At 63.2% G+C, this 56,899-nt stretch carries 53 protein-coding genes (1 of these 53 cut by a window edge); 24 read left to right on the forward strand and 29 right to left on the reverse strand.

Annotated features, from left to right (window positions below; all coding sequences use genetic code 11):
- Positions 1-562 precede the first annotated feature (562 nt).
- On the forward strand, positions 563-2,197 hold the full coding sequence (locus tag DFO50_RS14905) for a methyl-accepting chemotaxis protein (protein WP_028499854.1): 1,635 nt from the start codon (positions 563-565) through the stop codon (positions 2,195-2,197).
- A 74-nt stretch (positions 2,198-2,271) separates the two neighbouring features.
- Here the strand turns inward: DFO50_RS14905 and DFO50_RS14910 are convergent, their stop codons facing one another.
- The 8 genes from DFO50_RS14910 to DFO50_RS14945 form a co-directional block, all read right to left on the reverse strand.
- Positions 2,272-3,414 carry an ABC transporter permease gene (locus tag DFO50_RS14910; protein WP_028499853.1) on the reverse strand — a complete coding sequence of 381 codons (1,143 nt, stop codon included), beginning with the start codon at positions 3,412-3,414 and terminating at the stop codon, positions 2,272-2,274.
- Positions 3,411-4,565 carry an ABC transporter permease gene (locus tag DFO50_RS14915; RefSeq protein ID WP_028499852.1) on the reverse strand — a complete coding sequence of 385 codons (1,155 nt, stop codon included), beginning with the start codon at positions 4,563-4,565 and terminating at the stop codon, positions 3,411-3,413. The genes DFO50_RS14910 and DFO50_RS14915 overlap by 4 nt, the downstream gene beginning before the upstream one ends.
- Complete coding sequence (locus DFO50_RS14920) at positions 4,562-6,508, reverse strand: ATP-binding cassette domain-containing protein (RefSeq protein WP_028499851.1); 1,947 nt, start codon at positions 6,506-6,508, stop codon at positions 4,562-4,564. The genes DFO50_RS14915 and DFO50_RS14920 overlap by 4 nt, the downstream gene beginning before the upstream one ends.
- On the reverse strand, positions 6,487-7,551 hold the full coding sequence (locus DFO50_RS14925) for an HlyD family secretion protein (protein ID WP_028499850.1): 1,065 nt from the start codon (positions 7,549-7,551) through the stop codon (positions 6,487-6,489). Before DFO50_RS14925 ends, DFO50_RS14920 begins: the two co-directional genes overlap by 22 nt.
- Before the next feature lie 49 nt (positions 7,552-7,600).
- A complete protein-coding gene (locus DFO50_RS14930; RefSeq protein WP_158537477.1) occupies positions 7,601-8,842 on the reverse strand; it encodes a TolC family protein in 1,242 nt (413 codons plus the stop codon).
- A gap of 192 nt (positions 8,843-9,034) precedes the next feature.
- The gene (locus DFO50_RS14935) at positions 9,035-9,244 is read right to left on the reverse strand and encodes a hypothetical protein (RefSeq protein ID WP_036386396.1); all 210 of its coding nucleotides are present in this window, start codon (positions 9,242-9,244) and stop codon (positions 9,035-9,037) included.
- A gap of 212 nt (positions 9,245-9,456) precedes the next feature.
- Positions 9,457-10,764, reverse strand: coding sequence for an ATP-binding protein (locus DFO50_RS14940; RefSeq protein WP_028499847.1), 1,308 nt, complete (start codon positions 10,762-10,764; stop codon positions 9,457-9,459).
- A gap of 3 nt (positions 10,765-10,767) precedes the next feature.
- A complete protein-coding gene (locus DFO50_RS14945) occupies positions 10,768-11,454 on the reverse strand; it encodes a response regulator (protein ID WP_028499846.1) in 687 nt (228 codons plus the stop codon).
- Positions 11,455-11,643: 189 nt separating this feature from the next.
- Between DFO50_RS14945 and DFO50_RS14950 the strand changes: the two genes are divergently transcribed.
- From DFO50_RS14950 to DFO50_RS14965, 4 genes are all read left to right on the forward strand, one after another.
- A complete protein-coding gene (locus DFO50_RS14950) occupies positions 11,644-12,471 on the forward strand; it encodes a carboxylesterase (protein WP_112692803.1) in 828 nt (275 codons plus the stop codon).
- A gap of 290 nt (positions 12,472-12,761) precedes the next feature.
- On the forward strand, positions 12,762-12,971 hold the full coding sequence (locus DFO50_RS14955; RefSeq protein ID WP_233495277.1) for a DUF1508 domain-containing protein: 210 nt from the start codon (positions 12,762-12,764) through the stop codon (positions 12,969-12,971).
- Between the two features lie 61 nt (positions 12,972-13,032).
- On the forward strand, positions 13,033-13,638 hold the full coding sequence (locus tag DFO50_RS14960) for an isoprenylcysteine carboxylmethyltransferase family protein (protein ID WP_051528971.1): 606 nt from the start codon (positions 13,033-13,035) through the stop codon (positions 13,636-13,638).
- A gap of 278 nt (positions 13,639-13,916) precedes the next feature.
- Entirely contained in the window at positions 13,917-14,273 is a 357-nt protein-coding gene (locus DFO50_RS14965; RefSeq protein WP_028499843.1) for a phasin family protein, read from the forward strand.
- Positions 14,274-14,331: 58 nt separating this feature from the next.
- On the opposite strand, the gene DFO50_RS14970 is transcribed toward DFO50_RS14965, so the two are convergent.
- Positions 14,332-14,574, reverse strand: coding sequence for a hypothetical protein (locus DFO50_RS14970; protein WP_146745115.1), 243 nt, complete (start codon positions 14,572-14,574; stop codon positions 14,332-14,334).
- Between the two features lie 237 nt (positions 14,575-14,811).
- The gene (locus DFO50_RS14975; protein ID WP_199489849.1) at positions 14,812-15,018 is read right to left on the reverse strand and encodes a glycine zipper 2TM domain-containing protein; all 207 of its coding nucleotides are present in this window, start codon (positions 15,016-15,018) and stop codon (positions 14,812-14,814) included.
- Positions 15,019-15,777: 759 nt separating this feature from the next.
- Here DFO50_RS14975 and DFO50_RS14980 point away from each other — a divergent pair.
- Entirely contained in the window at positions 15,778-17,403 is a 1,626-nt protein-coding gene (locus DFO50_RS14980; protein WP_107888486.1) for a methyl-accepting chemotaxis protein, read from the forward strand.
- 139 nt (positions 17,404-17,542) lie between these two features.
- Here DFO50_RS14980 and DFO50_RS14985 read toward each other — a convergent pair whose 3' ends face one another.
- From DFO50_RS14985 to DFO50_RS14995, 3 genes are read right to left on the reverse strand one after another with little or no spacing between them, the layout of a single operon-like run.
- A complete protein-coding gene (locus DFO50_RS14985; protein ID WP_112692804.1) occupies positions 17,543-18,997 on the reverse strand; it encodes an efflux transporter outer membrane subunit in 1,455 nt (484 codons plus the stop codon).
- Positions 18,990-22,067, reverse strand: coding sequence for an efflux RND transporter permease subunit (locus tag DFO50_RS14990; RefSeq protein ID WP_112692805.1), 3,078 nt, complete (start codon positions 22,065-22,067; stop codon positions 18,990-18,992). Before DFO50_RS14990 ends, DFO50_RS14985 begins: the two co-directional genes overlap by 8 nt.
- Before the next feature lie 2 nt (positions 22,068-22,069).
- The gene (locus tag DFO50_RS14995; protein ID WP_112692806.1) at positions 22,070-23,188 is read right to left on the reverse strand and encodes an efflux RND transporter periplasmic adaptor subunit; all 1,119 of its coding nucleotides are present in this window, start codon (positions 23,186-23,188) and stop codon (positions 22,070-22,072) included.
- Positions 23,189-23,282: 94 nt separating this feature from the next.
- On the opposite strand from DFO50_RS14995, the gene soxR reads away from it, so the two are divergent.
- The gene (gene soxR, locus DFO50_RS15000) at positions 23,283-23,786 is read left to right on the forward strand and encodes a redox-sensitive transcriptional activator SoxR (RefSeq protein ID WP_276324994.1); all 504 of its coding nucleotides are present in this window, start codon (positions 23,283-23,285) and stop codon (positions 23,784-23,786) included.
- 7 nt (positions 23,787-23,793) lie between these two features.
- Here the strand turns inward: soxR and DFO50_RS15005 are convergent, their stop codons facing one another.
- Positions 23,794-24,258, reverse strand: a complete 465-nt coding sequence (locus DFO50_RS15005; protein WP_107888488.1) for a GNAT family N-acetyltransferase — start codon at positions 24,256-24,258, stop codon at positions 23,794-23,796.
- A 264-nt stretch (positions 24,259-24,522) separates the two neighbouring features.
- Between DFO50_RS15005 and DFO50_RS15010 the strand changes: the two genes are divergently transcribed.
- The gene (locus tag DFO50_RS15010) at positions 24,523-24,705 is read left to right on the forward strand and encodes an autotransporter outer membrane beta-barrel domain-containing protein (protein WP_107888489.1); all 183 of its coding nucleotides are present in this window, start codon (positions 24,523-24,525) and stop codon (positions 24,703-24,705) included.
- Positions 24,706-24,839: 134 nt separating this feature from the next.
- Here DFO50_RS15010 and DFO50_RS15015 read toward each other — a convergent pair whose 3' ends face one another.
- The gene (locus DFO50_RS15015; protein WP_107888491.1) at positions 24,840-25,817 is read right to left on the reverse strand and encodes a LysR family transcriptional regulator; all 978 of its coding nucleotides are present in this window, start codon (positions 25,815-25,817) and stop codon (positions 24,840-24,842) included.
- Between the two features lie 86 nt (positions 25,818-25,903).
- Here DFO50_RS15015 and DFO50_RS15020 point away from each other — a divergent pair, with 86 nt between their 5' ends.
- Together DFO50_RS15020 and DFO50_RS15025 are read left to right on the forward strand one after the other, a co-directional pair.
- Positions 25,904-27,421 carry an MFS transporter gene (locus DFO50_RS15020; protein WP_107888492.1) on the forward strand — a complete coding sequence of 506 codons (1,518 nt, stop codon included), beginning with the start codon at positions 25,904-25,906 and terminating at the stop codon, positions 27,419-27,421.
- Positions 27,422-27,488: 67 nt separating this feature from the next.
- A complete protein-coding gene (locus DFO50_RS15025) occupies positions 27,489-27,851 on the forward strand; it encodes a DUF1801 domain-containing protein (RefSeq protein WP_107888493.1) in 363 nt (120 codons plus the stop codon).
- Here DFO50_RS15025 and DFO50_RS15030 read toward each other — a convergent pair.
- From DFO50_RS15030 to bla, 3 genes are all read right to left on the reverse strand, one after another.
- Positions 27,809-28,231 carry a phage tail assembly chaperone gene (locus DFO50_RS15030; RefSeq protein ID WP_199489850.1) on the reverse strand — a complete coding sequence of 141 codons (423 nt, stop codon included), beginning with the start codon at positions 28,229-28,231 and terminating at the stop codon, positions 27,809-27,811. The genes DFO50_RS15025 and DFO50_RS15030 overlap by 43 nt on opposite strands.
- A gap of 5 nt (positions 28,232-28,236) precedes the next feature.
- Positions 28,237-29,739 carry a phage tail protein gene (locus DFO50_RS19230; RefSeq protein ID WP_158537478.1) on the reverse strand — a complete coding sequence of 501 codons (1,503 nt, stop codon included), beginning with the start codon at positions 29,737-29,739 and terminating at the stop codon, positions 28,237-28,239.
- 72 nt (positions 29,740-29,811) lie between these two features.
- Positions 29,812-30,699, reverse strand: coding sequence for a class A beta-lactamase (gene bla / locus DFO50_RS15045; RefSeq protein WP_028499833.1), 888 nt, complete (start codon positions 30,697-30,699; stop codon positions 29,812-29,814).
- A 105-nt stretch (positions 30,700-30,804) separates the two neighbouring features.
- Between bla and DFO50_RS15050 the strand changes: the two genes are divergently transcribed.
- Positions 30,805-31,677, forward strand: a complete 873-nt coding sequence (locus tag DFO50_RS15050) for a LysR family transcriptional regulator (protein ID WP_112692809.1) — start codon at positions 30,805-30,807, stop codon at positions 31,675-31,677.
- Positions 31,678-31,697: 20 nt separating this feature from the next.
- Here DFO50_RS15050 and DFO50_RS15055 read toward each other — a convergent pair whose 3' ends face one another.
- Positions 31,698-32,456, reverse strand: a complete 759-nt coding sequence (locus DFO50_RS15055; RefSeq protein WP_233495278.1) for a sulfite exporter TauE/SafE family protein — start codon at positions 32,454-32,456, stop codon at positions 31,698-31,700.
- Between the two features lie 102 nt (positions 32,457-32,558).
- Here DFO50_RS15055 and DFO50_RS15060 point away from each other — a divergent pair, with 102 nt between their 5' ends.
- The 3 genes from DFO50_RS15060 (at position 32,559) to DFO50_RS18965 (ending at position 34,465) form a co-directional block, all read left to right on the forward strand.
- The gene (locus DFO50_RS15060; RefSeq protein WP_028499830.1) at positions 32,559-33,464 is read left to right on the forward strand and encodes a LysR family transcriptional regulator; all 906 of its coding nucleotides are present in this window, start codon (positions 32,559-32,561) and stop codon (positions 33,462-33,464) included.
- Positions 33,465-33,591: 127 nt separating this feature from the next.
- A complete protein-coding gene (locus DFO50_RS15065; RefSeq protein WP_028499829.1) occupies positions 33,592-34,020 on the forward strand; it encodes a PaaI family thioesterase in 429 nt (142 codons plus the stop codon).
- A gap of 241 nt (positions 34,021-34,261) precedes the next feature.
- Positions 34,262-34,465, forward strand: a complete 204-nt coding sequence (locus DFO50_RS18965) for a hypothetical protein (protein WP_146745116.1) — start codon at positions 34,262-34,264, stop codon at positions 34,463-34,465.
- A 27-nt stretch (positions 34,466-34,492) separates the two neighbouring features.
- Here the strand turns inward: DFO50_RS18965 and DFO50_RS15070 are convergent, their stop codons facing one another.
- From DFO50_RS15070 to DFO50_RS15100, 7 genes are all read right to left on the reverse strand, one after another.
- Entirely contained in the window at positions 34,493-36,985 is a 2,493-nt protein-coding gene (locus DFO50_RS15070) for an EAL domain-containing protein (protein WP_107888499.1), read from the reverse strand.
- Positions 36,985-38,769 carry a PAS domain S-box protein gene (locus DFO50_RS15075; RefSeq protein ID WP_107888500.1) on the reverse strand — a complete coding sequence of 595 codons (1,785 nt, stop codon included), beginning with the start codon at positions 38,767-38,769 and terminating at the stop codon, positions 36,985-36,987. The genes DFO50_RS15070 and DFO50_RS15075 overlap by 1 nt, the downstream gene beginning before the upstream one ends.
- 137 nt (positions 38,770-38,906) lie before the next feature.
- A complete protein-coding gene (locus DFO50_RS15080) occupies positions 38,907-40,436 on the reverse strand; it encodes a methyl-accepting chemotaxis protein (RefSeq protein WP_158537479.1) in 1,530 nt (509 codons plus the stop codon).
- A 285-nt stretch (positions 40,437-40,721) separates the two neighbouring features.
- Positions 40,722-42,245, reverse strand: coding sequence for a YfcC family protein (locus DFO50_RS15085; RefSeq protein ID WP_028499826.1), 1,524 nt, complete (start codon positions 42,243-42,245; stop codon positions 40,722-40,724).
- A gap of 524 nt (positions 42,246-42,769) precedes the next feature.
- Positions 42,770-43,801, reverse strand: a complete 1,032-nt coding sequence (locus tag DFO50_RS15090) for a two-component system response regulator (RefSeq protein WP_107888502.1) — start codon at positions 43,799-43,801, stop codon at positions 42,770-42,772.
- A complete protein-coding gene (locus DFO50_RS15095) occupies positions 43,798-45,819 on the reverse strand; it encodes a PAS domain-containing hybrid sensor histidine kinase/response regulator (RefSeq protein ID WP_199489852.1) in 2,022 nt (673 codons plus the stop codon). The genes DFO50_RS15090 and DFO50_RS15095 overlap by 4 nt, the downstream gene beginning before the upstream one ends.
- Positions 45,820-45,911: 92 nt before the next feature.
- Positions 45,912-47,435, reverse strand: a complete 1,524-nt coding sequence (locus DFO50_RS15100) for a PAS domain-containing methyl-accepting chemotaxis protein (RefSeq protein WP_233495284.1) — start codon at positions 47,433-47,435, stop codon at positions 45,912-45,914.
- Between DFO50_RS15100 and DFO50_RS19655 the strand changes: the two genes are divergently transcribed.
- The 5 genes from DFO50_RS19655 to DFO50_RS15120 all read left to right on the forward strand — a co-directional run bounded on the left by DFO50_RS19655 (position 47,319) and on the right by DFO50_RS15120 (position 49,905).
- Positions 47,319-47,609, forward strand: a complete 291-nt coding sequence (locus DFO50_RS19655) for a hypothetical protein (RefSeq protein ID WP_211249633.1) — start codon at positions 47,319-47,321, stop codon at positions 47,607-47,609. The two genes, DFO50_RS15100 and DFO50_RS19655, sit on opposite strands and share 117 nt — an antisense overlap.
- Before the next feature lie 213 nt (positions 47,610-47,822).
- A complete protein-coding gene (locus tag DFO50_RS15105) occupies positions 47,823-48,116 on the forward strand; it encodes a helix-turn-helix domain-containing protein (protein WP_107888504.1) in 294 nt (97 codons plus the stop codon).
- 185 nt (positions 48,117-48,301) lie between these two features.
- Positions 48,302-48,961, forward strand: coding sequence for a leucine efflux protein LeuE (gene leuE, locus DFO50_RS15110; protein WP_107888505.1), 660 nt, complete (start codon positions 48,302-48,304; stop codon positions 48,959-48,961).
- Between the two features lie 77 nt (positions 48,962-49,038).
- Positions 49,039-49,527, forward strand: a complete 489-nt coding sequence (locus DFO50_RS15115) for a DinB family protein (protein ID WP_036386392.1) — start codon at positions 49,039-49,041, stop codon at positions 49,525-49,527.
- A gap of 36 nt (positions 49,528-49,563) precedes the next feature.
- Positions 49,564-49,905, forward strand: a complete 342-nt coding sequence (locus DFO50_RS15120; RefSeq protein WP_036386390.1) for a hypothetical protein — start codon at positions 49,564-49,566, stop codon at positions 49,903-49,905.
- A gap of 51 nt (positions 49,906-49,956) precedes the next feature.
- On the opposite strand, the gene DFO50_RS15125 is transcribed toward DFO50_RS15120, so the two are convergent.
- Entirely contained in the window at positions 49,957-50,544 is a 588-nt protein-coding gene (locus DFO50_RS15125) for a hypothetical protein (RefSeq protein ID WP_146745117.1), read from the reverse strand.
- Positions 50,545-50,718: 174 nt separating this feature from the next.
- On the opposite strand from DFO50_RS15125, the gene DFO50_RS19905 reads away from it, so the two are divergent.
- From DFO50_RS19905 to DFO50_RS15140, 3 genes are all read left to right on the forward strand, one after another.
- A complete protein-coding gene (locus tag DFO50_RS19905) occupies positions 50,719-51,468 on the forward strand; it encodes a CatB-related O-acetyltransferase (RefSeq protein WP_304598481.1) in 750 nt (249 codons plus the stop codon).
- Positions 51,469-51,892: 424 nt separating this feature from the next.
- A complete protein-coding gene (locus DFO50_RS18970; protein WP_146745118.1) occupies positions 51,893-52,354 on the forward strand; it encodes a transposase in 462 nt (153 codons plus the stop codon).
- Complete coding sequence (locus tag DFO50_RS15140) at positions 52,351-53,601, forward strand: diguanylate cyclase (RefSeq protein ID WP_112692814.1); 1,251 nt, start codon at positions 52,351-52,353, stop codon at positions 53,599-53,601. The genes DFO50_RS18970 and DFO50_RS15140 overlap by 4 nt, the downstream gene beginning before the upstream one ends.
- Here DFO50_RS15140 and DFO50_RS15145 read toward each other — a convergent pair.
- On the reverse strand, positions 53,598-54,026 hold the full coding sequence (locus DFO50_RS15145) for a VOC family protein (RefSeq protein ID WP_112692815.1): 429 nt from the start codon (positions 54,024-54,026) through the stop codon (positions 53,598-53,600). The two genes, DFO50_RS15140 and DFO50_RS15145, sit on opposite strands and share 4 nt — an antisense overlap.
- A 79-nt stretch (positions 54,027-54,105) precedes the next feature.
- Positions 54,106-55,743, reverse strand: coding sequence for an efflux transporter outer membrane subunit (locus tag DFO50_RS15150; RefSeq protein WP_112692816.1), 1,638 nt, complete (start codon positions 55,741-55,743; stop codon positions 54,106-54,108).
- A 26-nt stretch (positions 55,744-55,769) separates the two neighbouring features.
- Here DFO50_RS15150 and DFO50_RS15155 point away from each other — a divergent pair, with 26 nt between their 5' ends.
- Positions 55,770-56,453 carry a TetR/AcrR family transcriptional regulator gene (locus tag DFO50_RS15155; RefSeq protein ID WP_233495280.1) on the forward strand — a complete coding sequence of 228 codons (684 nt, stop codon included), beginning with the start codon at positions 55,770-55,772 and terminating at the stop codon, positions 56,451-56,453.
- Between the two features lie 84 nt (positions 56,454-56,537).
- Positions 56,538-56,899, forward strand: partial view of an efflux RND transporter periplasmic adaptor subunit gene (locus DFO50_RS15160; RefSeq protein WP_028499812.1) — the beginning only. The gene runs 754 nt beyond the window's last position; the window shows 362 of its 1,116 coding nt (coding positions 1-362); it begins with the start codon at positions 56,538-56,540; its stop codon lies off the right edge, out of view.

Below are 56,899 nucleotides of genomic sequence, written 5' to 3' on the forward strand. Positions count from 1 at the left end.
CCATGCACGCTGGACAGCAGCGCGCTGCTCATCTTGCTGTAGACGACCACGCAAAAGAGGATGGACAGCAGCGTTATGATCAGAATGACAAACGCAACCATTCTGCTGCGCAGAGACTTCATCGGAGTTTCCTCGTTCGTGATGCGGAGCGCCGGACCCGGCCTCCATCAACTTGTCAAACCAGTGCGTTGTCTCCCTCCCGGCCGGGACGCGGGTTCCTGCCGGAAACACGGGTCCGCGGTTGCGACGTGAGGAAGGCGCTCACTGTGCCGCTATATCGGCACAGACAACTCATTTATGAATAAAAATGAATTTTGAATATGATCTCATTGTTATGACCGGATTGCCACGCCGGAGGACGACGGCGGGCCCGGATGCCCCGCGTCTGCTGGGCAAACGCCTTGCCGGGGCAACGCCCCATCTGCGCCAGACTCTCCCCCCGGCACAGGAAAATGACACATTTATTTATCCATTCGTTTAGAATGGTCATTCAAATAACATAAAAATATATAACAACAAACCACATAGAAATATTTAAGTGGCATTTACCGGAGAACCCTCAATGCAAGCACTGCGCATCGGCCATCGGCTGTTCGTCGCCTTTTCATGTCTGGGCGGGATGGTCATCCTGCTGTCCATCCTGTTGTTCGGCGAATTGAACGCGCTGCGATCGAGCATTTCGACCATCGCGGACGACCATGTGGAGGCCGGTCGCCTGCTGACCGACCTCAATACCCGCTTGCAGATGCAGCGCACGCTGTACCGTGACGTGATGCTCGGTCGCACGCCGGAAGAAAAGAAGAACGCCGCCGACCAGTTGCAGGCGCAGCTGGCCAGCTACCGCGAACAACAGGCCAGCCTGGTCACCCGCATCGGTCAGCGCGCCGGCAGCAGCGACAAGCAGCGCGAACTGGTGGACCTGGTGGTCGCACAGGAAAAGCGCGCCGCGCCCCTGATCGACAAGCTGGTCGCCGCCGGGCTGGCCAACGACATCGATCAGTGGAAAGCCATCATGAAAGACGATGTCGTGCCGGCAGTCAGACCGTGGCGCGAGGCGCTGGAGCAGCTCGCGGTGCTGGAAAACCAGCAATTGGAAGAAGCCAGCGCGCGCGGCCTGAAAGCCTATAACGAGGCGGTCATCCTGTGTGCCGTGGCCACGTCGGCCGTGGTGCTGATCGGCGCCTTCCTCGCCTGGGCCATCACCCGCAGCATTACCGTGCCGCTGCAGCAGGCGATGCGGGTGGCCGATGCGGTCGCGGCCGGCAATCTGAGCGTGGCGGTGCCAAAGGGAGGACGCGATGAAACCGGCCGCCTGCTGGCCGCACTGGACAGCATGACCCGGCAACTGACGCGCTCGGTCACCACCGTGCATGACAGTGCCGGCGAGGTGAAGGCAGTGGCCAGGGAACTGGCAAGCACGGCCAGCCAGGTGCTGGATGCCTCGGCGGCGCAGACCAGTGCGGCAGTGACTTCGGCCAGTTCGGTCGAGGAGCTGACCGGCAGCATCGGCGCCGTCGCCACCGCCGCCACCAGCCTGCATGCGTCGGCCACGGAAACACTCAGCTCGGCACGAATCGGCAGCGAACGGCTGGCCTCGCTGGTCGAGCAGGTCTACGAGGCGGAACGCACGGTGGAGGCGATTGCCGAAACCGCCCAGCACTTCCTGTCCAACAGCCGCAAGATCTCGTCGATGACCGGCGATGTCCGCGATATCGCCGACCAGACCAATCTGCTGGCGCTGAACGCCGCGATCGAGGCGGCGCGGGCCGGTGAGCAGGGCCGCGGCTTTGCCGTGGTGGCCGATGAAGTGCGCAAGCTGGCGGAAAAGTCGGCCAGTTCGGCGGACGAGATCAACCGCATCACCACCGCCATCCATACCCAGACCGAAGAGCTGGAAAAGACCATTGCCCATGGTCTGGAGTCGCTGGCCAACAGCCGCGGTTTCGTCGAGTCGGTAGCGGAAGTGCTGCGCGACGGCGAGCAGGTCGCCAGCCGCAACGAGGGCGACTGTCACCATATCGCCGTGTCGGTCGACCAGCAGAAGGTCGCCAGCCAGGAAGTGGCGCAGCATCTGGAATCGGTCGCCCAGATCGCCGAGCGCAACATGCTCGACGTGCACCGGGTTGCCGAGCACTCGCAGCGCATGGCCGAACTGGCCAACCAGCTGGATGCCAGCGTGGCGGCGTTCAGGATCTAGCAGACGGCCGCAAGGACAATGGCGGTGGGCCGGACCGGTCCACCGCCATTTTCATGTCGACGCAGCGCCTGCCGCTACCCGAACTGGCGGCGGAAGCGGTACAGCCCGAAGCCGAACACCACCACGCCGATGCCGAGCATGCCGGCGATCGAGCGCCACAGTTCCTGCGCGCCCTGCCCTTTCAGCAAGACGCCGAACGAGGCGTCGAGGAAGTAGTGCAGCGGCGACACCTTCATCAGCTCGGCCAGCCAGTACGGCAGCGCTTCCGGCGGCGTCCAGGTACCGGACAGGAACAGCACCGGAGCGAGGATCAGGATCGACAGCATCGCCGCCTGGGCCAGATTGCGCGCCACCGTGGCCACGAACAGGCCGAGGCCGGCAGTGGTGAAGGTGTACAGCGCGGTCAGCGCAAAGAACAGGGCCGCGCTGCCATGGATCGGCACGTCGAACAGCGGCACCAGCACCCCGTACAGCGCCAGTACCGCGCCGGCGACGATGACTGTGGTCATCGCCAGCACCTTGGGCAGCAGGATCTGCACCGACGACAGCGGACTGACCAGCAACTGCTCGATGGTGCCGCGCTCCTTTTCGCGCACCATCGCCGCCGCCGGCAGCAGGATGGCGAACACGGTGACGATATTCAGCAGTTCGGCAATGCCCATGAACCAGCTGTCGTTCTGGTCCTGGTTGAACCAGACCCGGAATTCGTTGCTGACGGTCGGCAGCTCGCCGCCACCGCCCAGTCCGAGCCGCGCCATCGCCTGCTCCAGACCGAAGGCACCGACGATGCGCGCGCCATAACTGGCGGCCATGAAACCGAGCACCGAGTTGGTGGTATCCACCTGCATCTGCACCGAGGTCTGGCGACCATTGGCCAGATCGGCCTCGAAGTTCGGCGGAATGTCGAGCGCAATCATTGCCTTGCCATTGTCCAGCTCGCGCTGGGCGTCGTCCGAGCGGCGCGGCACGCCGTCCTGGCGGAAGTATGGCGGCTGGAAACGCGACGCCAGCTCGCGCGAGGTCGCGCTGCGGTCGCTGTCGACCAGCACCGTCGCCGCATTGCTCAACTGCATGGTGACGCCGGACGCGGCAAGGAAAATGTCGACGGTAAAGGCGTAGACGATAAAGGCGAGCAGAATGCGGTCGCGCCCAAGCTGGCGCATTTCCTTTTCCGCCATCACCACCAGCCGCCAGATCCAGATACGCAGCGCTCTCATGTCGATGGCCTCTTGCTGAACAGGGCGTAGCCGGCGCCGAACAGCAGCAGCGCGTACACGGTCAGGATCAGCAGATCCGGCCACAGCGCCGCGAAGCCGACCCCCTTGAGGAAGCAGCCGACCACGATATTGGTGTAGTACTGCGCCGGCAGCAGATCGGCCGCCACCCGCGCGGCACTGCCCAGCGAGGCGACCGGAATGATCAGGCCGGAGTACAGCACCGCCGGAATCATGGTCACGATCATGGTCACGATCATCGCCGCCATCTGCGTGCGCACCAGTACCGATACCACCAGACCGATGCCGGTGGTACAGATCACGTAGATCAGTGTCGAGAACAGGAAGAACGCAAACGAGCCCTTGAATGGCACCTGGTACAGCAGGACCGCCATCAGCCACAGGATGACGATATTCAGCGACGAGATGCCGACATACGGCGCCAGCTTGCCGATCAGGAACTCGCCGCGGCTGACATTGGACGCATAGATATTGAAGATCGACCCGTTCTCCTTTTCGCGCACCACACCGAGCGCGGTCAGGAACGGTGGCGACAGCATCAGGATCAGCATGATCAGTTTCGGCCCCAGCGACCAGATGCTGACCACCCGCTCGTTGTACAGATAGCGCGTTTCCAGCCGTATCGGCTGCAGCAGCGCACGGGCGTCGGCCTCGCCGATGCCGCGCGAGGCACCGAGCAGCTCGACCAGCCGGTCACTGGTCGCATTGGCGTTGATGGCGGTCAGATAGCCCTTGATGGTCAGTGCGCGGCTCGGGAACGTGCCGTCGACCCAGGTCTGCACCGACACGGCGCGCCCGGCGGCCATGTCCTGGCCGAAGCCGGGCGGGATCACCAGCGCCGCACGGACCTCGCCGCGGGCGATCTGCTCGCCGACCGCACGTTCGTCCAGCGTGCCGCCGATCAGGTCGAAATACGGCGTCGCGGTATAGCGCGCAATGTAGTCGCGACTGGCAGCACTGCGGTCGTAGTCGATGACCTTCATCGGCACGTGCTCGACGTCGAACGACAGCCCGTAGCCGAACAGCACCATCAGCAGCGCCGGCACGACAAAGGCCAGCGCAAAGAACAGCCGGTCGCGAACGATCTCGCGCCATTCCTTGTAGGCGACGGCGACAATGCGCTGGCGGTTCATGTCCTCGCTCCTTCAAGCCGGGTGACCAGATGGACGAACACATCCTCCATCGACACCGGCCGCACCCGCACCGAGGCCTGCGGCAGGCGCTCGCGCAGCCGGCGGCCGTCGGTAGTGGCATCGCGGCTGAAAGCGTGAATTTTCGGGCCATACAGCGCCGCGTCGGCGAAGCCGAGTTCGCGTACCACTGCCAGTGCATCGGCCGGTGCCGGGTCGGTGATTTCCAGCAATTCACCGGCCTCGCGGGTCAGGTCGGCCTTGAGCCCGGCCGGGCTGTCGTCGGCAACGACCCGGCCGGCGAACATCAGCGAAATATGGTCGCAGTGCTCGGCCTCGCTCATGTAGTGGGTAGTGACCAGGATGGCCACGCCGTCGACGCGCGACAGCCGGAACAGGATGTCCCAGAACTGGCGCCGCCCGACCGGGTCGACCCCCGAGGTCGGCTCGTCGAGAAACAGCACCTGCGGCTTGTGCACCAGCGCGCAGCCAAGCGCCAGCCGCTGGCGCAGGCCCATCGGCAGGTCGGCGGCCAGCATGGTCTGGTAGCCGTGCAGGCCGGCCATATTGATGATCCAGTCCAGCCGTTCGGCGGTCTGCACCCGGTCCAGCCCGTAGATGCCGGCGTACAGCCGGATGTTCTCGGCCACGGTCAGGTCCAGGTACAGCGAAAACGCCTGCGACATATAGCCGATGCGTTCCTTGATCTGCCGCCCGGCGCTGCGCATGTCGGCGCCGGCGACCGCGCCGGAGCCGGCCGATGGCGGCATGATGCCGCACAGCATCTTGATGACCGTGGTCTTGCCGGCGCCATTGGCCCCCAGCAGTCCGAAGATTTCGCCCTGCGGCACGCTGAAACTGACCGCATCGACGGCACGGAATTCACCGAAATCACGCGTCAGCGCATCGGCAGCAATGGCGATGCCTTCCGGCCGCGCCCCCCGCGTACCGGCCGGTGCGGCCTCGCCGTCGCCCAGATCGGCCAGCCCGCGCCGGCGCAGCAGCGCCACGAAGATGTCCTCCAGCTCCGGATCGCTGCAGTCGAGCAGTTGTGCCGGCAGGCCGTCCAGTGCGGCCAGCACCTGCTCGCCGGCCGGTCCGGGCCCGGCATCATCGACAAACACCCGCAGCTGCGGCCCGAGTGCCTCGGACTGCGGAAACTGCGGCTTGAGTCGCGCCAGTGCCCCGACCTGATCGTCGCTGGCCAGCGTCACCACCGCGCCGGGGGACAGCGCGTGAATATCGGCCGGCGTGCCCGATGCCAGCACCCGCCCGCCATGCAGCATGGCCATGCGCTGGAAGCGGCTGGCCTCGTCGAGATAGGCGGTCGACACCAGCGCGGTAATGCCCTGCTCGTGCAGCAGTTCGGCGAGGATGGTCCAGAAATCGCGCCGCGACACCGGGTCGACCCCGGTGGTCGGTTCGTCGAGAATCACCAGGTCCGGCGCATGGATCAGCGTGCACACCAGACCGAGTTTCTGCTTCATGCCGCCGGACAGCTGCTTCATTGGCCGGTTGCGGAAGCGGTCCAGCCGGGTCATGCCGAGCAGGGTCTTCTTGCGCTCGGCCAGCACGTCGGCCGGCACCAGCCGCAGCCGGGCAAAGAAGTCGATGTTCTCCTCGATCGACAGGTCGCCGTACAGGTTCTGCCCCAGCCCCTGCGGCATCAGCCCGAGCCGGGCCTTGATGGTCTCCGCCGCCCGCTCCGAGTCGATGCGGGTGCCGAACACGTCGATACTGCCGCTGTCGAAGGTCAGCACGCCGGCCACCGCCTTCATCAGGCTGGATTTGCCGGCGCCGTCCGGGCCGATCAGGCCGAAAATCTCGCCACGGGCGATATCGAGGTCGACGCCATCGACCGCCACGGTCTTGCCATAGCGCTTGCCGAAGCCGCGCAGGGTCACGGCATTGTCGTTCATGGCGGTCACCAGCGCGGTGCCTGCCATTCGACCTTGTCGTCCCAGCGGATCACGGCATCGGCCGGCAGCCCCGGCGTCAGCCGGTGGGTCGGGTTCGCATCCAGCGCCAGTTTGACGGCGTAGACCAGTTTGACCCGCTCGTCCGGCGTCTGCACTTCCTTCGGCGTGAATTCGGCGCGGCTGGCGATAAAGCTGACCCGGGCGCTGAACGGTTCACGCGGGAAGGCATCGGTGTAGATGCGCGCCGGCAGCCCGAGTCTGACCTTGCCGATCTGCTGCTCGGCCACATACACCTTCAGGTACAGCCGGTCGAGGTCGACCAGTTCCAGTACCGGCGAGCCGGCTGCCAGCGTCTCACCCGGCTCGCGCAGCTTGCGGGTAATGGTGCCGCTGCCCGGTGCCTTCAGCGTCAGGTCGTCCAGCACCGACTGCGCTTCGGTCTGTGCGGCCACTGCCTGCGCCTTCTGTGCAGCCAGCGCCGCGACCTCGGCACGTCGTGCCGCTACCTTGTCGCCACCGAGCCTGGCCTGCGCCAGTTGCTGCTCGGCTTCGATCTGCGTGGTGCGCGCCGCCGTGGCGCCCAGCGCCATCTGCTCGGCGCGATGGCGGTCGACCGAGCCCCGCTCCAGCAACTCGGCATAGCGCTGCGCGTCACGGGCCGCCTGCGCCGACGAGGCCGCCGCGCGGTCGCGGGCCGCCGCCGCGGCACTGATGCCGAGCGGCACTTCCTTTTCCAGCACCGCCAGCCCCTGGCGGGCCGCATCCAGTTGCGCGCTGAGCGCGGCCACCGCCGCATCGGCCTGGGCCTTCTTCGCCGCGATCTGGCTGTCGTCAAGCACGGCCAGCACCTGACCGGCCTTGACCGTATCGCCCTCGCCGACCCGCAGCGCCAGCAGCTTGCCGGCGAATTTGCTGGAGATGGCAACCCGGTCACCCTCCAGCCGGCCATTGGCCTGGATCAGCCCGTCGGGCAGACCCGAGTCGCGTTGCGCATACCACAGCGCACCGGCGACCACGAGGATCAGCACGATCAGCGAGGCAGTCAGGATTTTGCGTTTGTCGACGGTCATTCCGTTTCCTTGTCGTCGCGCCCGCGCAGCCATCGCGGGCGGAAGTCGATCAGAGTTGCCCTGCCGCGCGGTTCAGGCGCAGTACGGCGAGGGTATGGTCGTAGCGGGCATTCAGCAGATTGCGGCGCGCATCGGCACGGCGCGCCTGCGCGTCCAGCACGTCGCTCTGGGTGGCCAGGCCGTTGGCGTAGCGGTCACGCTGGATCGCCAGGCTCTCGTCAGCCAGTGCCACGCCGCTCTGCGCCACGCCGCGCCGCGCATCGGCCTCGATCTCCAGCGACCAGGCCTGCTGGACCTGCAGCGCGATCGCACTCTCGGCATCGGCCTTCAGGTCGGCGGCGCGTGCGGCCTGACGCTCGCTGGCGGCAGCGCGGTTGCGCACCAGCCCGCCGTCGAACAGCGTCCAGCTCACTGCCACGCCGACAGCGTTGATGTGCTCATTGACCAGGTAGGGGTTCTGAACATACAGGTGTTTGGCGAACAGGCCGACTTGCGGCCCGGCATCGCCGCGCTGGCTTTTCGCCTGCGCGGTCAGCGCGCGGCGGGTGGCGTCGAGCTGTTGCAGCTCGTCGCGTTTCAGCGCCGCATCGCGCTGCCATTCAAGCAGCGAACGCTGCGGTCGCGGCAGATCCATGTCCTGCAGCGACACCGGCTGCTGCAGCGGCCGGTCCAGCAGCCGGTTGTAGGCCGCGCGGGACAGCGACACGCGGTTGTCGGCCTGGATGCGCCGCTGGCGGGCATCGGCCAGCGCGACATCGACCTGCAGCAGGTCGGCGCGGGCGACCAGGCCCTTGTCGAGCAGGGCCTGCACGTCGCGACGATGGTGTTCCAGGCTGTCGACATACTGCCGCGCCACCTCTTGCGCCGCATCGGCGCGCAGCACGTCGAGATAGGCTTCTGCCACCGACAGCTTGACGTCGAGCCGCTCACGACCTTCGTCGGCGCGCGCCGCATCAAGGCCGGCCTCGGCGGCACGAATGCCATTGCTGATCTTGCCACTGGTATACAGCGGCTGGGTAATGCCGGCCTGGCCGACCCAGCCATGGTCGTCGGCAATCGGCAGGGTCACGCTGCCCGGCAGCGGCAGGCCGACCGACGACATGCTGTTGCGCACGGAAGGGGCATTGTCGAGTGCGTAGTAGGACGCATCGATCGACAGGGTCGGCAGACGCGTCGCCCTGGCGCTGTCGAGCTGGCGCTCGGCGGCGGCAGTCGACTCGGACTGGGCCGCCAGCCGGTGATTGGCGGACAGCGCGGCCCGCCAGGCGTCATCAAGGTTTTCAGCGGACACCGCGGGCGGCAAACCGGCCAGAAACAGGGCGGAAGAGAGTAAAACGAATTTCGGGCTCAACACGGACCTTCCGGGCAGTCAGGAACGCAGAACCTTCATCTTAGGTCATTAGCATGACCTTGGGTTGATTTTGGTCAATAGCACATACCTATTACCCGGTTTACCCTCCCGGTCCGGCGGACCGGCGGCGGCCTATTCAGCCGGTGCCGCTCCGGGCTGGATTGGCGGATTGGTGATCGGTCCGATGTCGACGGCCCGGGCGCAGGACGCCACGACTTCGCTGTCGTGCCGGACCACGGCACAGCCATTTCCGAATGATGACACGCTGACCTGCCCGTTCTGGTAACTCGCGAACGCGCAGCCGGTCAGCGACAGCGCCAGCAGCACTATCGACGGTTTCATTGTCGTTTTCCCCCGAGACAGGAGCCGGGCGAACGCCGGTCCCTTTTCCTCTCTAGCAGCCGTCCGCCGGCAAGCCAAGCGCACGCGGCGCGTCGGGCGGCAGCATGCGACGAATGGCAGGGCCTGCCGGGTTCGCCAGCGCCTTTTTCCGTCCCGGCAGACTTTCACGACAAGTCATGCCGAAGTCATTACCTGCAGCGACAGAGGGCAGATCAGTCGTGCAGCGCACCGGGGCACGCCGGCCACGACAGCGCGAACGACGCACCACCGAGTGCCGACGCGGTCACTACCACCTGACCGCCATGCCATTGCGCGGCACGCTGGACAATGGCCAGACCAAGACCGAAGCCACCGGTGGTCCGGTCACGGCTCTCGTCCAGCCGGGTGAACGGCTCGAAGACGCGGTCGCGCGCCTCGGCCGGAATGCCAGGGCCGTCATCATCGACATGCAGCACATAGCCGTCGGCACAGGCGGCAATGCGCAACTCGACCCGCCGTCCCGCATAGCGGATCGCATTGCGCAGCAGATTGATGGTCGCCCGGCTCATGACTCTGGCATCAAATTCAGCCTGACCGTCCGGGCAGGACACCACCACGCATTCGACGCCACGGGCGGACGCTTCCAGCGCGACCTGCTCGACCAGCGATTCCAGCCAGGCCCGCAGTTCGACCGGCGCCACCGTCAGCGCCGTGCCGCGATGTTCCAGCCGCGCATAGGCCAGCAGCTCCGTGGCCATGTCGTCGAGCTCGCGCACATCACCGACCATCTCCTCGATCAGGGCCAGTCGGGCGACCGGGTCTTCCTCGCGGCGCAGGATGTCGAGTTCGAACGACAGCCGGGCCAGCGGGGTACGGATCTCGTGCGACAGCGCATTGGTCAGGTCGCGCTGGCTGCTGATCAGCCGGCCGATGCGCTCGCTCATCTGGTTGAAATGCCGCGCCAGATCACGAATGTTCGAGCGCTTCGACACCCGGGCGCGGGCGCCGAGCTGGCCTTCCCCCACCTGCTGGGCGGCCAGTTTCAGCGCCTGCAGGTCGTGCCACATCGGCTTGACCCAGATAAACAGCACCATGCCGACCATGACCGCCAGTGCCAGATAGACGCCGAACAGCAGCACATCGCTCAGCGCCGGCTCCTGCGGCAGGACCACACGCAGCCATTGCGGCTTGCCCTCGCCGGCCAGCGGCACCAGGTACTCCGCAAATTCGTCGCGCGGGACGAAACGGCCGGCACGCAGTTCTGCCCGCTCGTCGGCACTGGCCGGGAAAGTGTCGGCATCGACCAGCGACAGTGACAGACCGTAATGCGGCTGCAGTTCACGCCGGAAAGCCTCGCGCTGCGACGGGGCACGCTGCTCGAATTCCTGCTGCAGCGAATACAGCTGGCCGCGCACCGCCTCGCGGTTGAACTGCTCGACATACGGCGCAAAGTAGGCGTTGGCCGCCTTGTCGATCAGCAGCAAGGACGCGGCGAAACCGAGCGTCAGCAACAGGTACAGCCGCAGGAAAAACTTCAGCATGCGTCAGACACCCCAGTCCGGGGTGCTGAACAGATAGCCCCGTCCCCAGACGGTCTTGATCCGGCGCGGATCGCGCGGATCGTCATTCAGTTTGCGTCGCAGCTTGCTGACGCAAACGTCCACGCTGCGGTCCAGACCGTTGAAATCGATGCCCCGCACCAGGTTCATGATGTCGTCACGCGACAGCACCTGGCCGGCATGGCTGGCCAGCGCCCACAGGGTCTCGAATTCGACCGTGCTCAGCTCCACCTCGCCGCCGTCCAGCACGACCACGCGCTTGCCGCGGTCGATGGTCAGCGGCCCGAAGCGCAGGCAATCGGCCACGGCCATCGACGGCCGGCGCAGCAGCGCACGGATGCGCGCCAGCAATACCGGCGGTTCCACCGGCTTGATCACATAGTCGTCGGCACCGGACTCCAGACCCAGAATCTGGTCGACATCTTCTTCGCGCGCGGTCTGCATCAGGATCGGCGTCATCGAAAAGCTGCGCACGTCGCGGCAGACCTGCAGTCCGTCCCGTCCCGGCAACATCAGGTCGAGCACGATCAGGTCAGGCGCAAAACGCCGGCAGGCTTCGGTCGCCTCATCACCGCGGTGGCATTCCGCCACCTCGAAGCCGTGTTGTTCAAGAAACCGGCCCATCAGCCGGGCCAGTTTGAGATCGTCCTCGACGATCAGGATTTTGCCCATATCCACTATCTGCCGCGACGGCATTCATAAAGCTGCAATTGGAAATCACGTTACTGGCAGGCCTGCATCAGCGTCAACGCCACAATTGTCATTTTCATAGTTTTTAACAATTCACATACAGGTTCGTCACAAGCCTGACCCCGGCGACTTTTATCATGGCTCATTCATCACTCCGGCAAGGATTCTTCCATGCTGCCGATCACGGCTCCCGCCTGCGCTCCCGTTGGCGTACTGCTCGTCCATGGACTGGGCGGGACGGAGTTCGATCTTGGCGCGGTCTACAAGGCACTGCGCCAGACCGGCGTCGACACCCATACCCTGACCCTGCCCGGCCACGGCCTGCAGCCGGAAGACCTGCTCGGCATCACCGCCGAGGACTGGGTCGAGGCCGTGAGTGCGACCTATCGCGAGCTGCTGCCGCGCTACCGGACTTTGCATCTGGTCGGCATGTGTCTGGGCGCCCTGCTGGTGATCGAAGTCGCCAAACGCGAACACCATCACAACGGCAATCTGGTCGCCCTGGCGCCGCCGGTGTTCATCGATGACTGGTCGATGCCGTGGTATCGCGCGTTGCGCCATCTGGTCTATCGCCTGCCGGGCGGACTCGCCAACCGGATGCGGGTGGTCGAGGCAGAGCCGTTCGGCGTCAAGAATGCCCGCATCCGCCGCATGGTCTGCCAGCAGTTCGCACAGAATCATCCGTTCCATTACGGCTGGATTCCGCTGTCGTGCATCCGCCAGGTCGACCGGCTGCGCGGCTGGGTCAAGCGTTCGCTGGCCGATATCCGCAGCCCGACCCTGATCATCCACTCGCGCGAGGATGAACTGACCAGCCTGCGCTCGGCCGAGCTGCTGGTCCGTCGCATCGGCGCGCAGACGGCGCGGATGGATGTGCTTGAAAACAGCTATCACATGATCTGTGTCGACAATGACCGCCATCTGGTCGCCAGAAAAGTTCTCGCCCATCTCGGTCTCGGCCTGGCCGCGCAGCCGGTCGCCGAACAAGCCTGCGCCTGAACGCTGCCCGGCCGGCAAGGCCGCTGCGGAGCGGGCCAGCCATGCCACTACGGCATGCAAACGCCATCAAAAAATGACAAAAGAAAACCTGATACCGTAAAATCGTGCCCTGGGAATGCCGGATGCATCATTTCCGGGCTGCCGACGCTCAGATTTGCTCAGTTCCAGCCCTGACATTTTTATTACAGTCACGGCCGCTCACCGAGTCTGGCCCCTCGGCCCGCCGCACCATCGACCCGCCGGCACAGTCCCGGCCGCCATCTGGCGGACCTGTCCTGAAACCCGAAATCATGGGAGCTGCTATGTACTTCGTGATGTACAAGGATCAGATGGGCGACTGGCGCTGGCGCCTGCTGGCAGAGGATCACCAGATCGTCGCCGACTCCGGCGAAGGCTACCGGAACAAGGGGGATTGCCAGCATGGCATCAGACTGGTCAAGAGCACACTGTCTGCCACGCCGGTAATCGAGCGCGAAGACGCGCTCTGCCTGGACGCCTGAGTCACAGTCGGCAACGGCGGGACGCGGATCGATCCCTCACTCCATCGAACACGGACTGTACATGCACTATTGGCTCCCGCCGAGCGCCCTGCTCATCTACTCTCTGGTTTTCTTCCTGCTGTCGGTGGTCTGGCGCGCACTGGTTGCCTACCGGCGCACCGGCATCAACCCGGTCGTCCTGACCGCCGGCGCCGACGCCTACGGCTACGTGGCGCGCGCCTCGAAAATGCTGCTGCTCGCCAGTGGCCTGACCGTATCCGTGATCGCCCTGCTGCCGACCGCTCCGTACTGGCTCGGCGCCTACGTCCCGCTGCAGTCGCCATGGGTCAGCGCAGCCGGCTGGCTGCTGTTGCTGGTCGCCCTGGGCTGGCTGCTGCTCGCACAGCTGCAGATGGGGGCGTCATGGCGCATCGGCATCGACCACGCGCGCAGGACGGCACTGGTCACCCACGGCCTGTTCCGTCTGTCGCGCAACCCGATCTATCTGGCCATGCGCGTCAACCAGATCGGCCTGCTGCTGGTCTTTCCGTCTGCGGCAACGCTGGCATTGCTGGTTGCCGGGGAAATCCTGATGCAGGTCCAGGTGCGGCTCGAAGAGCGACATTTACTGGCACAGCATGGTGCCCACTACGTCAAATATTGCCAGCATGTACGCCGCTGGCTGTAATACGCACGGCCATTATTCCGGCCGGAGCGGTTGCCCGCATTGATTATTCGTGGCGAAAACCGGGTTTTCGCCACGCTCACGCCGCCATTGCCTGCATGCATGACCGTTCTGCCGCATATAGCCAAATACTGGGGCAGGGCCGGAAAAACTTTCTATACTTTTTGTACGCGAGATCATGGTGGCCCCGCCCGCCATGGGGGAGTTGGTTTATTTCGCGCCTATTACATGTGATCAGGGAAAATATTCATCACATGATTACATCATGACCAGGAGGCATTATGGAAAATCAACTGCACAGTTTTGAGCAATGGGCCGGCATTTATCAAACGCAATTCGAGAAAATGTTGAAAGCATCGAACATCGGCATTGAATGTGCAGAGAAAATCACCCAGCTCCAGCTCAATCTGATGAGAGAGATTTGCAATCACTCGGCGGAAAGTCTCCGCCAAAGTGGCAATGGTGAAGCCGCGCGAGGCTTCGCCGGCCTGCAGTCGGTCCCGGTCTTCGAGAAAACGATGGAAACGACCAACGCCATCTACGAAACCTTCAACGACATGAACAAGAAAATCTTCGATGTCACCGCAACGTCGCCAATCCCCCGGACAGACGGCGCCGCGAGCTCGAACAAGAAGTAAGCTTCCCCTGCGCGGCAAAGCCCGTTGCTCCCCTGCGCGGCGGGCTGCGCCGCCCGGTTCAGACCATCGGTTCCCGCCCCAGCCTGCCAAGCAGGTGCTGCACGGTATCCCACGACGCCCCCTCGCGACGGCGCGCATCGACGATCAGCGCACCGAGCGCGATCCACTGGAAAATCTCTTCTTCGCTCAACCGCCCGGCCAGCGATTCGAGTTGCTGCGCATAAAGTGTCATCAGCCATTCCAGCCGCACCGGTGGCGTTTCAACCCGCCCCATCAGTTCGAGAATCAGCTCGGCTTTCATCAGCCCGCCCATGGCATGGTCATCAAGGAGCGGGATTACAACTGAAGCGTCAAGCCCGGACTACGACATCGGTCAAGCTTTTGCATTCTTCGTCGCGCCGGATTCCGGCCCGCAAACAAAAAAGCCTCCCATCCAGAAACGGGAGACTTCCACTGGCCGGCAAACCGGCCCGCAACTGCCCATGAGGGCGGTCACCGGCAGGCAGCGTGGCGTCGCTGCCTGCCGCGCATCATGTGGCTACTTGCCGACCTCATGCCCGACCACGCCGCCGACCGCCGCGCCGCCGATGGTGCCCAGTGCGCTGCCATTGGTCAGGACCGCACCGCCGACCGCGCCGATACCGGCGCCGACTGCCGTGCTCTTGCCCTGCTTCGACATGCCGGCGCAGCCGCCAAGGCCGAGCAGCATGGCTGCGACGACGGTACCCAGCGCAAGTTTGTTCATGGTTTTCATGGTTACACCTCTTCTGTTGAGTTTCCGGCACTGGCACCCGGCACGTCTCTCCTCTCCATCCTGAATGGATGGGCCGCCCGGGCGTCCCTGTCAGGTAGACCCCGGACGGACGGCAACGTTCCCCGAGCGCCAGTCTCCGACCCCGCGGCACGACGGTTGTGATGCCTTGCGGAGGAGTGAAACCATTACTGACACAGGCCGGAACGCGTGTCTGTGCGCTAGCGCACCGGACGTTACCATTTGTATCTGAACGGCATGCACAGCGCGGTGGCCGCAGACGGCAGCGGGACCGGACCCGCCCTCCCCGGCAGGGCCTCCAGGCAATGGTAACGGCCGTTATATTTGCACTTTCAACATTTGGCCGATTTCATGGCCATTGCTGACTGGCAATTCACTTTTGATCTTGAATGAAAATTTTGTAACACAGAATATTCAGGTAGTTAATTTCAGCTGTTCCGCTCCTAAGTTTCAAGATGCATGCTGTAGTCAGGCAGATAAAAATTGACAATCAGGCCAATAGGGACAGGGCTTTTACCCAAATACGGTCGTTATGAACGGCGCGTGACAGCGGTGAAAAAAAATATTCAGCAAACGGTTTACCAGAGCGTAACGATGCTGATAAATTAAATGTCATGCGCGTAGCGTGACACGTCAATGCCCTTCCCGCTTATTCCTTTTTCTCAGTGACTGAGCATCGGGCACTCATTGCCGGCCAGCCCCCGTCATTCCCCACTTATTGAAGGTGGCTATATGAAAATCTCGACTAAACTGTATGGCATGGCGGCGATCAGTCTCATTGGCCTGGTCGCCATGCTCGGCACGCTGTATGTGCAAATGGCAGTAGTGGATCAGCGCATCATCGATGCCACCCAGAATGCCCAGCCCTCGCTGGTCATCGCAGAAGAGGTCAAGGCCCACTACATCGAGGCGCGCCGGCAGGCCATGATCCATGCCGCCAGCCTGGATCCCGCCGACAAGAAAGAGGCAGAACAGGGTATCCAGAGCAATGTCGACACGCTGCTGAAGGACCTCAACACCTACAAGAGCACGTTGCTCATCAACGATGAGGATCGCGCCAATGTCGAGGCGACGCTGGCGGCGCTGAAGAAATGGCAGGCGTCGATGGCCGACTTCCTGGCGCTGTCCGGCAAGGGCACGGTGGAAGGGAACGCGGCTGCGCTGCAGTTCAGCAAGGACAAGATCACGCCGGTCGCCGCCGATGCCTATGCCGCCATCGACAAGCTGGTCGAGTTCAACAAGACCCTCGGTACCCAGTCCGGCCTCGATGCCGTGCAGGCCGGCCAGAACGCAAAATGGACGCTGCTGGCGCTGGGGCTGACACTGCTGGCCGTGATTACCGGTTCCAGTCTGTGGGTGGCGTTCAGCGTCAAGGCCTCGCTCGGCAAGCTCGAAGTCAAGATCGTCGCCATCACCAGCGAACGCAACCTGACCCTGCGCGTCGACGACAGCGGCACGGACGAGATCGCCCATATCGCGTCCCGCTTCAACCAGCTGCTGCAGATGCTGCAGACCAGCTTTGTCGAACTGACCCGGATCGGTCAGGCAGTCGGCGGGCACGCCACGGCGGTCGCCGACTCGTCGGAACAGATGTCGCAGGCGGTCGAACAGGTCAGCGAATCGACCTCCAGCATGTCGGCGGCGGTCGAACAGATGACGGTCAGCGTCAACCACGTTGCCGACCGCTCGGCCCAGGCCGATGAAAGCGGCCGCGCCGCCGGCGAGGAAGCCACCCTGGGCGCCGCCGTGATCGGCGAGACCATCAGTGCCATCCGCAGCACCTCGGACAGCGTCAAGCTGGCCGCGGAGCAGATCGTCAAGCTGCAGGAAAAGACCACGTCGATCGGCGCCGTGATCGATGTGATCAAGGACATCGCCGACCAGACCAATCTGCTGGCGCTGAACGCAGCGATCGAAGCCGCCCGTGCCGGCGAAACCGGCCGCGGCTTCGCCGTGGTCGCCGACGAGGTACGCAAGCTGGCCGAACGCACCGCGATCTCGACCCAGGAAATCACCGCCACCGTGCAGTCGATGCAGGGAGACGCCAACCGGACGGTCGCCTCGATGAAGGGTGTGGTCACCCAGGTCGAAACCGGCATGAGCTCGGCCAACCAGGCGACCGAGGCCATCAACCGCATCCTCGAGCGCACCAGCGGTGCCGTCGAGCAGATTTCCGAGATTTCGTTTTCGATGCGCGAGCAGTCGCTGGCCAGCACCAGCATCGCCCAGCAGATCGAACGCGTGGCACAGATGGCCGAAGAAAGCCATTCCAGCTCGCAGAACAACTCGGCCACCGCCGCCAACCTGAACGATCAGGCGCAGCGGATGCTGACCACCATCGCCCAGTTCCAGGTATAGCGGCGAGCGCGGTCGGAATGGCTTCCTTTCAAGGAGACAGTGATGGTCATGACCCGGTTGGACGACGACACCGTGACGCGGCTCCGTGCCAGCGGCTACCATGCCAAATGTTTCATCCGGCACGGCATGGCCCTGTTTTTCATCTATCGCTGGAAGGCGGGTACGGCGACACCGCCGCCGCCGTCCACCCCCCGCCCAGCGCCCTGAACAGCGTGACCCGGTCGTTGCCGACCTGCAGGGCAGAGGCAGCGAGCCGGGCGCGGGCCTCGACATGGTCGGCCTGTGCCAGCAGCACGTCGAGATAGGCAATGGCACCTGCCCGCCAGCGCTGATCAGCCAGTCGGTATGCCCGGCCGGCACGGTCCCGTGCATCGCGCAGCGCCTCATGCTGCGACAGCGACGCGTCATAGATCGTCAGCGCCTGTTCGGCCTCCTTCAGCGCCGTCAGCACCGTGCCATCGAAGGCGGCCAGCGAGGCGGCCGTCCGGGCTTTCGCCTGCCCGACACGGCTGCGTGCTGCCATCACATTGGGAAAGTGCCAGCTGATCAAGGGCCCAAGGGCGAATGACCAGTCCTGGTTCCCTGCGTCGTTGCGCAGCCGGCTGCCCGTCGCGCCCAGGGTAATGCGCGGATACAGATCGGCAACGGCAATGCCGATCCGTGCAGTATCTGCCGCCAGCCGGTGCTCGGCCTGGCGGATGTCCGGCCGCCGGCGCAGCAACGCCGCACCGTCCCCGACCGGCATCGGGCCACGCAGCACCGGTGCCTGCAGGCATTGCGCCGCCGTCCCGGGCACGGCGGCCGGCGGACGGCCGAGCAGCGCGGCCAGCTCGAACAGCGTCGCCTGCCGCTGCCCCTGCAGCGGGGGCAGTGCCGCCCGTGCCCGCGCGGCACTGGCGCCGGCCCGTTCCACATCGAGCCGGGATGCCGAGCCTGCCTGCCATTTCTGCGTGACCAGTTCCAGACTGTGCGAAGTCAGCGTCACCGACTCGCGGGCGATGGCAATCGACTCGCCGAGCGTGCAGGCCTCCACATACGCACGAGTGGTTTCCGCCACGACGGCGACCCGCGCCGCATCACGGGCGGCCGCCATGCTGCCGGCGTCGTGCTGCGCCGCCTCGATATCGCGCCGAACCCGGCCGAACAGATCGACTTCATAAGCCAGTTGCAGACCGCCGCTGTACGACCATTGCACCGGCGCCCGGCCCGGGCCGGACGATGCGGCCGCGTCACGGCCATACTGCGCGCTGCCGCTGACGGTCGTGGCCGGCCACTGCGCACTGCGTGCCTCGCGGAACATCGCCTGTGCCCGGTCGAGATTGGCCTGGGCAATGCGAAGGTCGGTGTTGGCTGCCAGCGCAGTCTGCACCAGGGCATCCAGCGATGCGTCCTCGTACAGCCGCCACCAGTCGTCGGGCAGCTCGGCCCCGTGAGCCACGGCGCGGGTTGCCGGCGACACGAAGGCGCCGGTCGCCGCTGCCGGCACGGCCGCGGCCCGGTAGTCCGGCCCGCTGGCGCAGCCTGCCGCAGTCATGACGAGTGCAGCCAGCAGCCCGCTGCCGCTACGGCGGGAAACGATCGGACGCTCAGTCATGGGCCACCTCCGCCACGGCAAGTTCGCGCGCCCGCAGGCTGTCGTGCGCCGCCCGGTGATCCCGGGCCAGGAAGGAATAGACCGTCGGCAGGACAAACAGGGTAAACAGCGTGCCGATCAGCAGTCCCATCACCACCACGATGCCGATGGCGAACCGGCTGGCCGCACCGGCGCCGCTGGCAAACAGCAGCGGCACCAGCCCGGCCACCATCGCCGCCGTGGTCATCAGGATCGGGCGCATGCGGACGGCGGCGGACTTGCGGATCGCCGCAACCCGGTCCAGCCCCTCGTGTTTCTGGATTTCATTGGCAAAGGCAACCATCAGAATACCGTGCTTGGAGATCAGGCCGATCAGGGTGACCAGGCCGATCTGGGTGTAGATATTGAGTGTGCTGAAGCCGAGGTACAGCGGCACCAGGGCCCCGCACACCGCCAGCGGCACCGTGACCAGGATGACCAGCGGATCGCGGAACGATTCGTACTGCGCCGCCAGCACCAGAAAGATCACCACCAGCGCAAACAGGAAAGACACGGTCAGCCGGTTCCCCTCGCTGACGTACTGGCGACTGTCCGCCTGCCAGTCGATGCTGGCGCCGGCCGGAATCGGCTGGTGTTGCAGGAAATCCACCGCCTGGCCCATGGTGACGCCGGGCGCCAGCACCGCCGACAGCGTGGCCGCATTCATCTGGTTGAACTGCGGCAACCGGTTGGCTTCCGGGTGCATGTCGAAGCCCACCACGGTGGACAGCGGCAGCAGCGCCCCCGAGGCGGCGCGGACATGGAATTGCCCGAGGCTGTCCGGCGCCAGCCGCTGCGCGCGCGGCACCTGGGCGATCACGTCGTAGGAGCGGTCGTGCCAGTTGAAGCGGTTGATGTAGTTCTCGCCGACCAGGATCGCCAGCGTGTCGGCAATGGCGCTCATCGTCACTCCCATCTCGCCGGCCTTTTCGCGATCGATGCGGATCCGCGCCCCCGGGCTGTCGAAGGCCAGATCGCTGTCGACGAAGGCGAACAGACCGCTGCCCCAGGCCGCCGCCTTGATCTTTTCCATCGCGGCATACAGCACCGGAAAATCATCCGGCGAACGCAACACCATCTGCACCGGCAGGCCGCCGTTGCCGGCAGGCAGCGCCGCGCCGAGGAAGGCTGCCGCATACACACCGGTGACAGCGGCGCCGTCGGCATTCAGCCGGGTCTGGATCTGCGCCGCGCTGCGGTCGCGCGCCGACCATTCCGTCAGCAGCACCCCGCCAAAGGCATTGTTGGCGCCGTCGGTGCCATTGGTGAACCAGCTGCTCGCATACTCCGGCAGCGACTTGAACAGCTGTTCGATCTGGCCGGAATAGCGCTGGGTGTAGTCGATATTCGCGTACTGCGGCGCCCTGGCCTGGACAAAGACATAGCCCTGATCCTCGGACGGTGCCAGCTCGCGCCGGCTGCCGTTGAACAGCACGACAATGGCCACCAGCACCGCCGCGCCGACCATCAGCACCACCGGTCGCGCGGCCAGCGTCTGCCCGAGCAGCCGGTCATAGTTCCGGGTCAGCCGGCCCATGGCAGCTTCGACCCGCCGTGACAGCCGGCTTTCGCTCACTTTGGCATCGAGCAGCCAGGAACTCATCATCGGCGACAGCGTCAGCGCCACCAGCCCGGAGACAATGACCGAGCCGGCCAGCGTAAAGGCAAACTCGCGGAACAGCGCACCGGTCAGCCCGCCCATCAGCCCGATCGGCGCATAGACCGCGGCCAGGGTCAGGGTCATGGCAATGACCGGTCCGACGATCTCGCGCGCGCCGACCAGCGCCGCCCGCACCGGAGACAGCCCGTCCTCGATATGACGGTGGATGTTCTCGACCACGACAATGGCATCATCGACCACCAGGCCGATGGCCAGCACCATGGCCAGCAGCGTCAGCAGGTTCAGCGAAAAGCCGAAGGCAAGCATCAGCGCCGCCGTGCCGATCAGCGACAGCGGGATGGTCACCACCGGAATGATGACCGCGCGGAACGAGCCCAGAAACAGGAAGATGACCACGATCACGATGGCGACCGCCTCGATCAGGGTGTGGATCACCTCGTCGATCGACGCATTGACGAAATGCGCCACGTCGAACTGGTTGGACACGGTCATCCCCGGCGGGGCCACGCGCTGGATGGCCGGCAGCAGCGCCTTGACCGCCCGGACAATCTCCAGCGGGTTGCCGTCCGGCGTCGGCGAAATGCCCAGGATCACGGCCGGCCGGCCACTGCTGCTGGCGGTACTGTTGTAATTCTGGCCGCCGATTTCGAGCGTGGCGATATCGCCGAGGCGGACCAGTCCCCCGCTCCCCTGCCTGACCACCATCTTGCGGAAATCGTCGAGGCTGGTCAGATCGGTACCGGCCATCAGGTTGATCGCCGTGTCGCGGCCCTTCAACTGCCCCGGTGCCGCCTGCACATTATTGGCGCGCAGCGCCGCCGCCACATCCGGTGCGGTCAGCCCGCGCGCTGCCATCCGCGCCGGGTCCACCCAGATGCGCATCGCCAGCGCCTGGCCGCCGAACAGGTCGACCGAGGCCACACCGGGCACGGACGTCATCAGCGGCTGGGCCACGCGGACGGCAAAGTCGGTCATCTGCGGCACACCCAGCGTGTCGCTGGTAAAGGCCACGTACTGGATGGCCGACGCACCGTCAGTCATCTTGCTGATGACCGGATCGTTGACGCCTTCCGGCAACTGGTACCTGACCTGCTGGACCTTGGCCAGAATTTCGCTCATCGCCCGGTCGGCATTGGCGTTCAGCACCAGCTTGGCCTTGATCTGGCTCTTGCCCTGGGTCGAGGTGGACGACAGGTACTCGATGCCGCTGGCCGTCGACACCGCCTGGGCGATCGGCGTGGTCACGAAGCCCTGCATCACCGCCTGGGTGGCACCCGGGAAGCGGGTGTCGATAACAATGGTCGCGCTTTCCATGTTCGGGTACTCGCGCACCTGCAGCGAGAACAGCGCACTGCCGCCGATCAGCAGCAGCATCAGGCTGACCACCAGAGACAGGACGGGACGGCGGATAAAGAGATCGGTAAAGCGCATGCTCAGTGCCCCCCCGCGCCGACCAGCCGGCTGACCCGCAGCGCCGCGCCGGGCTGGATGCGCAGCTGGCCCTCGGTCACCACCACATCGCCGGCGCGGAGTCCGCGCGTCACCACGACGTCGTCACCGATACGCCGGCCCAGCGTGACTGCCACCCGCTCGGCGGTTCCCACCTGCCGGGGCCGGTCGCCACGGATCGCCACCACGCTGTCACCGGCCGCCGACAGCTGGACTGCCGTCGCCGGCAGTACCAGCGCCTGGCGTTCCGGCGGCAATTGCAGGGCCGCGCTGACATGCATGCCGGGTCGCAGCGCGCCGCCGGCGTTGTCCAGCGTTGCCTGCAGCCGGAGATTGCGCGTATCGCGATCGACCCGCGGCTCGATGGCACTGACCGTGGCGACAAACGCCCGCCCCGGCCAGGCATCCGCCGCCACGCGCACCGTGGCGCCGACCCGCACCTGCGCCAGGGCCTGCTGCGGGATCGAGAAATCGACGTACAGGCGGTCAATATTCGCCAGGGCGGCAATGGCGTCACCGGGATTCAGGTACTGGCCAAGGTCGACCTGGCGTACGCCAATCACGCCGGGGAATGGCGCCCGGATCTGCTTCTGCGCAATCCGCGCATCAAGCTGCTGCACACTGGCCTGCGCCTGATCCAGCTCGGCCTGATGCTGCTCCAGCAGTTCTTTCGGCTCGGCACCGGTCGGTACCAGCAGCCGCGAGCGGGCCAGCAGGGTCTGCGCCAGCCGGACCCGCGCCAGCGCGGCAGCGCGATCGGCCCGCTCCGGCGCGTCATACAACTGGACCAGCAGGTCGCCGGCCGCGACCCGGGTGCCCGAGGCAAAGTGCAGACCGGTCACCCGGCCGGCGGATTCCGGAGCCAGCACCACTTCGCGCACCGCGCGCAGCGAACCGACCGCATCCAGCACGGCGGGGGCATCGCCGGCCTGCAGCACGGTGGCGACCACGGCAACCGGTGTCGCCGGCTGCGGAGCGGACGCAGGGTGCCGCCACTGGCGCCAGCCGGACAGGCCGGCGGCAAGCAGGGCAAGGACCAGGGTGGCGCCCAGCGCGGCGCGGGAAAGGCGTGGACGGGGAGAGATATCGGGTTGATCGACCATGAATGGCTTCCGTTCGGCATAACAGTAGCCGGCACTCTATTTCCTCAACCTTGCTTGAGGTAAAGTGCCCACATACTGGAACGGGAAACTTTTCATGCCAAAGCGATCAGTGCGACGCGATCTGTCCACCGGGCCCTTCGTGCCGATGACGGCAGAAGAGTTCGCCCGCGAACTCAGTGTCGGCGAGGTTGCCGCCCGCAGCGGCATCGCCGTGTCCGCACTGCACTTCTATGAGGCCCAGGGCCTGATCACCAGCCGGCGCAATGCCAGCAACCAGCGCCGCTATCCCCGGGCGGTCCTGCGGCTGATTGCGGTGATCAAGGTGGCGCAGCGCACCGGGATTCCGCTGGCGGAAATCCGCGAACACCTGGCCTGCCTGCCGCACGACCGCCCGGTCAGCGCGGCGGACTGGGCGAAGTTGTCTGCCGGATGGCACGAAGTGCTGGATGACCGGATCGCGCGGCTGCAGCGGCTGCGCGACCAGCTCGGCACCTGTATCGGCTGCGGCTGCCTGTCGCTGACCGACTGCCCGCTGCGCAACCCGGGCGACGAGGTGTCGCGCGAAGGCGCCGGCCCGCGTCTGCTCGACCCGGGCTGAGGGTGACTCAGGCCAGCGTGCGCTTCATGATGGAAACCTGCTCGCCGTCATATTCAATCGACTTGACGGCGCGCCAGCCATGCTTGCGGTACAGCGCCTGCTGGTCCGGCGTATACAGATAAATATCCTTGAAATTCTGCGCCCGGCAATAATCGACACATTTCTCGATCAGGGCGGTACCGATGCCCTTGCCGCGCGCTTCCGGGCAGGTATACACCTCACTCATCCAGTGAGTGCCTTCGCGAATTTCCTTGATTTCATGCTGCAGCACGCTGGCGGTACCGAGGAGTTTCTTTTCATCGCCGAGGGCGACAAAACAGGTTTCTCCCGTTTCCGGCTGGCTGCGCTTCAGAAAGCGCTGCCTGATTTTTTCCGGATTCGACCAGTTGGTGAAAGCTGACCATTCAGCGTGCAAATGTTTGACAATCTCCGGGATCAGATCCGGACGACTGGACAATCTGACGATTTTCATTACCTGACTGCAATCAAATTTTTATTGGAAATCTGCCGGATTATTAAAACAATAATTTAATAATCCGGAAATACATCAGCATGATACCTGAAAATAACCGGATAAAAAAGGCCGGGCGGGCGACCTCACCGCCGGCGCGATGTTTTATCCCTTGTTCTCCGGTGTTAAACCGGGTTGCCGTTGCTCGGATTCGCTCAGTTCCAGCCGTCATTTTTTCATTACAGTCCCAGTCGCTTATACCGTTCGAATAAACCGGAACCCGACATGAACAGAATGCACCGCACCGTCTGGGTCAAGCCGTTCGGCTCCTGGGCCAACCAGGATGATCGCGACGGCGTCGCCGGCTACAAGGCCACCACCGCCCATGCCGGCATCGGCCTCGGCCGCACGCTGATGCTGCGCGAGCACACCTCGTTCACGCCGTCGGTTCGCGCCGACTACACCTGAATCCGCGACCAGCCCTACACCGAGAGCGGCGCCGATGCGCTTCTGTCGACGTTCTCGGCACAGGTCCCGAACCATCCGGAGTGGATGGATGCCCAATACCGGCTGCCCGCCGCCGACGTGCTGCGGCGCACCGGCTATCCGGAAGACCTGTCGCAGCGGCAAGCCGCCCCGGCCCGGTCGAGCGACGCCTGCAGCAGCGCAGCCTGACGGCAGATCTGCTGCCGCAGGAATGCCTGCAGCGGGTCCGCCTCCAGCCCGGGATGCCACAACAGTTCGACCCCGATGGACAGGTCCGCATCGGCGATCGGCTTCAGCTGCAGGCCGTGGCTGCGCTGGCTGACGACCTGTCCGATCACGTCGGGCAGCACCGATACCGCCGGCAGTTGCTCCAGCAAGGCGGGAATGGCCAGCAGGCTGGCCATGCTGACCAGAATCCGCCGTTGCAGGCCATGCTGGTGCAGATAGTCGTCAACCATGCTGGCGCTGTCGCCGGCATAGGACGTGTAGACATGCGGCACATCGGCCAGGTCCGCCGCGCGCAAGGTCGCCGGCAGATGCAGCCGGTCCTGGTGGTGCAGACAGACAAAACGGCTGACCAGCAGCGTTTGCCGCTGCAGCCGGGATGTCAGATGCGGGAAATAGCCGATCGCGCAGTCGATGCGCTGGCTTTCCAGCGCCTGCCCGACCTCGGCGGATGACATGGCCTGCACTTCCAGTTGCAGGCCGGGCGCGCAGTCCTGCAACTGGATGATCAGGGCCGGCAACAGGGCGACTTCCAGCAGATCCGGCATGGCCAGCCGTACCTTTGCCTGCGCCGTTGCCGGATCGAAAGCCTGCGGCTGCAACAATTGCTGGCCCTGTTGCAGCCACTGCGTCAGCGGCTGCAGCAATGACGCGGCCAGCGGCGTCAGCACCATGCCCCGGCCATGGCGGTACAGCAGCGGGTCCCCGGTCCGCTGCCGCAGGCGCTTGAGGATATGGCTGACCGCCGGTTGTCCGAGGCAGAGTTTCTCCGCGCTGGCGCTGACACTGCAGGTCGTCAGCAGGGTGTGCAGCACCACCAGACTGTTCAGATCCAGCCGCCGCAACTGCACGGGATTGATATTATTCATAGTAATATATTACATGATGAGTATTGATTTTATTACTTTATCCGGACTCCCTACACTGGTGAATTCATTACTCGTCACCCGCCGGCATGTTCGACTCCCGCAGTCATTTTCAGCCTCCCCGCCGTTACCTGTTCGCCATCATGCTGGTAGCCAGTCTGGAATTCATTCAGAACGGCATGCTGAATTTCGCGGCCAGCGCCGTCATGGGCGGCATCGGCGCCGCGCCTGAAGAATTCAGCTACGCAGCCATGGCCTATGCGAGCACGGCGATTGTGGTGCTGTTCAACCACCAGCGCTGCAGTTACTGGCTGGGGCCGCGCCGGTTCGTGCAGGGCTCGCTGCTGCTGTTCGGGCTTGGCGCCGTGCTCTGCGCCTGCGCCAGCACGCCGGCGGCCTTCATTCTCGGCCGGGCGGTGCAGGGGCTGGGCGGCGCGGTGTTTTTTACCGCCGCGCGGGTCGAAGTCGACCGGCTGCAGGACAAACGCAAGATACTCGGCCTGCTGTGCTTTGGTTATGCGCTGATGCTGGGTTCCGCGTTCGGCCCCCTGCTCGGCAGTCAGGCGCTGCGCCATCTGGACTGGCGCTGGATCTTCTGGGGCATCCTGCCGTGGCTGGCCCTGGCCCTGCCGGCCACCCGTCTGCTGAGTCTGCGGGCGCGACGGCCACGCCCCTCGTCGTCCACCCCGCACGCGCTGGCCTGGCTGGCAGCGGCAGTGCTGGCATTGCAATGGCTGATCCAGCAGACACCGTATGATTTTTTCGGCCAGGCACAACAGCTGCTGATGATCCTGGCGCTGTGCGGCATGGCGGCACTGGTGGCGATCCGCCTGCAGGGCGGCAATGCCCGCCTGGTTTACAGCTGGCGTTCGCTGGCGCAATTGCGCTATGTGCTGGGGCTGTTTTTCTATTTCTGCTGCTATCTGCTGGTATCCGCCAACAGCTATATCCTGCCGGTCATGGTGCAGCAGGCACTGGGCTTTGATGTCCCGACTTCCGGACAGCTGCTCTCGGTCAGCTTTCTGGCCGGCATGCTGTTCGCCACCGTTTACGCCGCCCTGCTGTTCCGGCGGCGGGCGCCCGGGCTTCGCATCATGCTGCTGATCGCCTGCGCGCTGCTGGCGGCCTATGGCCTGCTGATGACCAGCACAATCCATCCCGGCATGACGCTGTGGCAGCTGACCGCAATCCTGCTGCTGAACGGCGGCTTCATGTCGCTGTTCATCATGGCGGTGGCGCAAGGCACCTTCCGCGAGGTCCGGCCGGCGCAGTTCGCCCACGCCTACCAGACCAAGAACATCGTCCGGCAACTGGCCATTTCCATGGGCGTGGCGCTGAGCACCGTATTTCTGCAGGCACGCAATGCCCTGCACTACCAGCGACTGTCCGAAGGCTTTTCCTGGCATGCCCCGCGGTTCACGGAAGCCATGGACCACCTGCAGCAACTGCTGCCGCAACTCGGGCAGGAGCAGCGGCTGGCGCTGCTGGTCGGCGAGCTGGTGCAACAGGCGATGCTGCTGTCCTGCCAGGATTTTTTCCGGCTCGAAACCGGCGTGGCGGCCGTTCTGGTGCTGATCATCCTGCTGCAGCGGACATTCCGGGAATGAGCCGGGCCTCGGCAAGGGCACCGGCGCCCGTTTATGATGCACGGATGCCATCGACCCCGGGCCACTCATGAACACCGACAGAATCCAGACCCTGCTGCAGGACATCTGCCTCGTCAGCGAGCGCAACCACGCCATCGTGCAGCAGGTCAGGCGCCTCGCCCTCGCCGCGGACGACGGGGTGAGCGAGGAGGTCAAGTATGGCGGCATCCTGTTTTCCACTACCCGCTCGTTCTGCGGCGTGTTCTCGTATGCGAACCACGTCACGCTGGAATTCAGCGCCGGTGCCTCGCTACCGGACCCGTTCCACATGCTGGAGGGACAGGGGAAACTGCGCCGCCATATCAAGCTGCAACAGCTGGAAGATATGGCGGACAGGCATGTCGCGGACTATATCGCGCTGGCTTGCGCGGCGGCCTCGTCCGCCACATAGCCTGCCGGCAGTGCCGGCCAGTCGATTGCCTGCGGAAAGGCCGGCTGCAGCGGCAGGTCGCGCAGTGCCTGGCGATAGGCGCGGACTTCGGCCAGTTGCCCGGCGCTGACCGGGTAGTCCGGCATCAGCAGGTAGTCGGTCGCGGCGATCAGGGCGTCGCGACGGGCGCGGGCAGCGTCAGCCAGCGCATTGTCATCCGGAGCCGGGGCGTCGCGCAGCACCGGGTGGCCATGTTCGTCAGCCTCGATGCGCTGGCCGGCGGATTGGCCGGTGAGCAGGGCGGTATGCTCGTCGCGGGTGATTTCGATTGCGTCGGCAGGGATGGCGTCGCCATGGATTTCGCGGTCGTAGAAACCACCAGCCTGCGCGGAATACAGCATGATGCTCATTTTCCGATTGCCCTCCAATAGAGAATCTGGGTTGTCGTCGACCCGTTGAAAATCGCGCATCGGGTCGTGTCGAACGGCGGGTTTACCGTCGGCGCATTGCCGGCCAGTCCATCACGCGTGACCTGTACATTGAACAATGCGGATGGGAATGCAATGGGGAATGTCACCGTAACCTGAGTTCCACCCGGCACAGAGACACTGCCCCATTGCTCAATATCTCCACCGGGCAATCGCCGATAACCGTTTGTGACCAGCGAGCCCTGAAATGCAGTCCACGGCACCTTGTCCGCCCCCAGCTTGCTGACCTCGGTCGCCAGTTGCGCCGCATCGGCTGCACCGGGATTGACCACCGCGCCGAACAGGCGGATGACCCAGCAGCCGGTGACGTTAAGCGGGCGGTTTTCCGGAGCTGTCGGCACCTGGCGGGACGCGTCAAATTTCAGCGAGTAGGAGGCTCCAGTCGAACCACCTGCACCAGTCGTTGTGGCCTGCGTCCCCTCGACGAACGGCCCGGTCGCCCGGGACGACCGTCTGAAAATATCGTCGCAATACTCACCGACAATATTGCGGATCGCATCCCCCTGAATCATGCCGTCAGCCCCAGCCGACAGCGCCCCATCCCCGCGCATGAACAGCGCGCCCAAGCTCCCCGCCGACTTGCCGTTGTAATCCGGCAGCCGGAACGTGCCCGCCCCATCCCCCGCCGTGAACTTGCCGCGCTCGGTCGGCGTGGCCAGCCAGGCGGCGTCGGTGGCCACCGGCACATTGCCGGCAGCGATGCCGGCCCAGGCGTCCGGGTACAGGCTGCGCGCCAGGGTCTGACCGTCGGCCGGCGCATAGCCGGCCGGAATGGCGGCGCGGTTCGGGCACCACAGCGGAAACAGCAGCGGCAGACCGGCGGCCTGGTCGCTGGCCCTGGCGAAGTACGCGGCCGGGTGCCCGTCCAGCGCGGCGCTGTCGCGCGCCTTGTCGTCCCGGCCGAGGAACAGCGCCTTCAGCGCCTGCAGCCACTGGTTTTTCCGCGCCGGCTCAGGCTGCATGCCGGCAGCAGCCAGCAGCGTGATCGCCTCGGTCTGCAGGTCCTGGATGCCCGACTGCACATCGTTCAGGTGTGCGGAGGTCACGATGGTGCCCATCTCGCCGGTAAACGGATTGCCGTCGTGGAACAGGCCGTCCGGTGAGTCAATCGAGGGCATTCGGTCTTGCATGGTCAGCTCCTGGTTGCGAACAAGGTGTTCAGTTGCAGCAGTGTGCAACCCGGGCGGTGAAGCTAACCATGGGCAGGATTTCAGTGACTTTGCCCTCCGCGGCGGTCTTGCCGTGCCGTCTTGCGCCAGCATTGACGGGATAACGCCCCGCGTTATATTCCACGCATGGCGATCCACGGCCTCATCGACAAGGAGACCGGCAAGATCTGACTCGGGGAGATCTCCCGACAGCTGCCGGCGGAAATCCAGAACGTGGCTCGTCGAGAGCTGCGGATGCTCAACAATGCCCATGCGCTTGACGACCTGCGCATTCCGCCAGCAAAGTCCCTCCCTCTTTGTGCCGGGCCTTCAGGGGCGGTTCGGTCAGTGCGGCAGTGTATCCACCAGCGCCCGGGTGATGTCGGCCATGGCGGCATTGCGCGCCGCCACCGATGCCCCGGTTCCGGTGATAAAGATGGCCAGCACGACCGGCTTCCGGCCGGCAGGCCAGATCACCGCGACATCATTCATGCTGCCATTGGCCCCGGAGCCGGTTTTGTCGCCGACACGCCAGCCGGCCGGCAGGCCGGCGCGGATCTTCGCATCACCGGTCCGGTTCGCAACCAGCCAGTCGGTCAGCTGACGGCGCGAGGCGGGAGACAGTGTCTGTCCCAGCACCAGTTGCTTCAGCGAGCCGGCCATGGCGACCGGCATTGTCGTATCGCGCTCGTCACCGGGGCGGGCTTCGTTCAGCGTGGGCTCGTTGCGGTCCAGCCGGGTCTTGCTGTCGCCCAGTGAACGCAGGAAAGCCGTCACCCGTGCCGGGCCACCGACTCGCTCAAGCACGAGATTGGCGGCGGTATTGTCACTCTGGGTGATCGCCGCCTCGCACAGCTCGCCCAGGCTCATGCCGGCCTTGCCCACATGCTTCCCGGCTACGGGAGCATGTTCAAGCAGATCGTCCGGCCGGATTTCAATGCGCCGGTCCAGCATTTCCCGGCCCTGATCGACCTGCGACAGCAGCAGCGAGCACAGCAGCGGCTTGAAGGTGCTCATCATCGGAAAACGCTCATTGCCCCGGTACGCCCACTCGCGGCCGGTCCCGGTGTCAATGACGGCGACCCCCAGCCGCGCATTGAGCGACTGCTCGATGGCGGCCACTCGGGTTGTCAGCGGATCGTCCGCCGCCAGGGTGTTGCCCGGCAGGGCGGCGGCGCTGGCCGCGAGGGAAAAAACCACGGCTGCCAGCCGGTTTCGGCAAACCAGATTCATCGGTCATGTCCTTTAATTATTTGGGCAAGCGCATCGTATACACGGTGGATGGTGGCGACAAACGATGATATTTTGCCCCTGACATCAATAAAATCTGGCCTCAGCATGGATCGCCCTCACCTGCCGCTCAATGCCCTCCGCGCTTTCGAGGCCTCGGCGCGGCACTGCAGCTTTACCAAAGCGGCGATCGAACTGTGCGTGACCCAGGCAGCAGTCAGCTATCAGGTCAAGAAGCTGGAGGAGCAGCTCAATGTCCGGTTGTTCAAACGGTTGCCCCGGGGGCTGATGATCACCCAGGAGGGCGAAAGCCTGCTGCCGGTGCTGCAGGACAGCTTCGACCGGATGGCCGGGGTGCTGGACCGCTTCCAGGGCGGCCGGTTCCGGGAAGTGCTGAGCGTGGGTGCCGTCGGCACCTTTGCCGCCGGCTGGCTGTTTCCACGGCTGGCGGACTTCCGCGAACGCCATCCGCTTGTCGACCTCCGGCTGTCCACCCACAACAACCGGGTGGATATCGCCGCCGAAGGGCTGGATTTCGCCATCCGTTTTGGCGATGGGGCCTGGCACGGCACGGCGGCGGCAAAACTGTGCGAGGCGCCGTTCTCGGTGCTGTGCGCGCCGGACATGGCGCAGGGTCTGCGGACGCCGCAGGACGTGATCGGCAAGACCCTGCTGCGCTCCTACCGGCCGGAAGAATGGACGCGCTGGTTCGAGGCCGCCGGTCTGCCGCTGCCGGTACCGCCGCACAAGCAGGTGGTGTTCGACTCCTCACTGACCATGATGGATGCGGTCCTGCAGGGGGTCGGCCTTGCCCTGGCCCCCGCGCTGATGTTCCGGCGCCATCTGGCCGGCGGCAGCATCTGCCAGCCGTTCGACCTCAGCGTCAGCATGGGCAGTTACTGGCTGACCCATCTGAAGTCCCGTACCCCGACCCCGGCCATGCTGGCATTCCGCGACTGGCTGATGGCCACGACCCGCTAGCGGCCCGGCACCCCCGGGTCTCAGGACTGCCCGATCATCAGCAGCGCCGTCAGCAGCAGCATCAGCGCAAATGACTGCTTGAGCCGCCGTTCCGGCACGCGGTGCGCCAGCGCCACGCCCCACGATACGGTAGCCATGCCGCCGGCCGCCAGCGCGGCCCCCAGCCGCCAGTCCACATGCTGCGCCCGACCGTAGGTGGCCAGGGCGACCAGCGCGCCCGGTACCACCAGTGCCAGGGCCAGCCCCTGCGCCACCGCCTGGCGCTTGCCGAAACCGCGCACCAGAATCGGCGCGGCCACGATGCCGGCGCCGACGCTGAACAGGCCGGCGAACAGGCCACCAACCACGCCGACGGCCGGCAGATAGCGTTCGTTCCAGTGCGCCCCCGGGCTGGCGTTGCCGGCACGCGGCCGGCTGGTCCAGAGAAAATACGCCGCCAGCCACAGCAGGAAGACGGCAAACGCCAGCTTCAGTAGCCGGGCATCCAGCGCCACAGCCAGCCGCGCGGCCGGATAGGTGGACAGGATGGAGGTCAGCCCGATGGCCAGCGCCGTGCGCAGCGGAAACGGGTTGCGCTGGCGGTAGCGCCAGAAGGCGATCAGTACATTGGGCACCATCATCACCAGCGCCGTGCCCTGGGCCAGCTGCTGGTCCATGCCGTACAGCAGCACCAGTACCGGGATGGCCAGAATGCCGCCGCCGATGCCCAGCAATCCGCCCAGTGCGCCCAGTGCCGCCCCCAGCAGCAGGGCCAGACCCAGTGTCATGATCAGCGCCATCGTCATCGCCTGCATTTTCCCGGAAACAGGCCGCCAGTGTAGCCTGTCGAAGAATGGATATAATTCCGCTCAGGGAAAGCCATTCTTTACTTGAGCGCAACAATGAGCGATGTCTCCGATCTGGCCTTCTTTGCCCGGCTGATGCAGTGCGGCAGCCTGAGTGCCACCGCCCAGGAACTCGGCGTGACGCCGCCTTCGGTCAGCCGGCGGCTGTCCGCGCTGGAACAGCGACTGGGCGTGCGGCTGCTGAACCGCACCACCCGCACGCTGGCCCTGACCCACGAGGGCGAGCGTTACCTCGACAAGGGCCGGCATATCCTCAGCGAGCTGGCCGAGCTGGAACGCGAACTGGCCGGCAGCCAGTCGGCGCCGCAGGGCCTGCTGCGCGTCAATGCCACGCTGGGCTTTGGCCGCCGGCATATCGCGCCGGCGGTGTCCGCCTTCGTGCGCGCATATCCGAAGACCGAAGTACAGCTGCAGCTGAGCGACCGCATGCCGGTCCTCACGGCCGGTGCCTTCGACGTCAGCATCCGCTTTGGCGAACCGCCCGAAGCGCGGCTGGTGGCCAGAAAGATTGTCGCCAATCGCCGCATCCTGTGCGCCGCACCGGCCTACCTCGCCGCCCACCCGCCGATTGTCACCCCGCGCGACCTGAGCCGGCATGCCTGCATCGTGGTGCGCGAAAACCACGATGCCTACGGCCACTGGCAGATTCACGCCGGCCAGCGGCAGGAAACGGTCAAGGTTGGCGGTCCGCTGGCGACCAATGACGGCGAAACCGCCGTCAACTGGGGACTGGACGGGCACGGCATCCTGCTGCGCTCACTGTGGGATGTGGCGCCCTGTCTGCAATCCGGCCGCCTGTGTCAGGTCCTGCCGGACTGGCAGGGCGCGCCGGCCGACATCTGGGCGCTGTATCCGCCCCGGCTCGAACAGTCGACCCGGGTACGGGTGTTCGTCGGATTTCTGACCGACTACTTTGCCCGGAGCACGATGGCCGCTGGCTGACCGCGACCGGCACCATCCCGCAGACCCGGACAGCGGGAAGACAGGCCCCGGTCGATGACCGGAGTCCGGCAGCAGTAGCGCCGGCGCCGGCAGCAGGGCACAGTACGGCGATGCAAGGAGGATGAACATGGCAAGCAGGGAAGAAATCGCCGATTTCATAGCGGCTGAATTTCCACAGACGCGAGTGGTCATCGAGGACGTGGGCGACCGGGGTGCCACCGTGTCGCTGGAAACCGGAGAGGCCGATCTGCGCCCCGGCGGGACCGTGTCGGGGCCGACCCTGATGGCGGTGGCGGATGTCGCCCTCTATGTGGCCGTGCTCGGCGCCATTGGTATCGTGCCGCTGGCAGTGACGACCAGCCTGACCATCAATTTTCTGAGAAAACCCGAATCGCACAAGCGGGTGATCGGCAAGTGCGCGCTGATGAAAGTCGGCAGGAGCCTGGTGATGGGGGAAGTCGCCCTTTATTCGGAAGGTGTCGCAGACCCGGTCGCCCATGTGGTCGGCACGTATTCCGTTCCGCCATCCGGTGCCAGACAAACCGGTTCCCGTTGAATCAGGCGGCGGATCATGGCGGGCTCCGGCAGCTATTCCATCCCGCTTCCGGATGGCCCGCAGCCAGCCATGTGACATGGCCTGATCGGTGGCAAATTTATTTATGAATATATCCGGGTCCTAATGATCGGTGAGGACAATGCATGGGGTCACGGCCTTGCGGCCAGTGACACCGTCTGGAGCGCTGCTGCCCTGTGGCCAGCGTGCCATTTCGTGTTGTCACCTTGCAAAGGATCGATTCATGAGCACCGCCTCCGTCAGCAATACAAACGGGACTTCCCCTGCCCACGCCCCTCACCACAAGCACGGCTCGACTGAAGTCAGAAACCACCGGAACAGTAACGGCGACGCGAACGACAGCAGCAAGCCGGCATCGTCGACGCCGGCCACTTCGGTCAACAGCAGTGGCCAGACAACCGGGAAAGTCATCAACGTCACGGCCTGAATCGTGCCTGAACGCAGCCCTGCCTTGTCAGGAGGCAGGCTGCGAGCCTTCCGCCCCGGGCCAGATCGTGGTGATGAACGGGTCGTGCTGACCGCTCTGACCGCCGGCAGGCCCGCGGGAAAAATACTGCGCCAGATAGGCGTCGAGCGCACGGGCATCCAGTGGTCGGGCATACAGATAGCCCTGGGCGGTATCGCAGCCGTTTTCCTTCAGGAAATCGGCCTGTTCGGCCTTTTCGACGCCTTCAGCGGTAATGCCCAGTCCCAGGCTTCCGGCCAGCATGATGATGGCCTTGCAGACCGCCGTATCCTGGGCCAGTTCGGGAATGTTGCAGATAAAGGAGCGGTCGATCTTCAGCCGGTCGACCGGCAGATCCTTCAGTACCGCCATTGACGAGAAGCCGGTACCGAAGTCGTCGATGGCGACGGACACGCCCACCGATTTCAGCGCCTTGAGAATGCGCTTGCTGTCCTCCAGCGACTGCAGCACGCTTTCGGTGATTTCCAGTTCGAGCAGGGAGGCTGCCAGCCGGGAGGTGGCCAGCACGTCCTCGATCCCCTGCAGAAAATCCGGCTCGACAAACTGCATCACCGACACGTTGACCGCCACTTTCAGCGGGTGGCCGTAGCGGACATTCCAGCGCCGCGCCTCCTGGCACGCCTGCTGCAGGACCCAGCCGCCGATTTCCTGGATCAGCCCGCATTCCTCGGCGACCGGAATGAAAGTGTCAGGCGGGATCAGCCGGTCCCCGTCCTGCCAGCGCAGCAGGGCCTCGAAGCCGATCAGCGCGCCATCCGTCATCCGGACCAGCGGCTGGTAATGCAGCAGGAAGCGGCGCTCCTTCACCGCCTGCCGCAGTCGCTGCTCCAGCCGCAAGCGTTCGTGAATCTTTTCCGCCATGGACTGGTTGAAAGTGCAAAAGCGGCGCTTGCCGGATTCCTTGGCCTCGTACATTGCACTGTCGGCAGCGCTGAGCAGCTTTTCCGCCGTGGTGCCATGCTGCGGGTACATGGCGATGCCGATGCTGCAGGTGACGACGATGGTTTCGTCATTGGCTACGATCGGCTGTTCCAGCTTTTCCAGCAGACGGCTGGCCACGATGCTGCAGTCCGCCTCGCTGCTGTGCGGGCAGACAATGAAAAACTCGTCGCCGCCAAAGCGCACCGCAATGTCCGAGCGGCGGATGGTTTCGCGAATGCGCTGTGCCACCACCTTCAGCAACAGGTCGCCGGTGGCATGACCGAGGCCGTCATTGATCAGCTTGAAACCGTCCAGATCGATGAACACCAGTCCGATTTCGCTGCCGTTGATCTCGGCGCGCCGCAGTTCGATCGCCAGTTGCTCATTGAGCAGATAGCGATTGCCGAGTTCGGTCAGCGCATCGTGAAAGGCCATGCGGTTGAGTTCGATCTCCGCCTTCTTGATCGAGCTGACGTCGGTGCAGCCGATGATGAAGTGGGACGGAAACTCGTTGTCGTAGGACACCTGGCAGATATGTTCCCAGGCCGGGAACTGCTCGCCGTTCTTCCGCCGGCACATCACCTCGCCATGCCAGCCCACATCCTGCATCTGGGCGATGCTGTGGTAGAAATCGGGCGTGTGCTTTTTCACGTGCAGCAACTCGTCGATGTCCATGCCGAGGATTTCGATCAGCGAGAATCCGGTCATGCGCAGAAAGGCCGGATTGGCCGATTTGACCAGCCGCTCGGCATCGATGACGGCGATGCCTTCCGCCGTGGACTGGAACACGGCCCCGGCCTGCTGCAGCAGCTGCTCGGACTTGATGCGTTCGGTGATGTCGCGCAGCACGCCGATCTGTTTGGCGTTCTCCTGCCACTGCGGCTCGTACTCCTGCACCGACATTTCCACCCACACCACTTCGCCGTCGTCCGGGGTGATGGCGGTGACCATATCCACCCGCCCCCGGTCCTTGATCAGCTGGTTCAGCCGGCCCTGGTCGGCATGCTCCAGCAGGCGCAGGAACGGCGGGATGACTTCCTGGCGCGGCGCCATGTCCAGTCCGGTGATCTTGCCGAAATACCCCTGCCCGGTGAACAGCGACTGCTGCTTGTCCCACTCCCAGATACCCAGCTGGGCTGTTTCCACCGCCAGCATCAGCAGCTTGCGCTGCTTGTGGACTTCCACTTCCGCCATGCGGCAGGCCAGCGCCATGCGGATGGTGGCATTCAGCTCGCGCAACTCGAACGGTTTGAGCAGATAGCCATACGGCGCGCTCTTTTCCGCCTGCTGCAGGATGATTTCTTCGGCGAAGGCCGTCAGGTATACCACCGGAATGCCCAGTTCCTGACGGATGATCAGCGCGGCTTCAGTGCCGGAAATGCCATCCTCCAGATGGATGTCCATCAGGATCAGGTCGGGCCGGGCCTCGCCGGCAACCACGATCGCTTCCTCGCCGGAGGCGCAGCAGGCCACCACGTCAAAGCCCAGGCTCTGCAGGGCGATTTTCAGGTCCAGCGCGACAATGCGCTCGTCCTCCACAATCTGGATGCGATAGCCCATCACGACTCCCGGATAAGGTCTGGCATGACCATGGTGAAACAACTGCCCTGCCCCGGCCCGGACCGCAGCGTCAACGTGCACTTCAACTGTTCGGCCAGCAGCGGCAGCAACTGGAAACCGAGGGTGGAGGCCGTTCCCAGCTTCACGTCGTCGGGAATGCCCTTGCCGTTGTCCCGGATCTGCACCTGTACCTGCTCTCCGCTGAGCATCACGATTTCCACCGAGCCGGGGCAACCGGGTTCAAAGGCGTGCTTGCAGGCATTGATCACGATTTCGTTCAGGATCAGCCCGAACGGGATGCTGTTCTGCAGTTCGAGAAACGCTTCCTCGCCTTCGCGACGGAAAGTGAGGCTGATATGGGCACCATAGGTCGCACTGACATCGCGCAGCAGATGAATCAGGCGCTCGACATAGACCGACACCGGAATGCGCGAGAAGTCATTGCGCTCATAGAGCAGCTGGTGGATCAGCGCCATCGAGCGCACATGGTTCTGGCTGTCCACCAGCGCCTTGTGCACTTCCGGCGTGGCATTGCGTGACTGCAGACTGAGCAGGCTGGAGATCACCTGCAGATTGTTCTTCACCCGGTGGTGGACCTCACCGAGCAGCACGGTCTTTTCCTGCAGGGCCTTTTCCAGCATCTGTTTGGCGTAATAGCGTTCCGACACATCGGTCACGCAGGCCAGGGTCAGCAGCTCGGCGCCCACCTGCATCGGATTGAGCCCGATCTCGCACGGGAACTGCGAGCCATCCTGACGCCGGGCGAACAGCGGCTTGCGGTTGGCCATGCTGCGCGCCGACGGCTGGCGGAAAAAACCCTGCACATAGTCAACGTGCAGGTGGCGGACATCGTCCGGCAGCAGCTTGCCCATCGACTCGCCGACCAGTTCATTGCGCGTGTAGCCGAACAGTTCTTCCATCCGGGTGTTGATCAGGCGGATCTGCCCGCGGCCGTCGACCATCATCAGCCCGTCCGGGGTGGATTCCACGACCTGGCGGAAATAGGTTTCGCTGATCTCCAGCGCCAGCTCGTTCTGTTTTCTGGCCGTGATGTCGATGGCGGAAGCAACGATATTGACGATATGCCCGCTGCCGTCCCGCAGCGGCGTCAGCATGAAGTCGATGGTCATGCGGCTGTCGTTCTTCATGCGCACGGCCACATCGTAGCGCACCGTCTCGCCGCCCGCCGCCCGGGCGATGGCCTCCTGCAGCCGGGCCTGTGTCAGCGGATCATGGTTCCACCAGTAGCATTCCCAGAATGGCTTGCCCTGCACCGACGACAGCGCCAGCCCGGCCTGCTCCAGCGGCGCCCGGTTGGCCTCCAGCAGCACGCCATTGACATCCAGCACGCTGACGAAGGTGAACAGTGCGTCCAGCACCTTGCGGACCCGTTCGCTGCCGTTGCGCATGACCTGCTCGGCCTGCTTCTTCAGCGAGATATCCTCCACCATGGCGATGATGCCGCACACGATGCCGTCGTCATCGAAACGCGGGTGATAGCTGGCATCCCAGAAAGTCATGCAGCCGGAGCCGGCCGGGATTTCCGCACTGGCCTCGAAATGGCAGCGCGCGGTGCCACTGGTCATCACCTCGTTCATGATGTCTTCCAGTGCGGGACCGATGGCCGGCAGGATATCCCGCGGACGACGACCGAGATGCTGCTGAACGGCCAGTCCGTTCGAATTGGCCAGCCGGCCGTTGATATGCACATAGCGCAGCTGGCGATCCAGAATCGCAATGCCGGTCGGTGACGCTTCCAGTAGATCTTCTACCCATTTTTCCATCGCCTCACCCCATGCACTTGGACGTCAGCGCCTGACAGTCATTATGGGTAACGGAACAGGGTATTCAAAGAAGCAAATCTCATGGCACGGTCATGGCGCGGCCACGGCCGGACGGGCTCATGCGCCCTTCAGCCGGCCTACAGGTGCGCCTCGAACCGCTTGACCAGTTGCTGCAGGTCATGCGCCGTGGTGCGGAGCTCGCCCGCGACCTGGTTCACGGTGGCAATGCTCTGGCTGTTCTGCTCGGTCATGGAGCTCATCAGCTCCATGTTCTGGGCCACCTCGGCGGCGGAAGCGGACTGCTGCTTGAGCATGTCGTTGACACTGCCGGATGCCGAGGCCACGCCCTGGTTGGCATCCCGGATCTCGGTCAGGCTGTTGCTGACGGTCTGGATCGCCTGCTCGATCTCGACCACCTGCCTGAGCGCCGCCTCGATATTGCTGGTGACCTGCCCGGTCTGGCTGGTCAGCACGCCGATCGACTGCTCGATATCGCGGGTGTTGCCGGTCGTGCGCTCGGCCAGCTTGCGCACCTCGTCCGCCACCACGGCGAAACCACGCCCCTGCTCACCGGCGCGGGCCGCCTCGATGGCGGCATTCAGCGCCAGCAGGTTGGTCTGGTCGGCCAGATCGCGGATCAGGGAGGTGATGGAGCCGATTTCCGTGACCGACTGCTTGAGCAGGGAAATGGAGTCGCGGGTGCTGTTGAACTCCCGCGAGGCGGTCCGGGCGGCCTCCTCCGTCACTTTCATGTTGTCCTCGCCGTTCTCCGCCAGCTGGCTGGCATGACTGGCATGCGCAGCACCGGCACCGGTAGAGGACGAAATCTCGGAAGTGGACACCGCCAGTTGCTCCAGCGCGGCAGCAATCCGGCTGACTCCTTCTAGCGTCTGCTCACCTCTCTTCTGCAGCGCGTCGGACTGGTTGTATGTGGACGTGGCCGCCGCGTTGACGGTGCCGGCGCCGGCCACCACGTCAGAGATCACTGCACGCAGATTGATCCGCATGGTTTCCAGCGATGCCTGCATCTGCTGGATTTCACGGCACCCGGATTTGGCAAACGAGTGGCTGAAGTTGGCTTCGGTCAGCCTGACCAGACCCGCCCGGGTCCGGTTGAGCGGGACGGTAATGCTCCGGTGCAGCAGCCAGGCGGAAATTCCGAGCCACAGGATGCTGCCGAGGTTGAGGATGTCCCGCGTGATTTCGTCCGGCACCAGCAGCTGGGCAATCAGTGCGACGAAGGGGGGCAACAGGCCCACGCAGAGGTACCGGTTCAGGCCCCAGTTCTGCTTCAGGCTGGTGGAGGGGAAGCGGGCGCGCTTTGCCTTCACTTCGGCACAGCATTTTTCCGCATCGATTTTCTGCTGTTGCGTTGGCGGAGTGCGGACGGACATGAAACCGACGGTTTGTCCGTTTTCCGTCAACGGCGTCACATAGGCTTCCACCCAGTAGAAACCCCCGCACTTGCTCCGGTTCTTGACGATTCCCCGCCACGAATGACCCGCCTGGATCGTGCGCCACATGTCTTCGAACGCTTCGGGCGGCATGTCGGGGTGGCGCACGATATTGTGCGGCTGGCCGATCAGTTCTTCCTCGGTAAACCCGCTGATGTCGATAAAGGCCCGGTTCGCATAGGTAATCAGCCCGCCAGGGTCCGTCTTGGTCACGATCGGACGTCTGGGCTGAAGAAAAAGCTCATGCTGCGTTACAGGCAGGTTACTGCGCATCGCGCGCCTCCGTTGCTTTCCGACGACAGAATACGCAATAGCCATTATTGCGGGAAATATTTACATATATAGCATGGCAAATTGGACTGCCTGTTTGCGTTGAAACAACTTTGCGCGCGCCGCGGCCGGCAGGATGCGGAACCGGATCAGGGCACAAAAAAAGCCAGGTTCCGCGGGAACCTGGCTTCGGGACGGGCTTGTCAGGCCCGGGGTTTGCTCACGCTACTACGACATCATGACCTGCACCACCAGCATCAGTCCGCCAAAGGCCAGCACGAATCCCACCATCGGGAAGACGAACTTCACCCACTTGTTGAACTGGATGCCCAGCATCTGCAGGGTGACCAGCACCAGACCGGTCGGCGCCAGGTACAGCATCGCGTACTGGCCCCAGTTGTAGGCCGACACCACCACCGAACGCGGGATGTTAACGGTATCCGCCAGCGGTGCCATGATCGGCATCGACAGCACGGCCAGGCCGGACGACGACGGTACGACAAAGCCCAGCAGCGAGAACACCAGCATCTGCGCCACCGCGAACACCGTGCCGTGCATGCCGGACACCAGGTTGGACGCATAGTCCAGCAGGGTGTCGGAGATCATGCCCTGTTCCATCACGATGTTGATGCCGCGGGCCAGACCGATGATCAGCGACACGGCCACCAGTTCGGATGCGCCGCGGGTGAATGCGTCGACCGCTTCCTTCTCACCCAGTCCGGAGATGAAGATGATGATGATGGCAACGGCAAGGAACGAAGCCGCCATCTGCGGGAACCACCAGCCGCCCGTGGTCACACCCCACACCATGATCGGGAAGGCGATGACGAACAGGGTCAGGATCAGCTTGCGGCGCGTGGTGAACGGCACCACTTCACCGTTGTTGTCGCTCTTCAGGAAGCGGGCGCGGAAGGCTTCACGGTCTTCATAGGTGTAGGAGAAGGACGGATCGGCCTTGATGCGACGGCAGTACCAGTACAGGTAGCCGATAACGGCCAGACCGCCAACGATGCAGCCAAACACCCGGTAGCCGATACCATCGGTAAAGGTGATGCCGGCCGCGTTGGACGCGATCACCACCGAGAACGGGTTGATGGTCGAGAACGTGGTCCCCATCGAGGCGGCCAGGAAGATCGCGCCGACGCAGACAATGGAGTCATAGCCGAGCGCCAGGAAAATCGGCACCAGTACCGGATAGAAAGCCACCGCCTCCTCTTCCAGACCGCAGGTGGTCCCCCCCAGCGTCATGACCATGCACACCAGCATCACGAACAGGAACTCGTTGCCCTTGGTCTTTTGTGCCAGCACCACCAGCCCGGCATCGAAGGCACCGGTCTTGTTCACCACGCCAATCAGGCCACCCAGCACCAGAATGAACACGATGATGTCGGCCCCTTCAATGGTGCCCTTGACCATGCTGACGGTAATGTCGCCCAGACCCTTTGGCTGCTGCTGCAGACGTTCATACGTACCCGGAATGGCAATCGGCTTGCGAATGGTGCCATCGGCAAATTTGTCGAGACCAATATTGATATTCAGTTTGGTCAACGCTTGCTGGCTGGCAGGTATTTTTTCCGTTACCCCGTGCGGAGTGGTAATTTGCAAAGTATGACTGTCTGACAAATAGGCCAGTCTTGAATATGAACCGGCAGGAATAATCCAGGTCATACCTATCGCCAGCAGCAGAATGGCAAATAAAATGGTGAACGCGGTTGGAAAACGCATCGGTCTTTTTATGCTCAGGGAAGCCATTAGGAACTCCGCATCAAAAGTTGTGCCGAGGCGGGGCTAATGCCGGGCCAGGGGCTTTCCTATGGGAAGGTGCGCATCTGGTGCGGCATATTGCCGACGGGGTGCGCGCTTGTCAGAGAATGTTCTGCTTATTTTTTACCAGACGTTTCTTCTACTAACGGAATTGAGTCTATCGGAGAGTGTACCTGTCGTGATTTGACGTGCCTCAACCCACTTGTCACAAGTCGCCATGTGTTTTTTCATCCAAAGACAACTCGTGGTTTTTATGAAAATCATCGGAAAATACCCGATTCAGGATGTCTTTATTGCATAAGAGCATTATTGACCACGGCGTCGGGCGTTTTTTGATAAAAATTGCGCTTCAGAGCACGCAATCTTTATCGATATCCAGCCTGAATCAGGGAATAAAATTGTTTATGCAAAGCAATCCGCCTCAATGACAATTGCCTATCCGCAAACAGGGGGGTGTCATTGAAAAGGTAAACATGCTAGACGCAGTTCGGCTGCCAGACGCCGGCGCCGGCTCAGACCAGCAGCACGGACGCCGGTGTGCGCGCCGGTTCATGCTCGGCCCACTGCTGCTTGATGCGCAGGATGTCATCCATGCAGCCCGGCAGCAGCGCGGCCAGTTCCGGATCGAAGTGGCGACCGCTTTCGTCCCGGATCAGCGCCAGCGCCTTTTCGACCGGCCAGGCCTGCTTGTAGGGGCGGACGCTGGTCAGCGCATCGAACACGTCGGCAATGGCAACGATTCGCGCCACATGCGGAATGTTCTCGCCGCGCAATCCCTGCGGATAGCCGCTGCCATCCCACTTCTCATGGTGATTCAGGGCAATGATGGCGGCCATCCGCAGCAGGCCCGAGTCATGCTCGCCAATGATCCGCGCACCGATGACCGTGTGCTGGCGCATGATCTGCCACTCGGCGTCGGTCAGCTTGCCCGGCTTCTGCAGAATGGCATCGGGAATGCCGATCTTGCCGACATCGTGCATCGGCGCCGCATGCAGCAGTTCCTCCGCGGCGGACGGACTGTAGCCGGCAGCGAGCGCCAGCACCCGGGCGTAGTGGCTCATCCTGACCACATGCAGCCCGGTCTCGTTGTCCTTGTATTCGGCGGCCATTCCGAGGCACTGCACAATCTGCAAACGCGTTCGGCGCAGCACGTCGGCCTGCACCAGGGACAACTGGTTGCGGACGCGGACCTTGACGATGGCCGGACTGAAAGGCTTGGTGATGTAGTCGACGGCCCCCAGGTCAAAGCCATGCTGTTCGTTGGCCGCCTCCGCCAGCGCCGTCACGAATATCACCGGGATGTCAGCCGTCGCGGCTGACTGCTTCAGCGTCTGGCACACCTCGTAGCCCGACATGCCGGGCATCATGATGTCGAGCAGGATCAGGTCCGGCTGTCCGGTCCGCGCCAGTGCCAGCGCCTTGTTCCCGTCCCGGGCAAACAGCAGCCGGTAGTCGTCCTGCAGGGTATGGCGCAGCAGTTGCAGGTTGACCGGCTCGTCGTCGACCAGCAGCAGGGTCGGTCTGGCATCGTTCTGTCGCATCATGAGTGGCATTCGGCCTGGTCGGACGGCAGGCGGGCCAGCCAGTCCCGGAGCAATTGTTCGGCAAGATCAAAATCGAAGGCATCGACGGCACTGTTCAGCGCCTGCCCGCGCTCCTGCTCGCCCTGCGCCCGGAATCCCTCGCAGACGGCCTGCAGGGACGGGTCGTCCAGTTCACCACGGGCCAGGTAGCCGAGCAGGGTCCGGACCGCATCCTGGACCGCCCGGGGCGAAGCGTCGGGCCATGACGGCGGCACCGGGTCGGCCCGGGTCCGGGCAGCAGGTGCCGGCCGCGCCGACCCGGCCGGTTCGTCGGCCAGCGGCAGCGGCGTCCTGGCAGGAACGGCGGCACGAGCGGTGCGGGGGGACAGAAACGGCTGCTGCAGTCCCAGTACCCTGGCCATCTCCACCAGCAGCCGGGGTACATCCAGCGGCTTCATGGCAAAGCCGTCCATTCCCGCTTCGCGGGCAGCCTCCCGGTCCGTGTCCTGGACACTGGCGGTCAGGGCAATGACCGGTGTCGCCACCCGCCCCTGCTCCCGCTCACAGCTTCTCAGCCTGCGCACGGCCTCCAGACCGTCCATGTGCGGCATGTGCACGTCCATCAGCACAATGTCGAACCGGCCAGCCATGAACTGTTCGAGGGCCTCCTCGCCATTGCGCGCGGTCGTGACCCTGTGCCCGCCCTGCTCCATGATCAGGGTCAGCAATTCGAGGTTCTGTGCCACGTCATCCGCTACCAGAATATGCAGCGGTGGCAGACTCATGGTGCCGATGGTCTGTGCCTTTTCCGCCGGTGCCGAACCGGCCGGCAGCGGCAGCGCCACCCGGAAGACACTGCCGTGCCCCGGCTCGCTTTCAACCTCGATCGTCCCGCCCATCAGCTCGGCCAGTTGCCGGGCAATGGTCGTCCCCAGCCCCGTGCCGCCAAAGCGGCGGCTGATCGAGGTATCGGCCTGGGTGAATGGCGCAAAAATCCTCGCCAGTTGCTCGGCGCTCATGCCGATCCCGGTATCCCGCACCTCGATGAACAGCCAGCCATCCTCGCGGCGGAAATCGAGGCCGACATGGCCCCGCTCGGTAAACTTGATGGCATTGCCGACCAGGTTGGTCAGGATCTGCTGGACACGCAGCGGATCGCCCACGCAGTACTCGTCCAGATCCGGCGGAAAATGCACCGTCAGTTCCAGTGATCTGGCCTCGGCAGCCAGTCGCATTGACGCCATGACCTGGGTCGCCAGCGCCTGCAGCGAGAAATGGATCTGTTCCAGCCGGAACGCGCCCTTCTCCAGTTTGGTGGTATCCAGGATGTCATTCAGCAGGCCCAGCAGTGAACGGGCCGACTGGCGCACGGTTCCCAGGTGGCGGCGTTGCAGATCAGACAGCTCACCGCCGAGCAGCAATTCGGTAAAACCGATGATGGCATTCATCGGGGTGCGGATCTCATGGCTCATATTGGCCAGAAAGATCCCCTTTGCCGCAGCGGCCTGTTCGGCACGCTCGGCCGCCTCGCGCAGCGAGGATTCCAGCGCCCGGCGCTCGGTCATGTCGGAAACAAAGCCGACGAACAGCGGTTCGCCCGGCAGCTCGACCCGGCCGACGGCAAGCCTCATCGGGACGGAATGCCCGTCCTTGTGCAGACCGGTCACTTCCCGTCCCACGCCAATAACTCTGGCGGCACCGGAATTCAGGTAATTGGCCAGATAGCCGTCATGCTGCGACTGATCCGGCTCCGGCATCAGCATCTTGATATTGTGGCCGATGACTTCACCGGCCGACCAGCCGAAAAGTCGTTCGGCCGACGGATTGAATGCCTGGACGATGCCGCGGCAATTGATGGTAATGATGCCGTCCACTGCCGTCTCGACAATGGCCCGCATGCGCGACTCGCTTTCCTCCTCGCGGAGAAACAGGCGGCGGTAATAAAACAGTCGCTTGATTGCCAGCATGACCACGACCAGGGCAATGACCAGAGCGGACAGCAGTAATGCGATGACGGGATCAGCCGGGAATGAGGGCATGGTATGGCGCTATGCGGAAACCGCACCGGTTTCTGGCACTCGCGAGAGTGCTTTCTTTATTAAGGGAGAACTGCGGGGGGAACAGACTGCACCTATTTGCTCAGACTGGCAATGAAATGCCCGGCGAGAGAATTGAGGTTATCAACCTGCCGGCCCAGTTTTCCGGCTTCGTTTCCGGCTTCCCGGCTGGCATCGACGGCCCGGTTTGCACTTTCCCGCAGTACCCGCATCTGGCTGCTGGTCTGCTCGCTGAGTACGGACTGTTCCGCCATGGCACGATCGACACTGGCTGCCAGTTCATGAATATTGCCCACGGACTCCAGGATCATGCCGAAGGCGCGATCGGTTTCACCGGCCAGGCTGACCGTCTGCTGCGAGGTTTCCACCCCGCCGCTGATCGCCTCGACACAGGCGCGGGTTTCCGTCACCAGCCCCAGAATGATGTCGCGGATATCGCGGGTCGATTCCTGCGTGCGCTGCGCCAGGCTGCGGACCTCGTCGGCAACGACCGCGAATCCCCGGCCGGCCTCCCCGGCCCGGGCCGCCTCGATCGCGGCGTTCAGTGCCAGCAGATTGGTCTGCTCCGCCACATCGGTAATCACGTCGATGACCTTGCTGATGCGCTGATTGCGCTGTTCCAGCGCCGAGACCGTGGCCCGCGTCCCGTCCAGCGACGCAGCCAGCCGGTCGATGGCCTGCACCATGCATTCCAGTTGTTCCCGCCCCTGCAGCGTTGCCTGGCGCGATGCGGTCGAGGCCTCCGCCACCCGGGCCGACGACTGGGCGACCTGGTGCTGACCATCCAGCATGCTGGCCATGGCACTGGCAATGTGCTCCACATGCTGGCCCTGGCCAAGAATCGCCTGATTCGACTGCTCGACAAAAGCGTCGCTGCGTTTTTTCGAGCGCAGCAGGTAGTGGCAGGTATTCTCCAGCCGGGCGACGATGGCACGCATTTCCGAGGTCCGTGTCAGCAGGCTATAGCGGATGCGCCCCAGCTCATCCCGGCGCCCGCTGTACAGATAGGCCAGATCCGGATGACCCTCGCCCCACGGACTGGCCTCGTTCACCAGCCGGCGAAACGGCGTCAGCAGGGCCATGACGCCGCCGCCGGACGCCACGGCTGCCAGCAGTGCGCTGCCGGCCATCAGCAGGTCTCCCGAACTGGCGGCCAGCCCGGCCAGCGCCGTGGCCGGCATGCCGGCCACCAGCGCCATGCGGGTTCCCCAGGCGCTCTTCTGCCCCGGCATCCGCCATGCCTGCCGCCCCCGACGCCATGTCCGGTACAGCCGTTCGGCCCGGGCCCGGGCCTGCTCGTCCGGCTGCGTGCGCACGGACTGGTACTCGACCACTTGCCCGTTTTTCAGAATCGGCGTGACATAGGCATCAACCCAGTAATAGTCGCCGTTCTTGCAGCGGTTCTTGACCATGCCTTTCCATGAACGGCCGGACTGAATTGTCTGCCACATGTCCCTGAATGCGGCTGCAGGCATATCCGGATGGCGAATGATATTGTGGTGCTGCCCGACCAGCTCCTCGCGGCTGAAACCGGATACGGCAACAAAATCGTCATTGGCAAAGGTAATGTCACCCTGCAAATCCGTCGTAGTGATCAATTGCGCATGGCGAGGATACAGGACCTCTTTCGAGGTAACCGGCTGGTTGTCACGCATGAACAGCTCACTTTCCTTGATGCAGAAACAGGGCACCCCATCCCCATGCCGCAAACGCACACCGCCCTTCCGGGAAAATGCGGAAATCGTCCGGAAAACAGGCACACCACCTTGTAATGGACGCAAAAAAGCATCGACAATCTGCATGTATATTGTCGACAGGGTATCGGGTATCAGTTTTTAAAGCATATCCCAGGCGGATACGCAATTCAACAAAACTTTCGCACTTTGCATAACAAACCGGCAGGGTATAAAAATGTTGAAGAATGACGGGATAAAAGAGTTAAATTTAACGTTGCGGCAGGGTTAACAATCCATGACGCTTTTAATATGAAAAAGCTCATGACCCGGCATGGCCGGCCACCTGGCACAACCACATTTGAAACCGGCCCCGCACAGGCATTCGGCAACGTCGTTCGCAAGCTGAGAATGGAACAGGGTGTCGCCCAGGAGAAACTGGCCCAGCTGGCAGGCATTGAACGCTCGCACATGGGCAAGATCGAGCGCGGCAAACACATGCCGTCACTGATCCTCATTCTCAGGATTGCCCGCGCGCTCGACTGTAGCTCCGCCGACCTGCTGACGGCCATGGAGCGCCTCATGCCGGTAATGGATAGTCACTGATATTCGTCCGCAAGTTCTGGCCCTGGATCAAATCCGGGCGTTTCTGCCATCCCCGGCAGCGGATTCCACAGAAGGGAGTCAGCACCTGTCACCCTCGCGACATGTGCAGACCGCATGAGCGGCACTGCGCGTATGCTTGCCGCAAGGCGCCTTTCCGGCGCCATTCATACGGTCCAGCGCTTGCCATGTTTGGTGTGATGTATCTGTTTTCCTATATTCTGGGCGTGCTCGCCATTGTGCTGGTGCCGGGCCCGAACTCGATCTACGTATTGACCACCGCGGCCCGCAGCGGCATCAGAAGCGGCTACGGCGGCGCACTGGGTATCTTTATCGGCGACTCGGTGCTGATGTCGCTGTCCGCCCTGGGCGCCGCCTCGGTGCTGCATGCCAATCTGTTCCTGTTCAATGTGGTCCGGCTGGCTGGCGCAGCCTACCTGTGCTATCTCGGCATCGGCATGCTGTTCAACGGCATGCGCTCACTCGTTGGCAAACGCACGGAGACCGTCCAGGCTGACGTCACCGAAGCCCCCGCCGCCCGCGAGCACACCCCGTTCGGGACCAGTTGCCGCAAGGCACTGATGATCAGCCTGATCAATCCCAAGGCGATCCTGTTTTTCCTGTCATTCTTCGTGCAGTTCGTTGACCCGGACTATGCCTATCCGACAATCAGCTTCCTGGTTCTCGGGCTCATCATGCAGGCCTTCAGCATGTGCTACCTGAGCATCCTGATTCTGGCCGGCTCCAGTCTGGCCAGGGTGTTTTCGCGTCAGAAAAAGCTCAAGGCCCTGCTGCACGGCATGATCGGCGGCCTGTTCGTCAGTTTTGGCATACGCCTCGCCGCCTGAATACCTTTCCGGCATGGAAACCCGCCGCTGCCCGCGCGATAATCGGCCTCTTGCCGATTTCATCGCCGGAGGGGCCCATGCTGGTCAGCGCATTCGATTACAAACAATGGTCAGACCGCCGCACGCTGGCGGCCATGGCGCGCATTGACCGGGCAGCGTTTCCCGAAGCCGCCGCCTTCACGGCCCAGCAGCTGAACCACATGGTCATCGTGGAAGAGTTGTTCAGGGCCCGCCTGGCCGGCACCCCGGCCCCGCACCGCGCGACCAACACCGACACGGTTCCCGATCTGCAGGAACTGGCGCAAAGGCTGGCGGCATCCAGCGAATGGTTTTCCTGTCAGGCAAGAGACCTGACGCCGGCACAACGGCAGCAGCGGCTCTCGTTCACGTTTGCCGATGGCAGGCAGGGCTGCATGAGCCGGCAGGAGATCCTGTTCCACATCATCAACCACGGTACCTATCACCGTGGCGCCATCGGCCATGCACTGGACCTGGCCCGGGTCGCGCATCCGGCGGATACGTATACGGTGTTCATTCATGAGGCCGAGCCGGCACGGCGCGGATAAGGACATGCCGGTGCCTTGCCCCACAGCGGAGGAATGATGAGGTCGACGCGGATCACGCTGCTTGCCACCGTTCTGGCTCTGGCCAGCCAGGCCTGTGCCGGCGCGCCTGCCGACGCTGAAACCCGGACATTCACGGTTCACCGGCAGATCGCCCATGGCGACGAGGCCAATATCATGGAACTGACCGTCCCCTATCAGCTGGGTCGCACGGTCGAGAAAACCGGCGACGTCTGCTGGCAGTCCGTGACCCGCCAGACCGGCGAGGAAAAGCACGCGCGCACACTGGTCGATGCCGACCGTCGCGTGAGCGTGGAAGAGGTCTGGCCGGTACTGGCCATCACGAAGACGGTGGTCGCGTGCGGGGAGAACGGGTTGTAGGGCATTGAACGGCCTTGCGGGCACGACAACCCGGATGGCCATCCGGCTGCCCTATTTGTTTTCGCTGCAGATGAACGCACGCTTCAGGCCGGCAATCCCGGCCAGATCGGTGCCATCCGGCGTCGTCACGATTTCTTTGGTTTGCAGAACGCAGGCTGAACCCCGGATCTGGAAAAACGCCTCGTAATCCTTGCCGGGCTGGGGGATAAAGCTGGCTGTCACCCGGCAAGAGGCATGGGGATCGACAATGCCGCTGCTGATGGTCAATGGCTGCCCGGCCTCGATTTCATACTCTTTGAAAAACGCGCGCGCGCCAAAAAAGCTGATGTCGTTGATTCTTCTGGTAGTGGGCGATTCCGGCATGCCAATGGTGACATTCGAGACCGTGCCAAAAAAAGAGCCCATGGTGTCGGAAAATCCGCCGGAGGCCACAATCTGGTTCGGCGCCGTGCCAATGAATTTTTTCGTATAGCATTCACTGTTCTTGAACAGATCCACATAAACGCTATTCCGGCCAAAAACTCTTATTCTTGCCTTGGCCGGGCTTTCCAGCTCTGGTGTTTTTTCATCCGGGGGCAGTTCATCGGCAACCGCCATCGCGCAGCATTGAAGCAGTGCGCCACCAGCAATCATTTTCATGATTTTATTTCCAGAACTCATTTTCAATCCAGTCAGAAGCCAGTCGGCCGAGGGGGTAAAGAGGCATAAATTCTATCCCACCCCGCTTCTGCTCGTCATATCGAATAATGATGTCGCGCCAGTCGCGACCTCCATGGAAAACCGGATACTTCCTGCACCGGCCAGCACCCTGACATGCTTCCTGGTCCCGGCCATCACGCATCAGGCCGCCACCGACCCTTGCTTTTCCAGTGCGGGAGGGGACAATCCGGAGTATCAAGCATCGCCATGGCAACCTGTATGCAACATCAAAAACACTGGTCAAAAGTCGAACTGATTTACCAGACCGTTCGCAACCCGAACATCCACATCAAGGGCACGCACAGCTATTACAGCGATGCGTGGAGCGGCAGCTTTGAACAATCCGTGGTGCGCTATCTGTATGGCGACGAATACAGCCTGCAGGCGTGGGAGCCGCAATGGGACATCGACCCGCTTTATCTTGGTGATTACGTATGCATCGGTGCGGAGGCGGTAATCTTGCTCGGCGGCAATCACACGCACAGGGCGGACTGGTTCAGCCTGTATCCTTTTGCCGATTTTCTGGACGAGTCCTGCCAGGGCAAGGGGCCGACCGTGATTGGCGACGGCGCCTGGATCGGCATGCGCGCGATGATCATGCCCGGCGTGACGATCGGAGAAGGCGCGATTGTCGCGGCCAACAGTGTGGTCACGCGCGATGTCGCCCCTTATGCCGTGGTGGGCGGCAACCCGGCGAAGCCGATCAGGACGCGTTTTTCGCCGGCAGTGATCGAGCGGCTGCTGGCGCTCAAGGTTTATGACTGGCCTGAAGCGAAATTCGATACGCTGAAGCGACAGTTGTGCAGCGCCGACATCGACGCACTGGAAGCGGCCAGCCGTCGCTACGATCAGGCGTCAGACTGATGACGCGACATGCCCGTCGATGGCGCCCGACAGACAGAAGCCCGGTCGATGCCCGGGTAGTAGCAACTGGCATTGGAAATTTATATGACATATGCTGAAACGGCACACCCTGCCAAGACAGGCACTTGTCAGCTTAGAAGGGCGACAGAATGCACCCAGCCGGACTGGTCATTGAGAACTTCTGCAGGCTCACCCATGCGAAGCCGACCCGCCAGCCCGGCTGGCATGCCCTGGCTGGTGGGAGCAATGCTGACAAGACGGCAGTCGTCAACACGCCGGGGACCCTGCTGGCTGCGAGTCCATCAATGGCCGGGACCTGCCACAAGATGGAGCTCCCTGAGGCGCCCCCCGGCGATCAAGGCATGATGGTGCGGCGGCGGCTCGCCTGGAACGACGGGGAATCCCCACCTTGAATGACTTGACGATGAACCATCTGAAAGCACTTTGTGCTGTGCCAAAGCGCATCCAGATTGACCATGGCAGCAGGTTCATCCTGCATGCGCCGGCTTACCGGGCGCATGAACACAAGGTGCCCCTGGACTTCTCCAGCCCAGGAAAGCTCGCAGCCCCTCCCCTCGCCAAAGCAGGCAACGGAAGTTTCCGGGATGAATGCCTGAACGTGCATTGGTCCCTGTCACCTGGGGATTCGCGCGAAAAGACCGAAACCGGGCGACAGGGTGAAAATCCATTCAGACCGCACAGCTCACCATGCAATCCGACGCCCCGCGAGTTCCGGCCCGCACACATTGACAGCCAGAACCCCAGGGGCGTGGTGATCGGCCTGCGGAGAGAACATCATCATTGCCTTGCACCATATTCAAATACAAATGAAAGCAATGACGCAATGATGAATATCATTAATTTTCATATTTATAAATATTTATGAACAATGCCACTCACGCAAAAATTGTGCACGAGGACGCTACAACCAAAGCCCTTGGTCAATGCGTAGAGTCATTGCAAAAGACCCTGTTCTTGACACCACTCGGATGGGGGTTGGTTGTATGGCTATCCTACGGTTACATCCCCACACGAAATATAGCCACATGGGTTTTGATATTCTTAATAGAATGGCTCATTTCTCACGGGATAATTATTTACATAAAATCATCAAGATTGAGCAATAAAAAAATTACCGCTTTTCTAAATTTATTATCAGCAGCGGATGGGATTGCCTGGGGCGCCATGGTGCCGCTTCTCTTTCTTTACAATCAACTCGTTGACTCTTGGCTGGTTGTTGTTTTATGCGGGGTTGCCGCCATCAATGCGCCTGTATATGTAACATGCATGTCCGCATTCAGATATTTTGCAACTGGATTTTGGGCTTTCTCTGTACCACCTGCGCTGCAGTGGGGCGCAGAGGTATTTGCAGCATCAGAATTTTCAATAGGGTTTACGGTATACTTGCTGATTTTACATTACAATTTGAATGTTTTATCGACCAAGGTTATCCTCGGGATCAAACTGCAACTGGAAAACAATATTTTCACCAGGGACCTGGCAGAATCTCTTGAAAGAGTCGAGATTTTGGCAAACAATGACGCCTTGACCAATCTGGCGAATCGAAGATCACTCAATTCAATGCTGATCAATTTCCAGCACAAGAAAGATTGCGGACAAGCGAATTCCTGCCTGATTATGCTTGACATTGATTTTTTCAAAAAAATCAATGATGTTCATGGCCATGCCATCGGGGACAAGGTTTTGTTTCATTTTGGCCAGCGGGTACAAGCCAATTTACGATCATCAGATGTGCTTTCCCGGTATGGCGGTGAAGAATTTATCGCCATTCTGCCTGATGCCGATTTGGAAATGGCACTGGAAATTGCAGAGAGGATCAGAACCGACATTCAGCACCATGAATTAATATCTGACCCACCCATTTCAATAACGGTTTCTATTGGAGTATCCAAATTTGAGAAAAATGAATCCACCGATGATCTGATAAAAAGGGTAGATGCCTGTCTGTACATGGCAAAAAACAATGGAAGAAATCAAGTGTGGTTCAATATAGAAGACGCCGCGCGTCAATATTACCCTTCATTGGAGAGGCAAGGGGCAGTCCATCAGGCGGGATACGGCGCCCTGCCCCCCGGAGAACCAGCCCGGTGGCAATCAACACGCCAGGATTAAAAAGTGATCGACACTGAAGCAGCACTGCGCGTCGCTTCACCGTGATAGACCGCTTCAATATTGTTGCCGTCCGGATCCAGGACAAAGGCAGCGTAGTAGCCAGGATGATAGGCACGCTCCCCGGGAGCGCCATTGTCCTCGCCACCATGCGCGAGCGCGGCCTGGTAAAAACGGTCGACCATCGCCCGGTCTTGCGCCTGGAATGCCAGGTGGTGACGCCCCGTCAGCGCCCCCAGCGCCGCCGGGCTATCCATGGCGGTCACGAACAATTCGTCTGCCCAGAAGTACCCGTCACCCGCGCCTCCCATGGGCACATTGAGAGAAGCAAAAACGGCTGCGTAAAAGGCCTGGCTCGCAGAAAGGTCTTGAACTACCAACTGGATGTGGTCGATCAGACGACCCCGATGTATTTCTTGCGTTTCCATACAGCCCCCTTGAGTGGTCATTCAAGCGCCTGGCGCGATGTATGCGCAGCATAGCGTGCAGAACGACAAGCTTGCACGTTTATGCAATGCCCCGGCGAAACCGTGAGCGCTGTGTTGCAAGAGCGCTTTGGGCGTACTCGCTTCGACTATGCAGCTGCTCTGACGGCCCACTGGCCCATGCAGCACGGCGTGGGCCAGCAGCAGCCCCGGTACGATTGCACGCGACCGCGCCCCCTGCTCTGGAAGTTTTATTGAAGCCCGCCATGTCAGCCTCTGTACTCAGCCCCGTCTGCCAACCGCCGCCAAGCGCCTTGAAGGCAGCAACCGCTGCACGTGCCGATTCCGTCTGCGCCTGAGCCTGTGCGTCGGAGGCACGCAGCAAGCTTTCATCTGCCTGCAGGACCTCGATCAGGCTAACGACCCCTTTCTGATAGGCAGCAAACGAAGCCGACCGGGCCCGGCTGAGCGAGTCCACTCCCCGGGCAAGGACTGCCGCCTGTTCCTCGCGTTTGACCAGGGCCGTGAAAGCGTTCTCCACGTCCTCAGTCGCATGCAGCACCGCAAGCCGATACGCGGCCAGCATCTCAACCTCCTGGCCCCTGGCCTGGTCAATCTGCGCGTTGATGCGACCAAAATCGAACAGGCGCCAGCGCAGCCCCAGCACACCGGAAGCCTGGCTGGCACCGCCAGTGAACAGATTGCCCGCCGTCACGCCCGTTGCACTGCCGATCAACCCGCTCAGGGAAAGTTTGGGGTAATACTCGGCAACGGCAACGCCAATACGTGCATTCGCTGCAGCAAGGCGGCGCTCGGCCGCGATCAGGTCAGGCCGGCGCCGGAGCAACTCGCCCGGTGATCCGGTAGCGCCAATGCGCGGGGCAACAGGGATGGCAGCAGCTTCGGCCAGCTCGGCACGATGCGTGCCGGGTGACGAACCCAGCATCACATCCAGTGCGTTCATGGCTGCGTCCAGTCCCGCTTCAAGGACTGGCACGGAAGACTGGACCTGGGCAAGCCCCCCTTCGGTCTGGCTCACCTGCAGTTCGGCCACCAACCCCTTGCCATATAGCAGCTGGATGGTTTCAAGCAGCACCTGCTGCTTCTGCACCTGTCGACGGGCAACATCCAGCCGGGTTTGCAACCCGCGGATCTCGATATAGATGTCGGCGGTCTGCGCTGCCACTGCCAGGCGAGTAGCCGCATTGCCGGCTTCCGAAGCCTGATACTCGGCCAGTGCCACTTCTCGTCCACGGCGCAAGCCACCAAACAAGTCCAGTTCCCAGCTGGCACCAAGTTCGGCCTCATAGGCATTGCCATACCGGTCGAAACCCGGTCCCGAATTCAGGACTTGCCCCAGGGGCGTTTCAACGGACTGGTAGGCTCTGGCAGCCTGGCCGCCGACATGGCCAGCCGGCAGCAGCGCGGCATTGGCCGCTCCAAGCCCCGCCCTCGCCTGAATGACGCGGGCGGATGCCTGCGCGAGATCGAGATTTTGCGCTAACGCCAGCATGACGTATCGACTCAGTTGCGGATCACCGAAACCTGTCCACCATGCAGCCTGGTCGGCACGGGTGGACGCATGCCGCTGCTCCACTGCGGCAGCGCCCAGATACCGTTCAGGCATCGGCATGTTGGGCCGGGCATAATCGGGACCAGCAGCACAGCCGGCCAATAAACTGGCGGCGATGAGCAAGGCAAGAGAGCGTTTGGCTAGCACGGACAGGCTCCGGGTCAGAATGAACTATGGTGACCATATTACATATTGGTCACTCATTGTCAATTTTTGAGCACCCCTGTAAGCTACAAGCCATGAAGAGCCCCCATACTTCCCCTCCTTCCGCCCGCGGCCCGGCCGACCACGAAGTCCGCGATCAAATTGTTGCCGCCGCCACCGAGCACTTCAGCCACTACGGCTACGAGAAGACCACGGTGTCCGACCTCGCCAAAGCCATTGGCTTTTCCAAGGCCTATATCTACAAGTTCTTCGAATCCAAGCAAGCCATCGGCGAGATGATCTGCGCCAACTGTCTGCGCGAGATCGAGGCCGACGTCAGAGCAGCAGTCGATGCAACCGGGCGGCCGCCCGAGAAACTGCGGCGGATGTTCAAGGCCATTGTGGATGCAAGCCTGCGGCTGTTTTTCCAGGACCGCAAACTCTATGAAATTGCGGCCTCGGCTGCAGGCGAACACTGGCAGGCAACGGTCGCCTACGAGGAGCGCATCCAGAACTTGCTGCAGGATGTCGTGCAGCAGGGGCGGCTGAGCGGGGACTTTGAGCGCAAGACGCCGCTCGATGAAACCGCCAAGGCGATTTACCTGGTCATGCGCCCCTATCTGCATCCGCTGCAGCTGCAGTACAACATCGAAAACGCAGAGGAGGCCCCCGCGCAGCTCTCCAGCCTGGTGCTGCGCAGCCTGTCGCCGTGACGATACACCCAGACAGTGACCATTGACTAAATTGGTCACAATAACAATACTGAAAGTCCCGATCACTTCGTCAAAGGGACTTTCATGCTTCGGCATCGCCTTGCCATCCCTGCAGTCATTTGTGCCTTGCCGTTTGCATTGGTCGCCTGTGGCGAACAGGCACAGACAGATCCCCGCACCGTCACGCCGCTTGTGCGTACGGCCATCGCCCGGGCGACTGCCCCTGAATCACGTTCATTCACTGGCACCATAGCCGCCCGGGTACAGAGCGATCTCGGCTTCCGTGTCTCCGGCAAGGTGCTGGAGCGCCTGGTGGACACAGGGCAAACCGTCAAACGCGGTCAGCCGCTGATGCGGATTGACCCGGTCGACCTGCAACTTGCCGCCCATGCGCAACAGGAGGCGGTAGTCGCGGCGCGAGCGCGGGCGCAGCAGGCAGTACAAGA

The sequence above is a fragment of the Microvirgula sp. AG722 genome, assembly GCF_003269145.1.
Taxonomy (GTDB): Bacteria; Pseudomonadota; Gammaproteobacteria; order Burkholderiales; family Aquaspirillaceae; genus Microvirgula; species Microvirgula aerodenitrificans.

Coding starts and splice junctions, on each gene's coding strand:
- DFO50_RS14905 (WP_028499854.1), top strand. CDS start 563: ATGCAAGCACTGCGCATCGGCCATCGGCTGTTCGTCGCCTTTTCATGT.
- DFO50_RS14910 (WP_028499853.1), bottom strand. CDS start 3,414: ATGAGAGCGCTGCGTATCTGGATCTGGCGGCTGGTGGTGATGGCGGAA.
- DFO50_RS14915 (WP_028499852.1), bottom strand. CDS start 4,565: ATGAACCGCCAGCGCATTGTCGCCGTCGCCTACAAGGAATGGCGCGAG.
- DFO50_RS14920 (WP_028499851.1), bottom strand. CDS start 6,508: ATGGCAGGCACCGCGCTGGTGACCGCCATGAACGACAATGCCGTGACC.
- DFO50_RS14925 (WP_028499850.1), bottom strand. CDS start 7,551: ATGACCGTCGACAAACGCAAAATCCTGACTGCCTCGCTGATCGTGCTG.
- DFO50_RS14935 (WP_036386396.1), bottom strand. CDS start 9,244: ATGAAACCGTCGATAGTGCTGCTGGCGCTGTCGCTGACCGGCTGCGCG.
- DFO50_RS14940 (WP_028499847.1), bottom strand. CDS start 10,764: ATGCTGAAGTTTTTCCTGCGGCTGTACCTGTTGCTGACGCTCGGTTTC.
- DFO50_RS14945 (WP_028499846.1), bottom strand. CDS start 11,454: ATGGGCAAAATCCTGATCGTCGAGGACGATCTCAAACTGGCCCGGCTG.
- DFO50_RS14950 (WP_112692803.1), top strand. CDS start 11,644: ATGCTGCCGATCACGGCTCCCGCCTGCGCTCCCGTTGGCGTACTGCTC.
- DFO50_RS14955 (WP_233495277.1), top strand. CDS start 12,762: ATGGGAGCTGCTATGTACTTCGTGATGTACAAGGATCAGATGGGCGAC.
- DFO50_RS14960 (WP_051528971.1), top strand. CDS start 13,033: ATGCACTATTGGCTCCCGCCGAGCGCCCTGCTCATCTACTCTCTGGTT.
- DFO50_RS14965 (WP_028499843.1), top strand. CDS start 13,917: ATGGAAAATCAACTGCACAGTTTTGAGCAATGGGCCGGCATTTATCAA.
- DFO50_RS14970 (WP_146745115.1), bottom strand. CDS start 14,574: ATGAAAGCCGAGCTGATTCTCGAACTGATGGGGCGGGTTGAAACGCCA.
- DFO50_RS14975 (WP_199489849.1), bottom strand. CDS start 15,018: ATGAACAAACTTGCGCTGGGTACCGTCGTCGCAGCCATGCTGCTCGGC.
- DFO50_RS14980 (WP_107888486.1), top strand. CDS start 15,778: ATGAAAATCTCGACTAAACTGTATGGCATGGCGGCGATCAGTCTCATT.
- DFO50_RS14985 (WP_112692804.1), bottom strand. CDS start 18,997: ATGACTGAGCGTCCGATCGTTTCCCGCCGTAGCGGCAGCGGGCTGCTG.
- DFO50_RS14990 (WP_112692805.1), bottom strand. CDS start 22,067: ATGCGCTTTACCGATCTCTTTATCCGCCGTCCCGTCCTGTCTCTGGTG.
- DFO50_RS14995 (WP_112692806.1), bottom strand. CDS start 23,188: ATGGTCGATCAACCCGATATCTCTCCCCGTCCACGCCTTTCCCGCGCC.
- soxR (WP_276324994.1), top strand. CDS start 23,283: ATGCCAAAGCGATCAGTGCGACGCGATCTGTCCACCGGGCCCTTCGTG.
- DFO50_RS15005 (WP_107888488.1), bottom strand. CDS start 24,258: ATGAAAATCGTCAGATTGTCCAGTCGTCCGGATCTGATCCCGGAGATT.
- DFO50_RS15010 (WP_107888489.1), top strand. CDS start 24,523: ATGAACAGAATGCACCGCACCGTCTGGGTCAAGCCGTTCGGCTCCTGG.
- DFO50_RS15015 (WP_107888491.1), bottom strand. CDS start 25,817: ATGAATAATATCAATCCCGTGCAGTTGCGGCGGCTGGATCTGAACAGT.
- DFO50_RS15020 (WP_107888492.1), top strand. CDS start 25,904: ATGTTCGACTCCCGCAGTCATTTTCAGCCTCCCCGCCGTTACCTGTTC.
- DFO50_RS15025 (WP_107888493.1), top strand. CDS start 27,489: ATGAACACCGACAGAATCCAGACCCTGCTGCAGGACATCTGCCTCGTC.
- DFO50_RS15030 (WP_199489850.1), bottom strand. CDS start 28,231: ATGCTGTATTCCGCGCAGGCTGGTGGTTTCTACGACCGCGAAATCCAT.
- DFO50_RS19230 (WP_158537478.1), bottom strand. CDS start 29,739: ATGGGCATTGTTGAGCATCCGCAGCTCTCGACGAGCCACGTTCTGGAT.
- bla (WP_028499833.1), bottom strand. CDS start 30,699: ATGAATCTGGTTTGCCGAAACCGGCTGGCAGCCGTGGTTTTTTCCCTC.
- DFO50_RS15050 (WP_112692809.1), top strand. CDS start 30,805: ATGGATCGCCCTCACCTGCCGCTCAATGCCCTCCGCGCTTTCGAGGCC.
- DFO50_RS15055 (WP_233495278.1), bottom strand. CDS start 32,456: ATGGCGCTGATCATGACACTGGGTCTGGCCCTGCTGCTGGGGGCGGCA.
- DFO50_RS15060 (WP_028499830.1), top strand. CDS start 32,559: ATGAGCGATGTCTCCGATCTGGCCTTCTTTGCCCGGCTGATGCAGTGC.
- DFO50_RS15065 (WP_028499829.1), top strand. CDS start 33,592: ATGGCAAGCAGGGAAGAAATCGCCGATTTCATAGCGGCTGAATTTCCA.
- DFO50_RS18965 (WP_146745116.1), top strand. CDS start 34,262: ATGAGCACCGCCTCCGTCAGCAATACAAACGGGACTTCCCCTGCCCAC.
- DFO50_RS15070 (WP_107888499.1), bottom strand. CDS start 36,985: ATGGGCTATCGCATCCAGATTGTGGAGGACGAGCGCATTGTCGCGCTG.
- DFO50_RS15075 (WP_107888500.1), bottom strand. CDS start 38,769: ATGGAAAAATGGGTAGAAGATCTACTGGAAGCGTCACCGACCGGCATT.
- DFO50_RS15085 (WP_028499826.1), bottom strand. CDS start 42,245: ATGGCTTCCCTGAGCATAAAAAGACCGATGCGTTTTCCAACCGCGTTC.
- DFO50_RS15090 (WP_107888502.1), bottom strand. CDS start 43,801: ATGATGCGACAGAACGATGCCAGACCGACCCTGCTGCTGGTCGACGAC.
- DFO50_RS15095 (WP_199489852.1), bottom strand. CDS start 45,819: ATGCCCTCATTCCCGGCTGATCCCGTCATCGCATTACTGCTGTCCGCT.
- DFO50_RS19655 (WP_211249633.1), top strand. CDS start 47,319: ATGGCGAATGATATTGTGGTGCTGCCCGACCAGCTCCTCGCGGCTGAA.
- DFO50_RS15105 (WP_107888504.1), top strand. CDS start 47,823: ATGAAAAAGCTCATGACCCGGCATGGCCGGCCACCTGGCACAACCACA.
- leuE (WP_107888505.1), top strand. CDS start 48,302: ATGTTTGGTGTGATGTATCTGTTTTCCTATATTCTGGGCGTGCTCGCC.
- DFO50_RS15115 (WP_036386392.1), top strand. CDS start 49,039: ATGCTGGTCAGCGCATTCGATTACAAACAATGGTCAGACCGCCGCACG.
- DFO50_RS15120 (WP_036386390.1), top strand. CDS start 49,564: ATGAGGTCGACGCGGATCACGCTGCTTGCCACCGTTCTGGCTCTGGCC.
- DFO50_RS15125 (WP_146745117.1), bottom strand. CDS start 50,544: ATGAAAATGATTGCTGGTGGCGCACTGCTTCAATGCTGCGCGATGGCG.
- DFO50_RS19905 (WP_304598481.1), top strand. CDS start 50,719: ATGCTTCCTGGTCCCGGCCATCACGCATCAGGCCGCCACCGACCCTTG.
- DFO50_RS18970 (WP_146745118.1), top strand. CDS start 51,893: ATGAACCATCTGAAAGCACTTTGTGCTGTGCCAAAGCGCATCCAGATT.
- DFO50_RS15140 (WP_112692814.1), top strand. CDS start 52,351: ATGAACAATGCCACTCACGCAAAAATTGTGCACGAGGACGCTACAACC.
- DFO50_RS15145 (WP_112692815.1), bottom strand. CDS start 54,026: ATGGAAACGCAAGAAATACATCGGGGTCGTCTGATCGACCACATCCAG.
- DFO50_RS15155 (WP_233495280.1), top strand. CDS start 55,770: ATGGTGACCATATTACATATTGGTCACTCATTGTCAATTTTTGAGCAC.